Source organism: Streptomyces sp. NBC_00433 (genome assembly GCA_036015235.1).
In the GTDB taxonomy this organism is placed as follows: Bacteria; Actinomycetota; Actinomycetes; order Streptomycetales; family Streptomycetaceae; genus Actinacidiphila.
On record CP107926.1, the window covers coordinates 3,245,815 to 3,303,485 of the forward strand.

Sequence of the window (57,671 nt, forward strand, 5' to 3'; positions counted from 1 at the left end):
GTAGGGCTTGACCAGGTCCAGGGTGGCCTGCTTGCCCAGCACCTTGAGCGCCGCGAGCAGGTACGCGCCGGTGTAGCCCTGCTGGTAGGGCTCCTGGAGGACGGTGGCCTGGATGACGCCCGACTGCACGAACTTCAGGGTCTGCGGGTCGCTGTCGTCCGAGATGATCTTGACCCGGCCGGTCTTGCCCGCCGCCTGCACGGCCTGGCCCGCGGACGGGCCGTCGTAGGAGTACACCCCGTAGAGGCCGTTGATGTTCGGGTTGGTCTGGATCGCGGTCTGCGCGTTGGTGAGCGCCTTGGCCGCGTCCATGCCGTCGCTGAGCTTCTGCGCGACCTTGATGTCCGTGCCCTTGAGGGCGTCCTCGAAGCCCTGGATGCGCTCGACCGCGTTGGACGTGGTCAGCGATCCGACCAGGACCACGACCTGGCCCTTACCGCCGAGCGCCTGCTTCATCGCCTCGCCGGCCTTCTGCCCCGCCTGGTAGTTCGGGGTGCCGAGGTAGAGGGCGGCACCGTCCTCCTTCGGCAGCGGCGAGTCGATCGCCAGCACCGGGATGCCGGCCTTGTTCGCCGACGCGATCGGGGCCTTGATGGCGGTCGGGTCGATCGCCGAGACGCTCAGGCCCGTGATGCCCTGGCCGCGCAGCGTCTGGATGATCGACAGCTGCTGGTCGAGCCGGCCGTTCGCCGGGGCCTGGTAGGTGCCCTTGACGCCGAGGTCCTTGAGGCCCTTGTTGAAGCCGATCTTGCCGGCGTTCCAGTAGTCGACGGCGACGTTCACGACCATCGCCTCGTCCAGCTTCGACAGGTCCTTGCCGGCCAGCGCCGCCTTCAGGGCGTCGTCCAGCTTCGCGAGGTTGGCGTCATTGAAGGTGATGTCGCCCTTGATCGTCACGGCGGGCGCGCTCGCGCCACCGGCGGCGGAAGTCGAGTCCGAACCCGAGCCGGAGTCGCCCGCCCCGCTCTTGCTGCACGCCGCCGCGCCGGCCACCACCGCGAGCACGACGGCCGCGGCGCCGCACCTGCGTCCCATCCTCAGCCCGGCTCGTCCGACCCGCCCACTCCGCACTGCACCCATGACCAAACATCCCGTCCGGAAAGGCTTTCCAGCCATTTGTTAGCGCTCACATATCGCTCGCGCAGAAAATCCCGTTCACGTCCTCCCGCCGTACAGGTTCACGGGTCTGCGCTACCCGTATCCCGCCGACGAGCGGGCGCCCACGCTGACCACGACCGGAAGAACTCCCTGCCGCCAGGCGGCATACCCTTCTCCCGCGTCCCACTGACGCCCGTGCGTAACCAGAAGCGACACGGCACCGCTGCGGTGCCGCAGGAGCAGCGAGCGTGCGCACCGCTCCTGGACTCCGTCGCCTCCCGAGAATGTTAGCGTTCACTGATTACCCGTCAAGACCTCGCGCACAAATGGGCTTCCCAGCCCGGGGTGAGGAACTTGGCGCGCCCACCACCCTCCGACGCGGCTCCCCGCCGGTGGTCCGGGGCGGCCCGAACAGCCCCTTCGCAGGGTGGCGACGTGCAGCTTGTCGACGCCTGGCCGCGCCGTTTCCCGCGCCCCTTTCGGCTTGCCCTCTGCCGCGGAGGGCACCCACCCGGGGGTGCACCCTACGCGCAGAGCCGAGCCCTCCAGGGGCGCGGGGAACGGCGCGCGCAACCACCCACCCGCCGGTGGTCCGGGACGGGCCGAACAGCCCCTCGGGGTCGGTGACGACCCGCGCCCCCGGTGGGGGCTGGCCGCGCCGTTCCCTGCGCCCCCGAAGGGGCGCCGCCCGCCGCAGAGGGCAACCCCCCAGGGGCGCGGGGAACGGCGCGCTCAACCACCCACCCGCCGGTGGTCCGGGGCGGGCCGGGCGGCCCGCCCCGGACGGTGGCGTCACGCCAGCAGCGTGAGGACTTCCGCGTGGAGCGCCGCGTCGCCCGTGGCGAGGAACTGGCCGGGGGTGGTGAGGCTGAGAGGGGCGCCTGACCACTGGGTCATGTCGCCCCCGGCGCCGGCGAGGACGGCCGCGGGGGCGAAGACGTCATATGGCTTGAGGCCGGCGTCGACGGCCAGGTCGGTGCGGCCGGCGGCGAGGAGGCCGAAGGCGTAGGAGCTGGCGCCGTAGAGGGTGTACTGGGTCCGGGTGCGCACCCGGGCGAGGCGGGCCCGGTCGGGGGCGGCGAAGAAGTCGGGGTTGGAGCAGGTGACCAGCGCGGCGGACAGGTCCGCGCAACGCCTCGTGCGGACAAAAGTGCCGTTGCGGCGGGCGAAGGCGCCGGCCAGGCCGGTCCAGCGGTCGGAGGTGGCCGGGTAGTCCATGACGCCGATCCACGGACTTCCCCCGCGGGCAAGGCCGATGAGCGTGCCGTAGACGGGAATCCCGGCGACGAAGGGGGCGGTCCCGTCGAGCGGGTCGAGCACCCACACGTGCTCGGAGTCCAGCCCGTGGGCGCCGAATTCCTCGCCCAGCACCCCGTGTTCGGGATACGCGTCGGCGATGAGTTCGCGCAGCCGGGACTCGATGAGGCGGTCGGTGGCGGTGACGTAGCTGTTGTCGGCTTTCACGTCGGGGCGTATCGCCTCAAGCGCCGCCGCGGCCAGCAGCTTGCGGGCCTCGTCGGCGAGGCGTTCGGCGAAGGCCAGCAACTCGCCGGCGTACGCATCCTCCGCGCCGCTCATACGTATTCCTCCAGGGTCTCGGCGAAGGCCCAGTCGATCCAGGGCAGCAGCAGGGCGATGTCGTCGGTGTCGACGGTGGGGCCGCCCCAGATGCGGACTCCGGGCGGCGCCTCGCGGTGCCCGGCGATGTCGTATCCGGCGCCCTCGGCCTCGATCCGCTCGCAGAGCCGGGTGGTGAAGCGCATGCGCTCCTGCCGGGGCAGCTTGTCCAACTCCGGGTGGGTGAAGGTCAGGCAGATGCTGGTCGAGGAGACGGTCGCCGGGTCGGCGGCGAGGAAGCGTACGTAGGGGTGGTCGACCACCCACGCGGCGACCGCGTCCAGATTCCGCCGGGAGCGGGCCAGCATCTCCGGCAGCCCGCCGATGCGTTCGCACCAGTCCAGTGACGCCAGGACGTCCTCGACGGCGAGCATCGAGGGCGAGTTGATGAAGAAGCCGTCGAAGACGTCGTCCAGCAGCCGCCCTTCGCGGGCGATACGGAAGAGCTTCGGCATCGGGCGGTCGGGCCGGTAGACCGCGAGGCGTTCGACGGCCGCCGGGGACAGGGCGAGCATCCCGTGGGCGCCTTCGCCGCCGAGCGCCTTCTGCCAGGACCAGGTGACCGCGTCGAGCTTCGTGAAGTCGACGTCCATGCCGAAGACCGCCGAGGTCGCGTCGCACAGGGTCAGCCCGTCGCGGACCTGCGGGATCCACTGGGCGTCGGGCACGCGGACGCCCGACGTGGTGCCGTTCCAGGGGAAGACGACGTCGTGGCCGAAGTCGACCCGCCGCAGGTCGGGCAGGCGCCCGTAGTCGGCCAGGTGGACGGTCACCTCCGGCAGGCCCAACTGCTCGGCCACGTCGGTCAGCCAGGTGTAGCCGAAGTTCTCCCAGCAGCACACGTCGACCGCTTTGTGGCCGAGCAGATTCCACATCGCGGTCTCGATCGCGCCGGTGTCGGAGCCGGGCACGACCGCCAGCCGGTAGCCGGGCGGCAGCCCGAGCACCTGCGCGGAGCGCGCGATCACCTCCCGCAGCCGCGCCCGCCCTTCGGGGTGGCGGTGGGAGCGCCCGACGAAGGCGCCTTTGAGGTCGCCGGGGTCCCACCCGGGTCGTTTGGCGCACGGCCCGGACGAGAACCATGGCCGCTCGGGCTTGAGTTGGGGCTTCCGCGCACGCAATGGTGGCCCTTCCCTGGCTGTCGTGCCGCTGCTCAGCGGCTGAGGCTGACGTAGTGGCGGCGCGTGCCCCGGTACGCCATCCGGCCGTGCTGCACGACCTGGTTGTCCAGCACCAGCAGGTCGCCGGGGATCATCCGTACCGCCTTGGTGGTACGCCACAGCGCCCCGCGCAGGAAGGAGACCTCGTCCTCCTCGAAGGGCATCCCGTCACCGTACGTGGTCGTCGCCGGGTAGTCCCGCGCGGGCAGGTCGGCGGCGAAGTCGGGGTGGGAGCGCCAGTAGGAGCAGTGCAGTTCGGTCACCTGGTTGAACCACAGCTCCTCGCCGGTCTCGGGGTGCGCGGCGAAGGCCTCGCGGCGGTAGTGGTAGCGCAGGACGTCGTCGACGCCCCACTCGAAGGCGTAGCCGGACTCCGCGAGGTGGTCCGCCAGTTCGGCGCGGTCGGTCGTGCCGAAGGTGTCGGCCCAACCCGTGGCGCCGGGGCCGGACTCCTTGGCGAGGGTGCGGTGGTAGCGCACTCCGCGTGCGCGGAAGGCCTCTTTGATGTCCGGCGGGATGGCCGCGGCGGTCTCGCGGATGTCGTTGACGGGGACCTCGCCGCCGCTGGGGGCGGCGGCCTCGCAGAAGAAGAAGATGCGGCGCGGGAAGTGGGGCAGGTAGGCCATCTCGTTGTGCGGCGACAGGGTGATCCGGGAGTCCTCCTCGCTCGCCTTGAGGGCCACGTCGGAGTCGTTCTTGCGTACGGCGATGCCGCCGCGGTAGCCCAGGCCCTCGTAGCCCAGGCCGGTGACGAGCCGCTCGAAGCCCGGCCGGTCGGTGAGCGGCAGGCCGCGTACCAATACGCCGCCGCTGAGCGGGAGTTCCGCGTCCACGACCTCGCGGACCGCGCCCGCGAGCAGGTCGTCGGCGACGTCGTCGGGGGCGTCGGCCTCCAGGACCGGGATCATCCCGCCGGCGTCGGCTATCCGCTCGGGGAAGCTGGGGTGGGCGGAGCCGGCCAGGAAGGGGCGGTTCCTGATCGGCAGGCTGAAGGGGGTGCAGGGGTCGGCGAGTCGGAAGCGCGGGGCGCCGGTGCGGGCGCTCACCGTACGTCCCCGGTCGCCTGGGGGTGGCCGCGCAGGACGCATATCTCGTGGTAGACCGGCGCGGACGGGTCGGTGTCCAGCAGCGCCTTGGCCTGCCGGGCGGACAGCCGGCAGCGGCCCGCGGGGTCGGCGTAGAACTCGCAGCGGACGTCCTGCTCGTAGCCGGTGCCGCGCATCGCGGCCTCCAGGGCGACGAAGAAGGAGATATCGGTGCCCGCGTGCTGGCGCACGATGCGCGAGGCGAGTTCCTCGGTCCGGTAGCCGTAGGAGCGGAAGACCTGCACCAGGGTCGCCTTGCCGATCCGGCAGCCGAGGTTGAGCACCACCTCCGCGCGCGGCGCGACCGCCTTGAGCCGGGTGAGCAGCGCCTCGATCAGGCCCATGCCTACCGAGTTGAAGGGGTGGTCGTCGAAGGCGGCCCAGGGGTAGTAGTGGGCGACGTGGTCCTCGCCGCGGTCGCCGGCGTGGGCCGCCGTCTTCAACTGGGCGGTGCGGAATTGCGCGTACATCGGGTCGTAGGGGTCGGGCACCTGTGGCAGGCACGCCACCACCACGTCGGCCGCGGCGGCCTCGGTGACGGCCTCGTGGACGTCGAGCAGGCTCACCGGGCCGTGCACCGGCCGGAAGCGGTCGGCGAGTTCGGGCGCGGCGGCGGTGAGCAGCGCGTGCGCCACCACCGGCAGCCTGGGGTCCAGGTCGCTGCCCGCCACCAGTGCCGCGGCGCAGTCCCGCAGCATGAACAGCACGTTGGCGCCGCTGCCGACGCCCACTTCGTAGACCCGGCGGCCGCTGAGCCCGGCCCTTTCCAGCCCGGCCTGGAAGGCCAGCGTCCAGGGGTCGGTGGGGTCGAAGGCGTAGTCGGGCACCGCCTCGGGGGCGTCGAGCTGCAAGGGCCCCGTGGCGGGGCGGTCGTTGACCAGATGCATGTCCGGGATTCCTCCGTGTGGGCGCGGTCGGCCGCGCGGTTGTGGCGTGAGTGAGATCGGCGGGGGTCCTGCGGGGGTTCGGGGGCCGTGAGCGGGCCGGGTCGGCGCGGCGGGTCAGGGCGGCGGATCAGCGCGGCTGCTGCTCGTCGATGAGCAGCACCTCGCCCGCCGCCCCGCGCATGCAGTGGTCGGAGCGCATCGAGGACGCGTAGCCGCCGGAGTTGATGAGGGCGACGCGGTCGCCTTCACGCAGCCGGGTCATGCGGTGGTCCACCGCCCACTGGTCGAGGGCCTCGTTGATGTTGCCGACGACCGTGTAGGTCTCGGTGCCCTCCTCCCAGCGCGGGGCGACCGCGACGGGCTCGCAGGGCAGCCCGTAGAAGGCGGGCTCCACGGCGAGGTTGAAGCCCGCGTCGAGGCCGGCGAAGAGCACCTCGCGGCGCCGCTCGACATAGGTCGCGGTGGCGAGCAGCAGCCCGGCGTCCTTGACGAGGTAGTCGCCGGGTTCGACGGCCACGACCAGGCCGCGGCCCGCGAAGCGGCGGGCGACGGCGGCGGCCCAGCGGTCGAGGTCCAGGGACGTGTCGTGGGAGGTGTGCGGCACCCCGAGGCCGCCGCCGATGTTGATCTCGGCGAGGTCGGGCAGCTCCGCGGTGAAGCCGTCGGCCGAGTCGAAGGCCGCCTCCAGCTCGCTCAGTTCGCCGTCGAGGTAGCCGCATCCCGCGTGCAGGTGCAGGCGTACGATCCGCAGGCCCCACCGCTCGGCGACCGCCTTGGCGTCCGCGAGGTGCTCGCGGTAGATGCCGAACTTCGTGGTGGCGGCGCCGCTGTAGCTGAGCCGCTCGTCGCCCTGGTAGCCCACGCCGGCGGCCGGGTTGATCCGCAGGCCGACGTCGCGGCCGGGACAGACGCGGCCGAAGCGGTCGAGGGCGGAGACCGAGTCGAAGTTGATCCGCAGGTCGGTGAAGCGGGACAGCACCTCGATGTCGCGGCGGGAGAGGGAGGTGCCGGTGAAGGAGATGGCGTCGGGCGGGAAGCCGCAGCCCACGGCGTGCGTCAACTCGCCGGTGGAGCAGACGTCGACGCCGCACAGGCCGTGGGTGCGCAGGTAGGTCAGCAGTGCCGGAGACCGGTTGGCCTTGATGGCGAAGTAGATCCGGTGGTCCAGGCCCGCGCCCGCCATCGCGGCGGACAGCCGCTCGATGTTCTCCCGCACCCGTCCTGCCCGGCAGACGTAGGCGGGTGTGCCGATCTGGCGGGCCAGTTGGTCCATGTCGACTCCGCCGAGGTGCAGCCTGCCCTGGTCGTAGCGCAGGTCGCCGCGCTTCCACCAGGGGTCCTCCGGCGGGTGCTGCGGCCGCTCGGCGGTCTCGCCGGGCCCGGCGTCCGACTCGCCGACGTAACGTACGCGGGCGGCGGTCGCGCCGAGCGCGCGCGAGACCTCCTCACGGCGGCACTGCGCTCCCAGCAGCACCTGCAGCGGGGCGTCGGCGGCCTTGCCGGCGCTCACGGCCTGCTTGACCCGTAACACCGTCAGCGCGGTCGTCAGTCCGCGACAGTCCAGGACGGTCCGGAGTGCTTCCATAGGTCATCTCCACGTGGATTCGGTGCGCGGAACTAGCCGGCGTCGACGGTCCCCGCCCGCAGGTCTTCTTCGGCTCGGGCGAGGGCGGCGGCCATGATGTCGACGATCCGGTCGATCTCGTCCTTGCCGACGACCAGCGGCGGCGACATGATGCAGAGGTTCTCGTAGGGCCGCACGAGCAGGCCGCCGGCCTCGCAGTACGTGTCGACCCGGTGGGCGAGCGCCATGTTGCGCGGGGTGGGCCCGGTCTCGCCGGGGACGTGGCATTCGACGCAGGCCATCAGGTGGTCGCCGCGCACCGCGTGCACGATCGGCGAACTGCGCAGCTCCCGGAGCCGGTTGACGAAGTAGGGGCCGACCTCGCGGACGTGGCCGCAGATGTCCTCGCGGCGCATCACCTCGATGTTGGCGAGCGCGGTGGCGCAGGCGACCGGGTGCCCGGAGTAGGTGAAGCCGTTGGAGAAGACCGGCTTCCCCGGGTCGGCGGTCTCGGTGAGCACGTCAGCGACGCGGTCGGAGATCAGGACGGCGCCCAGCGGCTGGTAGCCGGAGGTGAGGCCCTTGGCGGTGGTGATCATGTCCGGGACGATGCCGAACTTGTCCTGGGAGGCGAAGAAGTGGCCGAGCCGCCCGAAGCCGGTGACGACCTCGTCGCTGATGTAGAGGATGTCGTGCCTGCGGCACAACTCCCGGGTGGCCTGGTGGTATCCGGGCGGCGGGACGAGCACTCCGCCGGAGGCCAGCACGGGTTCGGCGATGAAGCACGCGAGATTCTCCGGGCCGATCCCGGTGATCGCCGCCTCCATCCCGGCGATCAGCCCGGCGAGGCGGTCGGCGGCGGACAGCGGGGAGTTGTCGGGGTCGTAGCCGGGGCTCTCCAGGTGGTGCACCCACCGGTCCTCGTAGTGGAAGCGGACCCGGTCGGCCTCCTTGCCGGACAGCGACGCTGCCAGGTAGGTGCTGCCGTGGTAGGCGTCGACCCGGGACAGCACATGGCGCTTGTCCGGCAGCCCCCTTGCCGCGTTGTAGAGGTGGGCGATGCGCACCGCTGACTCGACGGCGGTGGAGCCGCCGGTCGTGAAGTGCACCCGGTTCAGGTCGCCGGGCGCCAACGCGGCGAGCTGCGCGGCCAGTTCGATGGCGGGCTCGTTGGCGACATCGCCGAACGGCGTGAAGTACGGCATCCTGCGCGCCTGGGCGGCCATCGCCTCGACCAGCTCCTCGCGCCCGTAGCCGACGGTCACGCACCACATGCCGCCGATCGCGTCGAGGTAGCGCCGCCCCTGGCTGTCGACCACCTCGACGCCCTGGGCGCCGCTGATGACCAGCGAGTCCTCCTTGCCCAGGGTGCTCAGGTCCGCCCAGGGGTGCAGGACATGGCGGGCGTCCTTCGCCAGGAGCTGGCCGTGCGCCGATGCCGTGCGGTCGTGCCCGGCTGGTGCGCCGTCCTGCCCGGCGGGTGCGCTGTGCTGCTCTACGGTCACTGCCGCTCCTTGTCGTCCGTGGTCTGTTGCGCCGCTGCCGCCGGTGGCCGGCCGTGGTCCGTTGCGCCGGTGGCCGGCCGGGGCGGACCCGGCCGGCCGGCGTGGTCACGGCTTGCCGAGGATGGCCCGGTAGCGGTCGTGGGCCCGGGTCATGGCGGCCGCCTTGTACGCCGCCTCGTAGTCGTCGAGGCTGGGGTATCCGGCCTGCGCCTCCCGGCTCAGCTCCGCGACGAAGCCGCCGTTCCTGATCTCGGCGAGTATCCGTATCCCCTTGGCCCGCACTTCGGGGCCCATCAGCGTGCCCAGGTACTTCTGGACGCCGAAGCGGCAGGTGGGCGAGCCCTGTTCCTCGATCACCTCGTAGATCCCGGTGGTGGCCGCCTCGACCATCATCTCGGCCATCTCCCCCGAGGCGTGCATGTCCAGCAGCGCGGGGACCGGGTCGCAACCCGCGTCGACCAGCACCTCGAAGGCCGTGCGGAAGGCGTCGAGCAGCAGCGGGGTGAGGAACTGCTCCTGGAAGAGGTCGAGTTCCGTCTCGGTCGCGAGCGGCACCGGCAGCACCCCGTAGCGCGTGAAGCCCACCGCCTTGGCGACGGCGAGGATGCGGGCCAGCGCCCGCCCGGTGCGGTCCTCGACCACGTCGAGGAAGGCCAGCACCCCGGAACCGTCCTTGTAGCGCTGCCTGATCGGCTTGCCGAACATCTTCGGCGCCAGCAGCGCCACGTCGGTGCCTGGGGGCGGTGTGATGCGCTCGTAGAGAAGCGAGAAGCCGTGCGCCAGCACGAACAGGTCGCCGTCCCGCAGGCCGGGGGCGATCTGCGTGTCGTAGACCTCCTGGTGGGCCTCGTCCGGGATGAGCAGCAGCACGATCGAGGCGGCCTCGACCGCCTCGGCGATCGTCCGGGTGTCGAAGCCGTCGGCGACGGCGGCCTCGCGGTAGGAGTCGTCGATGTTGCCGACGACGACGGGCACACCGCTGTCGCGCAGGTTCGCGGCGAAGGCCTTGCCCTGGATTCCGTAGCCGACGACGGCCACGACCTCACCCTCGATGTCGTGCAGACTTGCGTCCTTCTCGAAGTACACGCCTGACCCCTCTCACCTGGGAGATGGTGCAAGTGCTCGCGGCGGCGGCCCTGTTCGGGCCGCGGGTGCCGCGGCTCTCACTCCGGACCGCCGGCGGCGGCTCCGGGCACGCTCAGCGGTCCGGCCGGCTGGTGGCCGCGGACCCTCTCGCCGAGGTCGGCCCACGCCATGTTCCGGCCGTAGACCTCGGCGAAGCGCTCCCACTCGGCCCGGCGCCTGTCGGCGTCCCAGCCCAGCAGCGTCGTCATCTCGTCCAGCACCAGGTCGAGCACCGCCAGGTCGAGGTCGCAGCGCCCGTCGTCGTCGAAGACGACGGCCTCCCTGATGCCGCCGGAATTCAGCAGGTAGTCCTCGTAGCCGCCGGCCATCTGGTGCCGTACGTAGTGCTCGACCTTCTGCGACACGAACTCCCGCCCGCCGAACTGCCCTTCCGACCCGCCGGGAGTGAAGCGCTGCTCGCCGGGGACGCTCAGGAAGGGCAGCCGGCGGGTGCTGGAGCGGCCGAGCACCTTGGACGTCCTGCGCCGGACCTCCTTGGCGATCAGCTCGCCCACCTCGCGGCCCGCCCAGCGGAATTCGGTGAGCTTGACATTGACCATGTCGAAGACAGGGCCGCCGCCCTGCTCCCTGCGGGTGATCCGGAACATCCGGGAGATGTCCTGGACGGCGATCTTCCCGCCGTCGCCGGAGGCCAGCGGGCGGATGCCGCAGAAGACGTTGAAGATGTCCCGCCGGGTGATCTTCCAGCGGTCGTCCACCAGGGCGTTGTAGGAGTGCAGCAGCTCCTCGATCTCGTCCTTCTCCGGCACCACCAGGTCCGGGTCGGTGTGCGCCCGGTCGGTGGTGGTGCACTGCACGTACCACATGCCGTGCTGCCTGAACGGCCGCAGATAGTGCTGGCGTTCGGCGTTCAGCGGCACCAGGCCGACCTGCAGCCTCGGGTCGGCGGCCAGGCTCTCGTGGATGAAGCGGTTGGTGGCCTCCAGGTGGGTGCCGCGCGAGTAGACCACCGACTGCCTGCCGTCGGGCTGCTCGGTGCGGTTGCGCACCTGGTCCACCCACGGTCCAGCCGCGTTCGTCAGGGTGTGCGCCTTGACGGTGACCCGCTCGGGCAGCTCGTCGTGGTCGAAGCGGCGGGCCAGCGTGACCAGGAAGTGGCCGCCGCCGGGGGCGCCGGCCTGCTCGCGCCACTCGTAGTGCTCGACCTCGACATGGCTCAGCGCCCGGATGGGGTGGGCGGCGGTCCGCCGGTAGTAGGCGTCCCTGATCGCCTTGAGGACCAGGATCTTGTCGTTGTTGGCCTTGCCGTCCCAGTAGAGGATGCCGCCGACCACGTCCGGGGCGTCCAGGTTGGGCAGTTCGCGGTGCAGGGCCTTGCCGTTGAAGAACAGCTTCACCCGGCTGAACCGCGGCACCAGGCCGCACCACGCCCACACGGTGGTGAAGAGGTCGTAGAGCGAGATCCCGAAGAAGACCGCCCACTTCTTCTCCGGGCTGTCGGGCAGCACGAAGACGATGTTGGGGATCTCCTCGACCGTCTGGTCGGCGGTCTCGATGAGGATCTTCCGCTCCCGCGTGCCGTACCAGACCAGTTGGAGGTCGAGCCACGCTCCGCGCAGGTTCTGCGCCATGGTCTGCCTGATCTTCGGGTCCTTGCGCAGGTGGAAGGCGAGCAGCCCGCGGTGGAAGGCCATCCGCAGATAGCGGATGCCCGGGTGGATCGCCTTGCCGGTCTTGCTGGACGTCTGCCCGCCGAAGGGCCCGCGGTCGACCAGCAGCGCGCTGGCATTGCCGCGCGAGGCCAGGTCGCGCAGCACCCCGGCGCCGGCGGCCCCGCCGCCGATCACCAGCGTGTCGTGCACGAGACCGGGGTCGCTGTGCTGCTCGTCGACGAGTTCGCGGTACTGCCGGACGACGTCGGACATGGCGAACGCCCAGTCCGTGGGCCGGTGTTCCGCCGGCTGGGTGGGGGAAGACGATCCTCGCGCCTGACTCACGCTGCTCGGGCTCCTTTTCGTACGGCGATCACTCGGTGGCCGGCGTCCCGCCAAGCGCGGAAGGTGACCACCCGGTCCGGGGGGATCGGCGAGGTCGTACGCCAATCCCAGCTCTGCTCCGTCATGTACGCCATGAAGGCGCGGATGTGCTCGGGCGACATGCCGCGCCGCCCGTGCCGGGCCTCGACCAGCCGCTCCTGGGCCTCGCGCTCCCGCGCCATCTGCTCGAACGACGGCCAGTCGTAGGCCCACAGGGCGTCCATCCGCTCGAACACCGGGCGCCACCGCGGCAGGTGCTCGGCGACCCTGCGCTGAAGCCCGTCGGGCAGCGCGAGCGGGTCCACGGCCGTCTCGGCGCCCGCGAACCACAGGTCGAACAGGAGGACGCCGACCTTGCCCCGCACGGTGAACGCCGCGTCGGGGCCGCTGGGCTGGTCGTCGGCCTTCTTGTCGAAATTGCCCAGCGCGAGGGTGCTGTCCGGTGTGCTGTGCTCCATCTCGCGCAGATTGCGCAGCAGCCAGTCCATGTCGTGGGTGCCGGGCAGCGACCGGTTGGACACCCCGGGCGGCCCCGGGTCCCAGCCGAGGGCGCGCAGCGGCTCGCGGTCGGCCTTGGGCAGATACCAGTCGTCACCGCTGCGGGCCAGCGCCCGCCCCTCGGTGCGCGGGTCGAGCAGCTGGTCGAGCACGACGGCCACGGCACTGGTCAGCACCGTCTTCCCTGCGCCGGGGCTGCCGTTGAAGCCGGCCATGAACAACTCGCCGGGGCGGCGGGCCCGTTTCTCGCGGGTGATCCACTGGGCGAGCGGGAGGTAGAGCCGCCACAGGTCGGCGAGCGCGGCGCCGGCGGGGTCGCTGCCGGGGAAATACCCGCGCCACCAGGCGGCGAAGGGCTCCCACACCCGCGGCATCAGCGCGACGCGCTCCGCGAGGAGGGTTTCGGGGCTCTCGGCCCCGCTTTCGGCTCCGCGGGGCGCGAACGCGGGCTGTACGGCGTCGGCTCGGGCCGCCGCGGCCAGGTCGGCCAGCTGGGAGGGCCGGGGCCGGCGCCCGGCGGCGAGGTCGCGGAGGACGGGCGCGAGGCGGCGGTCGATGCCGTCACGGACGGACTCGGCGCTTGCCGCGACGGGGGCGGGCTGGTCGGCCGACGCGGCGGGGGCGGCCGGGGTTCCTTCGGTCACGGACATCGGCGGCCTCCCGCGGGATGAGGACGTTCGCTTGCGGTCAGCACTCGGACAGGAAGGCGTAGAGCTGGCCGAGCCGCTGATCGGGCTTGGCGATGGCGGACAAGGGCACGTCCTTTCCGAAGAGCCGGGCGAAGTCACCGCGGATGCGGGCGAAGTCCAGTGAGTCCAGGCCGAGTTCGCCCAGCCCGCGCGACTCGTCCCAGCGGTGGACGTAGGCGCGGAGGAAAGCGCGGACGGCGTCGTCGTCTCCGTCGGCGGCGGCAGCGGCAGCGCTCCCGCCTGCGGCCTCGACGGGAACGGGTCGGCCGCCGCCGGGCAGCGCGGCCACCAGGGGGCTGCCGGCCCAGGGCGAGTCGGGCCAGTCGATGTCGCAGACGGCGAGACCGCGGGCGGGGGCACCGCCCGAGAGCAGGCCCGCGACGACCTTCCCGAGCAGCGCGAGTGCCGTCCCTGCGGGCAGCGGTGTCTCGCCGCCGCCGCGGGCCGCCTCGCCCGCCTTCGCGTGGCCCGCGGCCATCCCGGTGCCCTCCCAGGTCCCCCAGTTGACGATGGCCAGGTCCGGTCCCGGCTCGCCCCGCCCCCACACCGCGTGCGCGTCGGCCCAGCCGTTGGCGGCCGCGTAGTTGGCCTGCCCGGCGGCGCCGAGCAGGGAGCTGGTGGACGAGAAGGCGGCGACCCAGCCGGCCCCGCCCCGCCCGGCCAGCTCCATGACGCGCGGCAGCGCGAGCTTGGGCGCGAGCACGGCGCCGAGCCGGTCGGCGTCCAGGTTGCGCAGCACCCCGTCGTCCAGGGCCCCGGCCAGGTGGAAGACACCGGCGAGCGGTCCCGTCAGGGCGGCGACCGCGTCCGCCTCGAAGGGCTCCGAGAGGTCCAACTCCAGGAAGCGCACGCCCCTGCGCAGCTCTACGTGCCCGGTCCGTGCTACGGGCGCGGTCCGTCCGGTGACGATCACCCGCTCCGGGGCGACCCCTTGGGTGTGGATCAGCCAGTCGGTCACGACCCGCCCGATCCCGCCCGTCCCACCGGTGACCAGGTACGCGCCCTCGGCCCCGCCCCCCAGGGCCCCCGGCGGCAGCGCGGGGAGGACGGCGGGCGCCAACCGGCGGCCCAGCAGATGCCCGCCCCGTAGCAGCAGATCCGGCTCCGCCGGGTGCGCGGACGCCGCGTCCAGCAGCCGCCCGGCGGCCGTGCCGTCCAACCCGGCCGCGGGCCACCGGTCGACGAACACCCGCCGCACCCGCAGCCCCGGCTCCTCCAGTTCGAGCGAACGCGTCAGCCCCGCGACCAGGCCGCTGCTGCCGAGCGCGGGCAGCAGCAGGGTCAGCGCGCCACGGGCTTCCGCGGAGGCGACGGCTTTCAGGACGTCGAGGAACCCGGCGCAGTACGCCTGCGCGTCGACCCCGCCGGGCGGCGGGCAGACCAGAGCCGCATGACGGTCGGGCCCGGTGAGGACCCCCCGCAGGAACCGTGCGGACCCGGCGGGATGCGCGTCGTCATGAACAGCCCACGGGACACCGCCTGTCGGCGGGGCGTGGCGGTCCGCACGGGCAGGAACGTCCGCCGGAGCGGTGCCGTCCGGCGCGGAGGCCGCGGGCCCGTCTGCCGGGCCGGCAGGCGCGTACTCCTGAACCGCGACGCGCGGCCGCGCGGGCCCCAGTGGCGCCCAGCGTACTTCGTGCAGGCGGCCGTCCCAGGCGCCCGCGCCCTCCCCCGGGTCGCGGGGGGCCAGCCGGGTGAGGAAGGAGGTGAGGCGGGTGAGGATCGCGTCCCGTTCGCGCAGCATGAAGTCGTGCTCGCCCGGGTGGATCTCGATGTCGACCAGGGGGCTTGACGTGGCCGCGGACCACAGCGGGGCCGCCTCCGGCGGGAAGGACGGGTCGAGGGTGCCGCAGTGGACCTGGAGGGGGGCGCGGAGCGGTACGTCGCGGGTGGCGACGCGGTGTTCGGTGCGGGCGTCCCACGCGAGGTCGGCGCGGAGCAGGGGGAGGACGGTCCGCTGCCAGTTCGGGTCGGCGCGCAGCTCGTCGGGGGCCATCAGGTAGGAGTCGACGGGGACTTCGGGTCCCGCCGTGACCGGGCCGAGCGGGGCGCGGCCCACCGCGCAGAAGGCGGTGAGGCGGCCTGCCGCCGACCAGTCGGCGAGCGGCCCGCCGAGCAGGTCGAGGGCGAGCGCGGCGCCGAAGCTCAGCCCGCAGAAGGCGACGGCGGCCTCCCCCGCGTCAGCACGCAACGCGTCGGCGAGGACTTCGAGCAGCGCGATGTCCTCGCTGTCGTCCGTGGGGACGGGAAGCGCCGACCGGCCTCCCCGGCCCGGCGGTTCGACCGCCACGATGTCGAGCCACGGGGGCGCCGCGTGCGCCCAGGATCGGATCGCGGTGCTGTCGCCGCCCGCGTAGGGGAAGCAGTAGAGCCGGGTGTGGGCGGCGGGCTTGTCCACATGCCGCACCAGCGGCCCGGCGGTCGGCGGCTTCGCGGCGCCGCGTCCGACGTAAGGCGAGGCTTCCGGCTTCGTCCAGTAGCGGGTGCGGTCGAAGGAGTACGTCGGCAGCAGCAGCCGTACAGCGGGGCTGCCGGCCGGCTCGCCCTCGTGCAGGGCGGCGAAGTCCAGGTCCACGCCGTGGCACCACAACTCGCCCAGCACGGACAGCAGCGCCTCCTCGTCGTCCTCGGCGGGGTCGGCGGCATGCGGCAGGGAAGCGAGTGCGAGAGGCGCCGAATCCGTGCCGGCGTCCAGACACTTGGCGGTGAGCGCGGTCAGGACGCCCCCGGGCCCGACCTCAAGGATGACGTCGGGTGACCACTTGAGCAGCGTCGCCACGTCCTCGCGCCACCGCACGGTCGTCGTCACGTGCTCGCCCCAGTACGTCTCCGGGCGGTGGCGGGCGTCGATCCACTTGCCGGTGAGGTTGCTCGCGGTCGGGATGTCGGGCGCGCGGGCGGGCAGGTCCGCGGCGACGGCGTCGATTCGGGCGGCGACCGGCGCCATCAGGGCGCTGTGGAAAGGGTGGGACACCGGGACGGCCCGGCAGGTGAAGCCGAGCGGCGGCAGTTCGGCGGCTGCCGCGCGCAGGGCGTCCGGGGCGCCGGAAACCACGGTGCGGCCGGGGGCGTTGAGCGCGGCGGTCCACAGCCCAGGCCTGTCGGCGAGCCACTCCTCAAGCCGGTCCTCGTCGCCTACGACGCTGAGCATGCCGCCGAGGCGGCCCCCGTCCGCGCCCGCCAACTCCTCGGTCGCACGGGCCCGTACGGCGACGAGCAGCGCCGCCTCGTCGAGGGTGAGCAGCCCGGACAGCGCGGCGGCCGCGTATTCGCCGATGCTGTGCCCGGCGACGGCGACCGGTCGCACACCGAGGTCCACAAGGGTGCCGGCGAGCGCGTATTCGACGGCGAAGAGCCCGCACTGCGTGACGATCGGACGCCGCACGGACGTGGCGTCCGCCCCGAGGACGAGCGGCGCGGGGTCCGTGCCGAGGTGCACGGCGAGGGCGGCGCAGGCGGCGTCGAAGTGCCGCCTGAAGCGGCCGCCGTCGGCCCGGCCCTGGTAGAGGTCGCGCGCCATGCCGGGGGTCTGCGAGCCCTGCCCGGAGAAGGTGAAGGCGACGGTGGCGCCGCGGGCGCCGAGGGGGTTTGTCCTGGGCAGCCACTCCCGCGGCCCGCCTGCGGCGCTCAGCACGGCGGCCCGCCGCAGAGGGTGAGCCTCCCGGGTCAGGTGCCACGCGCGTACCGCGTCGGCGGTCTGCTCGGCGGGCAGGTCCGCGAAGAGGGCGGTCAGCGCGTCGGTTCCGCGGCGCAGCGCGGTTTCGCTCCGCGCGGAGGCCGTGACGAGGTGTAACGCCCGCGCACGTGACGGCGGCCCAGGACGCTCCGGGGTGCCCCCCTCTGCCGCCGCCGACCCGCGGCCCGGTGGGGGCTGGTCGCGCAGTTCCCCGCGCCCCTCAACAACGCCCTCCGGGCCCGGCCGGACGGGGCCACCGTCCTCCGCCGACGACAACCCGCGCCCCCCAAGCGCGGCCTCTTGGACTGGCGGGGCCTCCTCAAGCACCACGTGGGCGTTCGTGCCGCCGATACCGAAGCTGGAGACGCCGGCTCGGCGGGGGAGCTGCGTGGTCGGGTTCGTCACCGACCAGGGCTCGTGGCGGGTCTGGACGGTGAAGGGCGAGCCGTCGCGGTCGATCAGGTCGACCAGTTTCGGGTTCATCGTGCGGTAGTTCACCGTCGGGACGAGTTCGCCGTGGTGCAGGCACAGCACCGTCTTGACGAAGCCGGTGATGCCCGCCGCGCAGTTGGCGTGGCCGATGTTGCCCTTCACACTGCCGAGGGCGCAGCCGCCCGTCACCGCGTCGGAGGACCCGCGCCACCGCGCGAACGCGTCGGACAGGCCCTTGATCTCGATCGCGTCGCCGACGTGCGTCGCCGTCGCGTGGCATTCGACGTACGAGACCTGCTCGGAGCCGATGCCCGCCATCGCGATGGCGTCGGAGATGCACTGCTCCTGGGCCCGCGCGCTCGGGGCGGTGTAACCGGCCTTCATGCGGCCGTCGTTGGAGACGCCGTAGCCGGACAGGACGGCCCAGACGTGATCGCCGTCGGCGAGGGCGTCATCTAAGCGCTTGAGTACCACCGCGGCGACCGCGTCGCCGAAGAGCGTGCCGCTCGCGGCCTCGTCGAAGGGGCGCACCCGGCCGTCCGTGCTGCCGACGAGGCCGTCCTCGTAGCGGTAGCCGAAGTTGGGGAAGTTGAGGGACGCGGCGCCCGCGAGGGCCATGTCGCACTGGCCGGTCGTGAGGGACTGGGCGGCCTGGGCGATGGCGACCAGGGCGCTGCTGCACGCCGAGGTGACGGTGGCGGCGGGGCCGCCGAGGTCGAGGAGGTAGGCGACGCGGGTGGCGATGTAGTCCTTCTCGTTGCCGATCTCGGTGAGGAAGACGGCGGCGGGGTCCAACGGCGCCCGCAGGCCGCCGCCTTCGAGGTGGTGGATGAGGTAGCCGTCGATGCCGCAGGCGGCGAAGACGCCGGTGCGGCGGCGGTAGGGGTTGTCGCGGCGGGCGTAGCCGGCCTGTTCCAGGGCGGTGGCGGCGACCTCGATGAAGAGCCGGTGCTGCGGGTCCATGAGCAGGGCCTCGCGCTGCCCGATGCCCCACATCTCGGCGTCGAAGGCGTCCGCGTCGTCGAGGAGTTGGGCGGCGGGCACCCACTGCGGGTGGAAGACGACCTCCTCGGGGACGCCCTTGGCCCGTAATTCCTCGGCGGTGAAGTTGGTCAGCGAGTCGGTGCCTGCGGTGAGGTTCGCCCAGAAGGCGTCGATGTCGGGGGCGCCGGGGAAGCGGCCTGCCATGCCGACGACGGCGATACGGGTGCCGCCGTCGCCGGTCGGGCGCGGGCGCGAGGCGGCGGGCTCCGCGTCAGCCGCGGCGCCGGAGCAGCGGGCCGCGAGGTCGCGCAGCGTGGCGTATTGGAAGACGTCGACCACCGGCAGTGCGATGCCGTACCGCTCGGCGAGGAGCCCGGACAGCCGGGCGGCGCTGAGGGAGTCGCCGCCGACGTCGAAGAAGTTGTCGTCGGGGGCGGCGGCGCGCAGGCCGAGGACTTCCTTCCACGCCTCGGCGACGCGCTCTTCCGCGGTGGTGAGCGGCCCGGCGGCGGAGGGCGCGGGCTCCTCGGGCGGTGCGGGCAGCGCGGACAGGTCGAGTTTGCGGGAGTCGCTGCGGGTGAAGGGCAGCGCGTCGAGGCCGATGACATGCCGGGGCCTGGCGTAGTCGGGCAGGTCGCGGGCGCTCTTGAGGCGGGTGCGGGCGAGCAGCGTCGAGGAGGGCATGCCGTCGTCGCCGAGCAAGTACGCCAGCAGGTGGGCGGGTTGGCCGGTGCGCGGGTCGGGCACCGGTCGGACGATCACCCGGGCCACGCCCTCCTGGTCCTCAAGTGCCGCCTCGACGGCCCGCAGTGAGACCTTGAAGCCGCGCACCTTGACCACATCGCCCGTTCGGCCGAGGAGTTCGAGCGCGCCGCCGGGCAGGAACCTGGCCCGGTCGCCGGTGCGGTAGAAGACCTGGTCGGCGAAGCGCGAGCCGGCCAGCACGGGCGGGCAGGGCACGAAGCGCTCCGCGGTCTTGGCCGGGTCGTCCAGGTAGCCGGTGGCGACGCCGGGCCCGGCGACGTACAGCTCGCCCACTCCCCCGTAGGGCACCGCCGAGCCGTCGGCGTCGAGGAGGGCGGCGGCGGTGCCGTCGATGACCCGGCCGACCGGCGCGCAGGACGAGCCGCCCGCGGGGGGCGCTCCGGGCGGGCGCGGCAGCAGGTCGGCGAAGGAGACGTCGAGGCTCTCCCAGGTGCTGTAGGCGTTGACGACCCGCACGTGCGGCGGCAGCAGCGCGGCCGCCTTGTCGACCACCCGGGCGGGGACGACCTCGCCCATGAGGAAGACGATCTCCATGTGGGCGAGGCTCTCCGCGAGCCCGGGTCCGGCGGCGGGGTGGTCGAGGACGCTCTCGAAGAGCGACGGCGGCACCACGATCCGGGTGATGCGCTCCTGTCGGAGGGTGCCGACCAGCCGTACGGGGTCGAAGACGTGGTCGTCGGGCACGACGGTGGCGGGGCGGCCCTGGAGCAGCGGGCGCAGGCACTCCCAGGCGAAGAAGACGTTGAGGCCGTCGCGCGAGGACTCCTCGTACGGGTAGAGCGCGTAGCGGGCGTCGAAGCAGTAGAGGCAGCCCAGATGGGTGTTGAGCACGGCCTTGGGTGTGCCGGAGGTGCCGGACGTCATCGAGATCAGGGCGATGTCGGACGGCTCGACGTCGGGCGGTTCGAAGGCGGACGGCTCGACGTCGGGCGGTTCGAAGGCGGCTGCGGTGCCGTCCCGGTCCGGGGACAGGACGAGCAGCCGCTCGGCGGTGGTGTGGCTGTCGGGGAGCAGCCCGACCAGCTCGGGGGTGGTCACGACGGTGGTCACACCCGCGTTGGCGAGGAAGCCGGCCAGCAGCGACGGCGGCCAGTTCTTCTCCAGCAGGCACGCGGGGGTGCCCGCGGCGAAGCAGGCCAGCAGGGCGACGCAGTATTCGGCGGAGTGCGGCAGGAGCAGGCCGACGACGTCGCCCTTCGCGGCGCCGCGCGCGGCCAGTTCGGCGGCGAGGCCGAGCGCGCTGTCCCGCAGTTCGCGGTAAGTCCAGGAGCGGGGGCCGTCGCTGAGGGCGGGGGCGTCGGGGTCGGCGTCGGCCTGCTCGCTGAACCGGGCCCATAAGCTGCGGTCCGGCGGCGGGTACGGGCTGCCCGGGGTGCTGACGGACGGGCCCGCTGTCGTACGCAACCGGTCCAACTGCCGTGTGAGGTCGGCCAGGAGGGCGGTCCTGGAGTCGACGGTGTAGAAGTGGCCGCCGGGGAGGATCTCCACCGGGGCGCCGTCCTCGACGTGGTCCCGCCAGGCCAGCAGGTCTTCCCGGGCCACCGTGCGGTCCTCGCTGCCGCCGTAGACCACGCAGGGGACGGGGATCCGGCCGCCGGCGGGCGGGGCATAGTCCTCGTCGAGCCGCAAGTCGGCCCGCAGCGGGGGGAGGACGAGGTCGAGCAGTTCGTCATCGACCAGGAGTTCCTCGGGGATCAGGCCCCATGAGCGCACCCTTTCGAGGAAGTCCTCGTGGGGCAGCGCGTGCGCGGGTCGGTCCGGCGGGAGGTGGGGCGCCCGGTGCGCCGAGACCATCAGCAGGCCCGGACATCGGCGGCGCAGGTCGACAAGGCGGCGACAGACCTCGTAGGCGGCGAGGGCTCCGAAGCTGTGGCCGAAGAAGGCGAAGGGGGCGCCGTCGTCGTGGAGTTCGACCATCTCGACCAGGTCGTCCACGAGGTCGGCCAGCCGCTCGTGGGGGGCCTCCCCGTGGCGGCGGCCGCGGCCGGGCAGCGTGTAGCTGACGATCTCCACGTCGTCCGGCAGTCCGGCCGGCCAGTCCTGGAAGGCCGTGTGGTTTCCGCCTGCATGCGGAAAGGCGAACAGGCGCAAGGCCACGTCCTCGCGGGGTGCGAGGACGACAGGCTCGACACGGCCCGCCGGACCCTTGGATTTCGTGGAACGCAGCACAGCGCTTTCCCCTGACCTATCAATACGGTGCAACCTTGCCAAGCCCTCGGCTATGCGTGTGCCATAAGCGACGGCGCCGGAAGTACAGGAGAGCAGAAACCGTCAGGACCCGGAGGGGGCTCCCGCGCTGCACGCTGAAAACTGGCGATATTTTTACAGCGGCCGGCACTCGTCGTCAAGACCGCAATTGAACAGATCATTTCGGGCCACAGCGATCATCCTCCCCGGCCGGGAAGATCGTCCATTCGGACCGGCGTGATCACCCTTTCGGGGCGCGAGTGATCGTCCTTTCCCGGCCGGATGATCGTCTATTCCGGCCCGGAAGATCGTCTATTTCGGCGTGGATGATCGTCCATTCCGGGCCGTGGATGATCGTTCATTCCAGCCGGGAAGATCGTCCCTTCGGACCGGTGATCGTCATTTCGAGCCCGGATGATCGGCTTTCAGGCCTGGGTGATCGGCTCGATCTGCGGGTTCGCGATGGCCAGGTAGTCCTTGGTGGACAGCGCGATGGTGCGGTCGAGGCGGCCCGCGTTGAAGAACACCTCGGGGAATTCCAGCAGTTCAGGGTCCATGAACAGGCCCATCCGCTCGTCGAAGGAGAAGGGCGGGATGGTCCCCACGGGGGTGCCCGCCAGCTCCTCGGCGACCTCCGGCGTGGCGAAGGAGGCGTATGTGCCATTGCACAGCGCCTTCATACGGTTGAAGTCGACCCGGCGGTCACCGGGAAGGACCGCCGCCGCATAGCGCTTCTCCTTCTTGCCGACCTTCACCATGATGACGATGCACTTCGCCGCCTGGCGCGGGTCGTGGCCGCGCAGCCGGCTCACCGCCTCGGTCACGCCTTCGGGCTCGTGCTCGATGACCCGATAGCTGGCGCCCCGCTCGTCGAGAAGGGTGATCAGCTTGCCGTACACGTCCTCGGAGGCCATCGGTGCCACTGCTTTCTGACGGGAGAATGTGTGCCCGCCGGGGGGATTTCCGGCGCACGGAATGCTGTGCGGGAAATCGCGGCGTGCCTGCTTGCGGAGTTGTTGAGCATACCCGATCCGACATGGCGTCAGGCGGGCAACGGGGCTGCTGTCCTGGTCCGTTCCGCCCAGTGCACCGCGCGCGGTGTCAGCGCGCCGAAGCCGAGCAGCAGCACTCCGAGCGTCATCCAGCCCGCGGCGCCGTGGTCGAGGCAGATCGCCGCCAGGACGGCCGGTGCCGCGGCGTTCGCGCCCCCGGCGCCGAGGCCGAAGACCCCGGCGTACTGACCCTGGAGGTCCGGTCTTGCCAGCCCGAAGGCGAGCTCGAACGAAGCGGCGGACTGCCACAGTTCGCCGAAGGTGTAGACGACGGTCGCGACCAGCAGCACCAGCAGCGCCGACCACCACGGCATCCCGGACATCGCGCCGATGAGCACCGTGGAGACCATCAGCGCGGCCCCGGCCCACCGCATCCGCAGGCCCGCGGTACGCGGATCGGTGACCCCGCGGCTGACCCGCACCTGGAGCGCGACCACCAGCACACCGTTGACGAGCATGATCCCGGTGATCGCCGCGCGGGGCGCCGAGGTGCTGTCCACGATCCACAGCGGCAGCGCGAAGGTCGGTATCGCCAGGTGCAGCGACATCCCGCCGTTGATCAACATGACGGCCAGATAGGGGCGGTCGGTCATCGCCGCCCATTTGCTGCGCGCGCGGTCGGCGGGCAGCGGCGGCACGTGCGGCAGCCGGGTGAGGATCGCCGCCGCGGCCAGGAAGGTGCCCGCGGCGGCCAGGATCAGGCCGACGTAGACCGGGCCCGAGTCGAGTTGGATGCCCACGGTGCCGATGAGGACGCCCAGCATGATCGCCGCGTTGGTGATGGCCCGCTGGTAGGCCAGATACGCCGTCGCGTTCACCCCGGCCAGCGCGCGGATCAGCGGCGCCCGGCTGGCCGTGGCGCCGGTGCCGACGGCGGTGACCAGCAGCGAGACCAGCGCGAGCAGCCAGAAGGAGCGGGCCACCACGAATCCCGCGGTGGCCACCACCCCGCACAGCATCGTCACGACGTGCACCTCGCGCGGGCCGCGCCGGTCGGCCAGGTGCCCGATGTAGGGCCCGAAGACCAGCCCCAGCACGGCGCCGACGGTCAGGCCGAGCCCGACCCGGACCGCCGACATGCCGACGATCCGGGTCAGATACAGCGTGCTCGTCCCCGCCAGCATGCCGCCGCCCACCGTGACGGCGAACGAAGCCCCGGCGAGCAGGCGTTGCGGCCCGGGGTCGGGCAGGGTACGGCGGACCGCCGCCCGCAGCAGGCCCGGCGCGGGGCCGGCTAATCGGGGCTGCGGGCCTGACGGGTCTGCGGCGGCCCCGCCTCCGGTCGTACCACCGGAGGCGTCCGCACGCTTCACCGTCCCTCGTAGAGCCAGTCGCGGTATTCGCGGTCGGGCCAGTTGGCGCGCTGCCAGGCCCACCGCTGGCCGCTGTTGAGGTTCGGCTCCGCGACGACCAGCCGGTCGCCGATCCAACTGCGCAGCTCCACCACCCGCTTGTCGAAGTCCTCGACGGTCTCGGTGGCCAGCAGGATCGCGCCGAGCATGTCGGCGGAGGCGGAGAACTTCGTGGACAGCGTGGCGCCCGGCGGCACGTACGTCTGGGCGAATTCCACGTTGGGCTCGGCGATCAGCTCGTCCGGGCTGGGGTAGCTGATCACCGTCCCCGCGCTGCCGTAGAAGCCGACGCAGCCGATGACGTCGGGAGTGACGACGACCTTCAGCTCGGGGCGGCGGCCCAGCGCGCACAGCAGGGCGGCCTCGGCGAGGTCCACGTTGAACTTCGCGAGCACCTGCTCCTGGGTGAGCGCTCCACCGCGGCGGGCGGCGCACTCGCTGAAGACGATGCGGCCGGTGCCGGGCTCACGGAAGAGCTCCATGTGGAAGACGCTGTCGCGCAGGCCGAGCGCCTCGATGGCCGCGCGCACCACGGGCTCGGCGCTCGCGTAGGCCTCGGCCTCCTGCGTGGGGTCCAGGCGGCGCAGCGAGATCGGCACCTGCCCGGTGACGGCTTCGAGGCAGGGCTCGGTGTAGGCGCCGAGGCCGAAGAAGATGACCTCGCCGCCGAAGACGATGCCTTCGGCCATCCACTCGTCACCCTCGACGAACTCCTCCAGCAGGAAGGTCCGGTTGGTCTCCTTCTGCTCGCGGAAGGCGCGGCTGGCGTCTTCGAGGTCCTTGCGGGAGGAGACCACACTGGTGGAGGTGGTGCCGCCGCCGGCGATGGGCTTGAGGACGGCGCGCTCGAAGTCGAAGGCGACGTCGGAGACATCGAAGACGTCAGGAACGACGACGGCCCGCGTGACCGGGACGCCGGCGTCTCGGAGGCGGGCCTTCTGGAGGGACTTGTCGCGGAAGTGCAGGGCGGTGACCGGGTCTATGGTCCGACAGCCGAGGGCGCGGGCCAGGACGGCGGTGGTCACGGCGGCGTATTCCCAGGTGGTCTGCACCGCGTCGAACTTCAGGTCGCCCAGGCCCTCGCGGTACAGGGCGCCGAGTATGTCCTCGACGTTGGTCACGTCGTCGACCCGTATGAGCCGGCCGCCGGTGGGGAGCCGCACCCGACCCGAGTCGTACGAGCCGGAGTTGGCGATCACGACGGCATCGACCTGATGGCGCTCGCAGGCCCTCAGCACATACTGGTCGGCCCCGACTAACAGGACACTCGGCCTACTCATGTCGCTCTCCAAGCTCTCTGGGTGATCGTGACGCTCCGTGTGACAGAGCCCGCGTAGTGTAACAGGGACCGTATCCCGTCCCACAGGCCGCAGGCTATAGGCCTCTGGCGAGGTGGTAGTAGGCCTGGTTCCAGCGGATTTCCTTGGTGAATTGGCGGAGGTCGGTGTCGGCGTCGATCATGAGGAGTTCGGTGCCGAGGAGGTCGGCGAGGTCGGTGAGTTCTTCGGTGCCGATCGCGGTGGACAGCACGGTGTGGTGGGGGCCGCCGGCGGTCAGCCATGCCTCGGTGGAGGTGCGCAGGTCGGGTTCGGGGCGCCAGACCGCGCGGGCGACCGGGAGTGCGGGCAGGGGTTCGAGGGGGGCGACGATCTCGATGCGGTTGGCGACCAGGCGGAAGCGGTCGCCCATGTCGGCCAGCCCGACCACGACCGCCGGGCCGGGGGCTGCGTCGAAGACCAGCCGGACGGGGTCCTCGCGTCCGCCGATGCCCAGCGGGTGGATCTCGCAACTGGGCCGCCCGCCCGCGATGGTGGGGCAGACCTCCAGCATGTGGGCGCCCAGGATCAACTCGTTCCCCGGCGCGAGGTGGTAGGTGTAGTCCTCCATGAACGACGTGCCGCCCGGCAGCCCCGCGCCCATCGCCTTGACCGTGTGGACCAGGGTCGCGGTCTTCCAGTCGCCCTCGCCGCCGAAGCCGTAGCCGTCGGCCATCAGCCGCTGCACCGCCAGGCCCGGCAGCTGCCGCAGCCCGCCGAGGTCCTCGAAGTTGGTGGTGAACGCCCCGAAGCCGCCGCCGCCGAGGAACGCCCGAAGGCCCAGCTCGATCCGGGCGGCATAGCGCAGCGAGCCGTGCCGGTCCCCGCCCGATGCCAGCTCCGGTGCCAGGCGGTAGGTGCCCGCGTACTCCTCGACCAGGGCGCCCACCTCCGCCTCGGAGGCCGCGTCGACCGCCTCGACGAGGTCGTTGACGCCGTAGGTGTTGACCGACACCCCGAAGCGGAGCTGCGCCTCGACCTTGTCGCCCTCGGTGACCGCGACATCGCGCATGTTGTCCCCGAAACGCGCCAGCCGCAGCCCGCGCAACGCCGCCCGCCCCAGCGCCGCCCGCATCCACGCATGGATCCGCGCCCCGACCTGCGGATCCGAGACATGCCCCGCAACGGTCTTGCGGACCACCCCGACCCGGGACTGGACATACCCGAACTCCCGGTCGCCGTGCGCGGCCTGGTTGAGGTTCATGAAGTCCATGTCGATCGTCGACCACGGCAACTCGACATTGGCCTGCGTATGCAGGTGCAGCAGCGGCTTGCGCAGCAGATCCAGCCCACCGATCCACATCTTCGCCGGCGAGAAGGTGTGCATCCACGCGATCAGCCCCACACACCCCTCATCGGCATTCGCCGCCAGCACCGTACCGGTGATCGCCGAGGCATCGGTCAGCACCGGCTTCCACACCACCCGCACCGGACCACCCGCCAACCCCGCAAGCCGCCCCGCTATCTCCCGCGACTGCTCAGCCACCTGCGCCAACGTCTCCGGCCCGTACAAACCCTGACTACCCGTCAGGAACCACACCTCGGCAGTGGGAACGGCATTCATGCACTGGCTCCTCGATCGATACCGGAAGACACATCAGAAGCAGGGACAGGCTCGCCGGCGATGGGCGCGGGCGCCGCCTCGGAAACAGGCACGGGCACGGGTGCGGGGGCGGCCTCGGAAACGGATACAGGTGCGGGTGCGGGTGCGGGCTGGCCGTAGACGTTCTGGTAGCGGTCGTAGAGCCGGTCGATATCGGCCCCCGCGATCGGCACCGGCTCACCCAACTGCCGGGAGATGTGCACCGTCCGCGCCACGTCCTCGCACATCACCGCCGCCTTCACCGCCGCCCGCGCGTCCCCGCCCACGGTGAAGACCCCGTGGTTGCGCATCAGCACCGCCGGCGAGCGATGCCCCCGCAGCGTCTCCACGATGCCCCGCCCGATCGAGTCGTCCCCGATCAACGCGAACGGCCCCACCGGGATCTCCGCCCCGAACTCGTCCGCCATCGCCGTCAGAACACACGGCACCGCCTCACCACGCGCCGCCCACGCACACGCATACGTCGAATGGGTGTGCACCACACCCCCCACCTCCGGCATATGCCGATACACATACGCATGCGCCGCCGTGTCCGACGACGGCGCCAACCCACCACCCTCCACCACCCCACCGTCCAGATCACACACGATCATGTTCGACGGCGACAACCGCTCATAATCCACACCACTCGGCTTGATCACGAACAGATCCGCACCCGGCACCCGAGCCGACACATTCCCAGCCGTCCACACCACCAACTGATACCGAACCAACTCCTGATGCAAATCACTGACCTGCGCCCGCAGACGCGCGACAGCGCCCGGCGACGCGGGAGAACTGCTGCTCATGGCGAAGAACCTCGGTCTCGTCTCTCATAGTGAGCGCTAACAACAAGAGCGGCCGCCCGGAAGGAGCGATCACCGGCAACCACCCCCCGACGACCCCGCCTCACGCCGCCCGCGCAGTACGCAAGGCGCGGAGCCGGTGCATGACGTCATTGCCGCCACGGCCGAAATAGTCGTGCAGAGTCCGGTACTCGGCATAGAGCCCGTCGTAGGCGGCCGCCCGCTCCGGATCCGGGACATAAACGGCCCGCTCGATCCGCCCCATCGCCGCCGAAGCCGTACGAATGTCCGGATACACCCCCGCCGCGACCGCCGCATGGATCGCAGCCCCCAACGCCGGCCCCTGCTCCGAGGCCAGCACATTCACCGGGCGGTTCAGCACATCACTGTAGGTCTGCATCAAAAAGGTGTTCTTCAGCAGCCCCCCGGCCGCGGTGAACTCCCCCACCGCCACCCCCGACCCCTCGAACGCCTCGATGATCGTACGCGTCCCGAACGCCGTCGCCTCGACCAGCGCCCGATAGATGTCCTCCGGCCGGGTGTCCAACGTCAACCCCACGATCAAACCCGACAGATGGTGGTCGACCAGCACCGAACGATTCCCGCTGTGCCAGTCCAACGCCACCAGCCCATGCCCCCCCACCGGCTGCGACGCCGCCCTGCGCGTCAACAGCTCATGCACCGACACACCCTCACGCCGCGCCTCGGCCACATACCCGTGCGGCGCCGCCGTACGCACCGCCCACGCCAGGATGTCCCCCACCCCGCTCTGCCCCGCCTCATAACCCCACAACCCCGGCACCACACCGTCCCGCACCACCCCGCACATACCCGGCACCTCGGCCAGCACATCGGAATTCATGATGTGACACGTCGACGTCCCCATGATCGCCAACATGTGACCCGGCTCCAACGCCCGCGCCGCCGCACTCGTGACATGAGCATCCACATTGCCCACCGCCACGACCGTCCCCTCACGCAACCCCGTCAACGCCGCCGCCCGCGCACTCAACACCCCCGCGGGCGAACCCAACTGCGACAACGGAAAATCCAGCTTCTTCGTGAAATCCGCGAAATCCGGATGCAACGACGCAAGGAACTCCGCATCCGGATAAACACCGTCCTGATGAATCCCCTTGTAACCCGCCGTACACAGATTACGATTCTCCGCGCCCGTCAACTCCCACACGATCCAGTCGGCCGCCTCGATCCACCGCTCAGCCGCCGCATAAACCCCCGGATCCTCCCGCAGCACCTGCAACGCCTTCGCGAACTGCCACTCACTGGAAATCTTCCCCCCATAACGAGCCAGCCACCCCTGCCCCGACCCCACAGCCGCCGCCACGATATCGTCCGCCTCCGGCTGCGCCGCATGATGCCGCCACAACTTCGCAAACGCATGCGCACGCCCCGCGAACTCCGCCACCTCACTCAACGGCGTACCATCCGCCAACACCGGCAACACCGTACAAGCAGTGAAATCCGTCGCGATCCCCACCACCTGCTCCGCCCGCACCCCCGCCGCCGCCAACGCCCGCGGCACCGCGAAACGCAACACATCACGCCAGTCCTGCGGCACCTGCAAAGCCCAATCCGGCGGCAACACCCCCCCACCACCAGGCAGCACACCCTCCACCACACCATGGGTGTACTCATGCACCGCACTACCCAACTCAGCCCCGTCCTCGACCGCGACAACCAACGCACGCCCGGACAAGGTCCCGAAATCCACACCCACGGTCACCGCGGGCGAATGGGTGGTCATATGTGATCTCCAGATATGCAGGAGGTCCCGGCGACGCCCGTGGCGTGCCGGAACCTTCGTGCGGTCCGCCCCGCGGCGGACCGGGCTTCAGGACCCCGTGCTGCTGCGCCGGACGATCAGCCGGGGTTCGATCACCACGCGCTCACCGTCACGGCTGGTCGAACCGGACTCCAACTGGGAGACGAGCAGGCGGATACTGGCTTGCCCGACCGCACCGAAGTCCTGCCGGACGGTCGTCAGCGGCGGGGCGAAGAACTCGGCCTCGGGGATGTCGTCGAACCCGGCGATCGCGACCTGCCCGGGTACCGACAGCCCGGCCTCGCGGAAGGCCCGCATCATCCCCAGCGCCATCTGGTCGTTGGCCACGAAGACCGCGGTGACCTCCGCGGACGTCCTGCGGGCCGAACCCGCCGCGACGCGCCCCGCCAGCTCCTGGCCGGCGCGGTAGCCCGACAGCGGCGTCCAGTCCCCCACCAGCGGCGGCGGCACCTCGGCGCCCGCCTCCGCCAGGGTGTCCCGCCATCCCTTGACCCGGGCCTCGGCCTCCAGCCAGTCCGGCGGTCCCGCGACATGCCACACCGTACGGTGCCCGGCTCCCAGCAGATGGCTGGTCGCCAGCCGCGCACCCAGCTCCTGGTCGACCGACACACCCGCTATGGGCAGCGAGTGCCCGCCCTCGACGGTCACGACCGGGAAGGGCAGCCGCAGCTCGGCCAGCGCCACAACCGCCTCGCGGTGCGGCACTATCACGACGATGCCCTCGACGCCCCAGTCGCTGAGGTGGTCGATGGCCTCCTCCAGCGCCTTCGCCGTGTACCGCCGCAAAGTGACCGCCGAGACCATGTAGCCCTCGTCGCGGGCGGCTTCCTCCAGCCCGAACAAGGTGCTGGCCGGGCCGAACAGCGTCGGATTGCACGCCACCACCCCCAGCGTCAGGGTGCGCCGGGTCACCAGCGCCCTGGCCGAGGAATTCCGCCGGTAGCCGAGCTGCTCGATGGCCCGCTGCACCTCGGCGCGCGTGGTGTCACGGACGTTGGGATGGTTGCTCAGGACACGCGAGACGGTCTGATGCGACACGCCTGCCAACTGGGCGACGTCCGCCATCGTGGGGGCCCGGCGGGGGTGGGCTCCTGTCTGCGACATGGGTCTCCGATCCGTGAACGACCATTGTTAGCGCTCACAGCCCACTCAGTCAAGACCATCCACTCCGGGGGCACACCCTCCACCACCTGCCCGCGGGGCTCCGATCCCCTCCCCACCACCCGCGCGCGGGCCGCCACAGACCGAGAGGGGCTGCCCGGTCCGCCCCGGACCACCGGCCGGTTGCGGGTTGCGCGCGCGGTCGTCCGCGCCAGGCGGTGCGCCTCACCGCGGGGAACGGGGCGACCGACCGTCCGTAGCCCCGCCGTCCCGCTTCCGGCGGGACTTCGCGGCGAGCCGCCTGGCCTCCTCATCCCGCCACAGCCGCGTCAACTCCATTGCGCGCGCGTCGGGTTCGCGCGGGTTCAACTCGTTGCCCTCCTCGTCGATGACGCCCTTCTCGCGCAACTGCCTGGTCTGGATCTCGACCGGCGGCTCGGGGTCGTAGTCCGAGGGGCGCGGCCGCTCGGGGCCGTCCGGGCCGATGCGGATCAGCCGCTCCACCCGGGTCACCCGGAAGCGGTGGCCGTCGACGCTCACCGCGTTGCCGCGCCGCTCGTCCAGCCGGTCGGCGGCGGCCGCGTACTGCGCCCGCTTCTCCTCGCCGAGCCGCAGGTCGAACGGGCCCGACACCCGCAGCCAGCAGGCGAGCGCGTCGCGGGCGCCCTGTGGCGTGGAGAAGGTCGAACCGGGGTCGTGGAAGCCCCATTTCCCGTCCACCCGGTCGGAGACGAGGAAGGCCGCGGGCAGCAGCACACCGCCGGGATGGCGGCGGACGGCCCGCCGGGCGTCGTCGTTGATCCCGTCGGGCGCCCCCGCCATGACCGTCACCAGCGGCAGCAGGTCGAGCTTCAGGATGCCCTCGGACAGCCCGGTGCCGGTGTGCGGGTCCACCACGAAGCCCTTGGTGCGCGACCGCACCTGGTGGGCCTCGCCGGGCTCCGCCGGGTCGGGGTCGGAGGGGCGCGGCGGTTCGGGTCCGGCCCGGCCGGAGCGGATGAAGTGCGAGGCCCGCACGATCCTGAACCGCTCCCCCAGCACCCGGACTTCGTCCACGACCGCCCGGTCCATCCGCAGCGCCGCCGCCATCCACCTCCTCGTGCCCGCCGCGTCCCCCGCGTCCCCCGCGTCCTCGGCCTTCTCCGCCCGCCGCCGGAAGTGCGACCCGAGCGAATCGCGGGCGTGCTGCGGCCAGCAGGCCCCGGATCCCGACAGCTCCCAGCCCCCGGTCTCCAACTCCCGCGCCCAGAAGAACTCGGCGAGCCCGGCCCCGTGCAGCATCGGATACCGCTCCCTGGCCTGCCACGCCTCCTGATCGGCGAAGGCCGCGATCGGCCCTTCCTGCTGCGTCATCCGTACCGTCAGATAGGCGGGGACGTCATCCTCGTAACCGCTCATACACAGACTGTGCCCGACCGAGCGGTCTGGCGGGGCCATATTGCCCGACCCGGTCACACCGTCGACCGCGCCCCGAGGGCCACTTCCGCCCCGCGGCACCCGCCTCACGGGGCCCCGCGCCACCCCTGCCAGGGTGTCTCAGCCCGCCGACTGCCCCTCGGTACGGGCCCGTACGCCGTCCCGCAGTTCCGCGATCGGCTCGTCGATCCTCATGTGCGGTTGGCTCGCCGCCCGTTCGGCGGCGGGCCGCTGGAGGGGCGGGGTCGGGTGTCGAGCTCGGCGGCGCGCACCTGAAGGTCGCCCAGGGCTGCTTGGGCGAGGGGCGGGAAGGGTTCGTCGCCGTCCGCCTTCATCCAGCGCTCGGCGGCGATGGCGAAGGCGAGCATCGCCACTTCCGCGCCCAGTCGGGCGGTCAGCTCGTCCGTGCCGCGTTCGCGCAGGGCGGTACTGATCGACGCGGCGATGCGGGCGTGCTTGAGCAGTCCCCGCTCCTGCAGGTCGCTGTTGGCCGCGACCACCCGCCTGCGCTGGACGGCCTTGGCCCGCCGCTGCGGGGTCATGACCGGGTCGGTGGCCGCGAACGCCGCCCGCAGGCACTGCGCGAGCGTCGCGTCCGCGGCAGCGGCGCGGATGCCGTCGGCGAACAGGCCGGCCAGTACGTCCTCGCCGCCGAACAGGACCTCGCGCTTGTCGGTGAAGTGGCGGAAGAACGTGGCGCGGTTCAAGCCGGCGCGATCCGCGATCTGCGCGACGGTCGTCTCGTCGAACCCGTTCTCCACGAACAGGTCCAACGCCGCGCTCTCCAGGCGCTCACGTGCGTCCGGTGCCCATCTGCTCACCGTCGGAGTCTATGCGAAGCGACCAGGTCGCATCATCCCGCCGAATCATGCGACTCAGTCGCATGACTGCGGTACCGTTGATGCAACAGGGTCGCATCATTCTCCCGCGAGCGAATCCGAGCTGCGCGTCCTCGGCCGCGCCGTCACCAAGGAGTCCGTTTCATGCGTATCTTCGTCACCGGTGCTTCCGGCTGGATCGGCTCAGCCGTCGTCCCCGAACTCGTCAACACCGGGCACCAGGTCCTCGGCCTGGCCCGCTCGGACGCCTCCGCGCATACGGTCGCCGCGAGGGGAGCGGAGGTGCTGCGCGGCGACCTGAACGACACCGATGTGCTGCGCGCGGGCGCCCTGGGCAGCGACGGCGTCATCCACCTGGCCTTCGTCACTCCCAGCATGAGCGAGGCCGCGACGCGGACGGACGCCAAGGCCGTCGAGACGTTCGCCGCCGCCCTCGCCGGCTCCGGCAAGCCCCTGGTGATCTCCGGCGCCACGCTCGTGACACCCGGCCGGCCCGCGACCGAGCACGACGAACTCGTCGCGGCAGGACCCGTCGCCGCCCGCGTCGCCACCATGCGGGCAGCGCTCGCAGCTGCAGAAACGGGCGTGCGCACCTCCCTGGTCATGCTGCCCCGCTCGGTCCACGGCGAGGGGGAGCGTCACGGCTTCGTCCCCCAACTCATCGCCACGGCCCGGACCAAGGGCGTCTGCGGCTACATCGGCGACGGCACCAGCCGCTGGCCCGCCGTCCACGTCAAGGACGCCGCGACCCTCTACCGACTGGCCGTCGAGCAGGCACCCGCCGGCTCCGTCCTCAACGCCGTCGGCGACGACGGCGTGCCGGTCCGCGAGATCGCCGAAGCCATCGGCCGACACCTTGACCTACCCGCGCACTCTCTGCCCGCCGAGGAGTTCAGCGGGATGCTCGTGCGCCTCCTCAGCACCGACATGCCCGCCTCCAGCACCATCACCCAGCAACTCCTGGGATGGAAGCCCATCCACCCCGGCCTCATCGAGGACATCGAACAAGGCCACTACTTCCTCTGACCGACTACAGACAGCAGGCGCGAGAAGCCGTCGTCCGCAGCGATCCCTTTGGGCGCCAGTTCGAGTGCGGTGACTCGGTCGCGTGATCTCCGGCCCCGACGTCCATGGAGGATGGACCTCGTGTCCAACTCGGGCACGGAGGGCTCCTCCCGCGCGCGGGCCATGGCTGCCTCCCAGCGATCCTGATGCCACAGATTGTGCGTGGCCACGCTCCCCGGAGTGGCGGTACGGGAGCGGGGGCGGAATCGGCCGTTGCCGTCAGCGGGTCCGGGCGAGGTGGTGCTCGATGCGGGCGCGGACCGCGTCGGCGCGGGGGTCGGTGAAGGGGGTGAGGCAGGCGAGGGACTGGGTCCAGTGGGTGCGGGCCGGTTCGGGGTCGCGGGAGTGGAGGGCATCAGCCAAGTGGGCGAGGTCGAGGGCGTGTTCCCAGGCGTCGCCCAGGTCGGCGTGCACGGCGGCGGCGCGGCGGTGGAAGGCGGCGGCCTCGGTGAGGCGGTCGAGGGCTTCGTACGTCAGGCCGGCGCCTCGCCAGGCGAGGGCCTCGCGGTGGCGGTCGCCCAAGCGGCGGTGGAGGTCGGCAGAACGCTGGTAGGCGATCAGGGCGTCGCCGTACGCGGCCGTGACGCGCTGGACGTCGCCGAGGGTGATCAGCCAGTACGCCTCCAGGGTGCGGTCGCGGAGGTCCGCCGCGATCACCAGGGCGTCGCGCACGGCCTGTTCGGCTTCGTCGGGTTCGCCGCACTCGATGTGCATCGCGGCCGCGATCCGCAGGGCGTTGCCCTCGCTCTGCCTGTTGCCGAGCGCCCGGTGGGCGGTGAGTGCCTGCTCGACCGCTTCGCGCGCGTCGGCCGCCGGGCCCGCGTTCAGGCAGGTCGAGGCGATGTTGGACAGCACGACAGCCGTCCAGTGCTCCTCACCCAGCTCGCGGAAGGTGGCCAGTGCCGAGTCGAAGCACGAGGTGGCGCTGTCCAACCGGCGTGCGCGCAGGTGGAGCAGGCCGATGAGGTTGAGGGCATGGGCCTCGTCCAGGGCGTTGCCCGAGTCCCGGCAGAGTTCAAGCGCCCGTGCGAGGCTGCGCAGGCCGTCGTCCAGCCGGTTCGCGGCGCGATAGGCCGTGCCCAGGCTGATCAGCAGCCGTATCCGGCCGCCCGTGTCGCCCTCGCGCTCGGCCGCCGCCAAGCCGACCCGGCCGATGTTCACCCAGTCGGCGCGGGAGGTGGACCGCGGCCAGGCATGCCACACAGTCTCGGCCAACTGCCAGGCGAGCCGGTCGAGTCCACCGGACACGGCCTCACGGACGAGGGGGTCGAAGGTGTGCTGTTCGCGCTCCGACCAGTCGGCCGCGCTGTCGCAGTCGGCGAAGGCCCTCGGGGTCGAGTCGGACCCGTCGAGGGTCAGGCGCCGCTCGGCGGGAGAGAGCCAGACCATGGCCGCGTCAGCGGTGCGCAGGAAGGTGTCGATACGGCGGCGCAGGGCCGAGTCGGGCTCGGGCATCAGGCGCGGCCTCCGTCCAGGCGCGCGGGCAGGTCGAGTTCGGCCCTGACGGTCTTGCCGACCGGGTCGCGGTCGAGCACCGCCCAGCGGTCCGCCACCGCCTCGACCAGCAGCAGTCCCCGCCCGGACTCCGCGAGCGCCCCGGGCGGTGCCAGGTCGCCGGGGCCGGGGGGACGGCGTTCGGTCCGGGTGTCGGAGACCTCGATACGCAGCGTCGCCCGGCGGAGCACGAGCCGCAGCTCGAAGTCCCGCCCGGACACGCAGCCATGGGTCACGGCGTTGGCCGCCAACTCGGCCACGACCGTCTCGGCGGCGTCGAAGGCGGAGGTCCCGTACGGGATTCCCCAGGTGCTCAACTGGTGCAGCGCCAGGTGCCGCGCGAGCCGGGCACCACGCCGAGTGGAACTGAACTGCTGGCGGAACTCACCCTCGGCACACGGCAGTTGCTGGGTGGCAGGAGTTGTCATGCTGCCCAATCTGACCTGCGCGAACACCCTCCTGCCAGCACCGCGCTTTGTACGCTGCGCGAGCGTACACACACCAAGGGTGGACAGTACACATCACCGAGGGTGAGCATGTACTACGGCGGTAGTAACACCCAGGGCGAGTGCGCGGGAGGTGGCCGATGACGGCCAACGGTACGGGCGGCGGCGGTACGGGCGCGGGCGGCGAGCCCGAGCCCTCCGACAGTTTGCGGACGTTCGGCGCGTTCGTCCAGGCCTTACGCGAGCACGCCGGCTTGAGCCGGGAGGAGTTCGGCGGCCTCGTCGGCCTGTCCAAACACACGGTGACCTCGATCGAGGTCGGCCGCCGCATGCCGGACCCGGACTTCGTGGAGCGGGCCGAGCCGTTGCTCGGCAACACGGGGGCGTTGCGGAACGCGGTACGGCACATTGCCCGCAGCCCGGGGTTGGCCACCTGGTTCCGCCAGTGGGCGAAGAAGGAGAAGACGGCAATCACCTTGTGCACGTACGAGTGCCGCGTGATCCCGGGCCTCCTCCAGACGGAGGCGTACGCTCGCGCGTTGTTCGAGAGGCGTCTGCCGCCGCTGAGCGACGAGGAGATCGAGGATCAATGGGCGGCGCGTGCCAAGCGACAGCAACTGCTCCGGGAACGCCCGAACACGGCGTTCAGTTTCGTACTCGATGAGCACCTGTTTCTCCGCCGGACGGGCGGGCGCGAGATCACGCTAGAGCTGATCGAGCATGTGCTTGAGGTCGGCGAGCGGCGGAACGTCGAGATCCAGATCCTGCCCTTGACCAGCGGCGTACATCCTGGACTCGACGGACCTGTCGTGTTGCAGGAGACTCCCGAGAACCGGTGGTTCGCCTATGGCGAGGGCCAGGAGACCGGCCAGCTCATCTCCGATGCCAAAGTCGTCAGCGTGCTCCAACAGCGGTATGCAAAACTGCGCTCGCAGGCCCTCACCCCCGAGGAGTCCAGGAGCCTGCTGTTGCGACTGCGAGGAGAGCTATGAGCACCCCCGAACTGGCCTGGTTCAAGAGCAGCTACAGCGGCAGCTCCGGTGACAACTGCATCGAGGTCGCCCTCTCCTGGCACAAGTCCAGCCACAGCAGCGGCCAGGGCGACGACTGCGTCGAGGTCGCGACGTGCCCCGAGGTCGTCCACGTCCGCGACTCCAAGGACAAGGAAGGCCCCCAGCTGGCCTTCTCCCCCACCGAGTGGTCGACCTTCATCGCCTACGCCAGCGCGCTCTGATCCCGGCAGGGCACGGTGCTCAGCCGTGCCACTGCTGCGTAGCACCGGCGTAGCAGTCGTACCGCACCAGCGTGGTGCTGTTGCTGTGGCTCCACTGCGCGTCCAAGCACTTGCCGCTGTCCAGGTTCGTGATCCCCCAGCCGCCACCGGCCACCCGGGGCACCTCCCGGGCCGGGGGCCGGGGGCACCCGTCCACGTGCGGCCACGACACCCGGGTCGCACCTACAGCATGGCGCCGAGCTGCTGGTCATCAAGGGGGTGCATGGTCGCCGCGATGGCTTTGAAGTCCGGGTCGGTCCAGTCGTCGTAGGTCGTCAGGACCAGCATGACCCCGTCGCGGCGCTCGGCGTAGCCTGTCCAGGGGTCGCCCTCGTGCGGGTGGGAGACGAAGCGCCATGCCCCTGTGCCGGCCGGCGTGCAGGTGGCTGGTGCGAAATCGGTGCCGCCGTAGGTGCTGGGGTCCGGGTGGTATCCGCCGGTGTCCGATATCAGATAGGGCACTGCCGCGCAGGGGCTGGTTCCCGCCGGTACCACGAGCGCGATGGCACCCATGTCGGAGTCGTCACCGGGGAATTTCAGCACCGTACGGAATCCGTGCGCGTCCCCTTCGACCCTGCTCACCTTGGTTCCCGGCCAGTTGACCGTCCGCAGGAGGGAGCGGTCGACGGCAACGTGGGAGCGCCGCCAATCGGCGGCTGAGGCACCCGGGTCGCTGCCGGCGCAGGCGTTGAGGACCAGCACGGCGAGACCCGTGGCAGCCAGCGCCGTGAACCGTGAACCGCGAGTCGCGAATGGGACGGTGGTCTTCCGCATGTCCTGCGGCCCTCCGGTCGGCTGATCGTTGAGTTCTCATGGTGACCCGCACCCGTCGCACGCGCATGAGTACGGATACTCAATGGCTGCGGGAGTCCGGGCGGCAGGACCGATGTCCCGCCGCCCGGACTCCCTCATGGCTCGCTCCGCCGTGTGGCTACCGCCCCTCGGCGGTCAATGGCCGTAGCGCTTTACCGCCTGGTAGTAGATGTTGGCCCACATCTGGCACCACGGATGACCGCCGAGGAACGCCTTGCTGCAGATGTGGTTCATGTCCTTGTGGAAGTTGTTGTCGATCCTTGCCTTGCCTGCCTTGGTGAACCGGCGCTGCTTCTTGTAGTTGCGGTAGCCGAAGTCGTGGCGCTGGCAGGCGTGCAGGAAGTGGTAGCCACCTGGGCTGTTCCGGCTGTAGATGTACGAGTACGGGTTCGAGCATCCGTCGCTGTCCCACACGATTCCTCGCGACTTGCCGAGTTTGTCGCTCCGCGCGGAGAGGAAGGTCTCCAGGGAGACGTGGAGCAGCCAGTAGTCGGTCTCCTGCGCCACTGTCATGCCTCCGCCCTCGGAAGGGCGGGACATCGGCTCGATGGTGAGGCCGGTCCCGGTGCAACCGGGGCAGGCTGTCAGTTGGGTGGATGTTCCCGCGACCTGGATGCCGACGGCGTCGATGGGATTGGTGGCGGTCTGGCTCAGGTCGCTGCCGGCGGTGTCGATCACGGTGACGGCCTGGCTGCTGACGTCGAACTGGACCGTGGCGCCGGAAGCTGTTCCGAGGTTCAGTGTCACAGCTGTGCCGTTGACGGTTGCGATGCCGTCGAGGTCACCCGCGTCAGCTTGGAGGGTCCTGATGACATCGCCGGACGCGTCGGCGCTCCACGCGACGGCGTCGTCACCGTCGGCGGAGTAGTGAAAGGTATTGGTGGCGGTGGTGGTCCAGGCGCCGGAGGCATGGGACTGCACCGTAGCCGTGAGGTTGCGTCCCTGCGGGTCCAGCGTCCACGTCTGCCGACCGGTTGCCAGGGTCTGTGAGGCCAGGGTCCCCTCGGCGAAGTAGGTCTGGCTCAGTCCGTCGGGGGTTGCGGTGAGCTGGTCGAGATTGTCGTAGGCGTATCCGGCGTCGACGATCCGGCCGGCCGAGTCGTAGGTGTGTGTCCCCGTCTGGGTGATCGTGGTCGGGCAGGGTGCGCCGTCGGCTGATGTCGCTGAACCTTCGGTCAGCCGACTGCCGTTGGCGTTGAGGGTGAAGTGGTAAGCGGTGCAGTCGCCGTCAGCGCCTCGCACGGTGGCGTCGGTCAGCAGCCCGGCCGGGTTGTAACTGCGGACGATGTCGGAGAGGGCGCTGTCCTCGGCGGTGTCGCCACGGACGGTGTTGCCCGTCTGATCGGACAGCAGTGTGGTGCCGTTCAGGTCGTAGCTGCGTGAGGACGCGGTTCCGTCGGTGTTCCAGGTCTGCGTCATGGTGATGCCGCCGGGCAGCGTCTGGCCGATGACCTGGCCGTCGTCGTCGTAGCTCACGCCGAAAGTGCCGGCGACGCTGTCAGTGACCTGGGTCGCCCTGCCGTGGCTGTCGTAGCCGTAGCTCAGGTAGCCGACGGGAGTGTCGCGCCGGGTGACCCGGTCGAGGATGTCGTAGCTGTTGGTGGTGACGGCGCCGGTGGCGTCGGCGAAGGTGAGGACTCGGCCCAGTTGGTCGTAGACGGTGGAGGTGCTCTGCCCGTCGGCGGTGACGCTGGTCTGACGGCCTGTCGACGCGTCGTAACCGGTGGTCCGCGTCGCGACGGCACTGCCGAGATCGGCGGTCACGGAGGTGCTGGTGGCGCGTCCGGCGGAGTCGTAGTTGTCGGTGGTGGTGCGCGTGGAGCCGTTTGCCGTGACGGTCGTGACAGCCGGGTCGCCGTAGCGGTTGTAGGTGTAGGTGGTGGTCGGCAACTGCGTCGGGTTGCCGTTGCTGCCGGTGGCTGGGGCTGCCGGCACACTCTGGCACGTCCAGTCGGCCCACTCGGGATGGCCGCCGCAGGTTCCGGTTCCGGTGGCCGTGTAGTACGTGGTCAGGTAGGTGGAGGCGTCGGAGCCGTTGGACGCGCTGCCGGAGTGCGAGATCGGCAGGTGGGTGTTGGCGCTGTACGCGGTGGTCGTCAGCAGCGTGCCGGTGGAGGACTTGAGGCCTTGGCCCGTGGCCAGGTCGTCGACCTCGACAGTGGTCTGGCTGTCGGCCGCCGCGGTGTATCCGGGAATGGCGGCACTGCTGGTCGACGTGGTCGTCACGGTGCCCGCGGCGGTGTCGGTGCTGACGCTGACCACCGTGCGCGTGCGGGCGGCGACCGCGGATCCCGCCGGCAGCGCCGGCAGAGAGCCGTCGGCGGCGACAGGGTTGCCGAGGACGACGGTGTTGAGCGAGCCGAGGCTCTCCATCTCCTGTGAGCCGTCAGCACCGTAGGTGGTGGTGTCGCTCAGCGCCTGCGCACGGTCGGCGGTGCTCGCGTCGGACAGTCCGAGTTCGGACAGTCGGGCAGCGGCACCGGCCCCCTGGCCGAGTGCCAGGGCTCGGTTGGCGGCCGTCAGCGTGCGCGTGGTGTTGCCGAACCGGTCGTACGCGGTCGCGTCGATCGCGCCTCCGGGCAGCGCGGTGTTGACCAGGCGCCCGTTGCCGTCCAGATAGAAGACAGCGGCACCGTCGTAGTCGCCGGCGGCCAGGGCGGCTCCGTCGTTGGAACCGGGTGAGGTGCCGGCGGGGAAGAGGGCGGCGGCCTGGTCGGGGGCCGGTGCCTGTCCCCAGGTCGCCACCGTAGTGGTGTCCATCGGGTACGGCGCGGCGGTGCCGCTCAGAGGTACGGAGTAGACCACCCGGGTGGTCGCCGTGCCGTTGACGGTGCTGGGAGTCCCCGCCTGCAAGGCGGAACGGGAGGCGGCAAGGAGCATCCCGCCGCTCGCGGTGGCCGCGCTGCCCGCTTTGCCGTAGGTGAAGGCCCACGGCAGTTCACCGGGAGGCGTCAGGGTGATGACCCGGCCGTCGCTGTCGTAGCCGTAGCTGGTCTTGAGCGCGGGGCTGATCCGTGGATCCCATACTTGCCGCAGTCGTCCGGCGTCGTCGTACGCGTACTGTGCCACGGCCGTCGCGGTGGCCGTGGTGGCGCCGGGATTCGTCGCCCATACGACGAGTTGGCTGACCTGCCCGGAGAAGTCACCGAATCCGGCGCCGGTCGCCGTGGTCGTGGCCGCGTAGTCGTACTGCAGAACGCGGCACCCCCGCGTCGCGGGCGTACTGGCACAGGCCGTGGCGCTGACAGCACTGGTGGCGGCGATGACGTACTTCGGTCGTGCCAGGATCTTCGTCCCGGAGGTGACGCTCTCCCACACCACGGTGGTGGTGGCGTTGCCGACCGGGTCGGTGCTGGAGGCGACCTGCCATGTGGTGCCGCCCGCAGCCACCTTGCTGAAGGTGGTGGTGACGCCGCCGCCGTCGGTGAGGGTGAACGAACCGGTGGGTGAGCCTGTCAGGGCGAGGTCCCCGGCGCCGGGCTCCGCCTGCCAGCCGCCGCCGACGACGGCGGTGAAGCCGGTTTCCGCACCGGCGCTGTCGACCACGGCGACAGAGGTGGTCGAGGTCCGCCGAAGGAAGGACCAGTTCGTGCTGTTGGTGGCCGCGCTGGCGTCGGCCAGCCACTGGGGACCGAAGATCGAGGCCTGGCCGTCCTGCGTACCGCCGGCGTCCGGGTGCGCCGAGGAGGCCGTGCGGGAGAAGGTCTGGGAGAAGGCGGCAGCGTCGCGGCCGACGAGGGCGTAGTCGCCGGTGACGAGGTTGACGGTGCCGGGTCCGACAGGCTCGCCCGCTGCCGTGTCGGCGTTGCGGTCGACGGTGACGCTGTTGGCGGGCGAGTTGTCGGTGGCGGTGCCGTCGGTGAAGACCGCTCGGACGTCGACCGGGCCGTCCTGGGCGAGGCTGTCGGTGATGTTCCACGTCAAAGCCGCCGGTAGGCCCCCGGGAGCGGCCAGCGGCCACGACGCGACGGGCGCGCCGGAGGAGCGGACGGCGGCGTCGGCGGTCGGCACGTTGTGCCAGGTGTCGGTCTCACCGATCCGGTACTGGTACGTCACCCCGGTGTCAGTGGACTTGCCCTGGCCGGTCAGGCCCACCCGCCGCGCGGGCCGGTCGCCCTGGGCAGGAGTCAGCAGGGCCGCTCCGGAGCCCGCGTAGAAGACGTAGGCCGTGTTGGCCGAGCTGTTTCCGGCGGCGTCCACCGTGTGGAGGTTGAGGGTGTGCTGGCCCGCCCGGAAGTTGAGGGTGGAGGTGACCGGTGCGCCGGTGGTGGCGAGGGTGGACCCGAAAGATCCATCGAGCTTGTACCAGACCCCTGTTACGTCCGTGGTCGGCGGGGTGAAGGTGAAGGCGCCGGAGAAGTTGCCGTTCGCGTCCGCCGTGCCGGACCAGGCACCGGCGGGGAAGGCCGAGGAAACCACCGACGTGGTCCCCGGGGCGTGGGTGTCGACGGTCAGCGGCTGTGCCGTGGTCCAGCCCGAGTAGGCCTTGCCGTCGTAGGCGCGGACCTTCCAGGTGTAGGCGCCGTCGGCCAGGGCTGTCGTCGGTTTCCACGATCCGCCGGCACCCGTGACGAGGCTGGAGTTGACGAACGGCGAACTGCCGGACGCCTTCACCGTGGTCCCGGCCAGCACCTGGAAGTCCAGGCGCACCGTGTCGGAGTCGGGGTCGTGGGAACTGGCAGCGAGAGTAGGGGTACCGCTGCTGGTCACCGTCGCCAGAGCGCCACCGAGATACGGGCTCGGCGAGACCGCCAGGCCGAACGGGGTGCCCGGCGGGGAGTCGTAGGTGATCGACAGCGACGCGGCGCTGGAGAACCGCTTGAGCTGGACGTCGTTGGTCTCGCTGCTGTTGACCATCACGAAGGTGATATTCGCCCAGTGGTTGGCCGCAGCGTTGGTGACCTGGTTGAGGAAGTCGAAGTTCCCGCTGGGGGTGGAGGTGCAGGCCGGGCCGAAGTTCACCGAGTCCTGCTGCGTCACCTTCGCCGGCGCGTTGCTCCACGTCGTCGAGGCACCGATCCCGTTGGACGACCACGCCTGCACACCGTAGGCCGTGGTCCCGCAACTGGACGACTTGCTCTCGGTGAGCTTCATGGAGGCGCTCAGTACCTGCCCGCCCCAGATCGCCGACGGAATGCCCACCTGGTAGTAGGTGCGCTCGATGCCCGTCGGCGAGGAGAAGCCCTGGTAGCCGACCCCGTTGCCCCCCTCGGGCGTCGTGTCGTAATTCGACGTCGTCGGGTAGCCCTGCTGCACCTGGTCCCAGTGCATCGTGCTGCCACTGGCCGGATGCGGCACATAGGCCGGATCGATGTAGACCGGGAAGACCGTGGTCTTCGCCGACAGCAACGCCTGGTCCGCGGCCAGATGCAGCTTGTGGCCGGACAGCGTCATCTGCACCCGCGCCTGGTGGGCGTTCAAGCCCGGGCCCTTCGCCGTCGAGCGGGTGGCGGCGCCGGACTGGGCCTGGGCCTGCTTGACGTCATCGGTCGCGGTGGCGCTCGTCTCGCCGGACGCGGCTGGGGAACTGCTCGCGGAGCCGGTGGCGGAGTCCCACATCACGGGCGCCGGGGAATTGACCAGCAAACGGCCGCTGCCGTCCTTCACTGTCAGGTTGCCGCCCGCGTCCGTCGCCGCGGTCGCCCCGTCGCTGGTGGCGAGGCCCTGCGCCAGGTCCGACAGCGCGGGGTCGACGGCCGCCGCGGCGGTCCTGACCACGAGCGTCTCCTCCACCCCGCCGGTGGACCCGGCGGTGACCTGGAGGTCCACCCCGTCCAGGACGTTCTCGTAGGTCGCCGTCGCCCCGGAAAGCGTCGGTACGGGAAGCCGCGACGGCCAGGTCAGCACCACCTTCCTGCCGTCGACCGTCATCGACGCCAGCGCCCCCGCGCCACCGCCCGACAGCACCAGGCCGCTCTCCGACGCCACCGGCGCCACACCGCCGTCGGCGCCCGAGCGCAGCGTGGCGTCCAGGTCGACCCACGACCCGCCGCGCAGCGTCCACTTCGGCTCCGCGTAGGCCGTGTACGTCAACGTCCCGTCGGCGTTCACGAACGTCTGCGACGCGTCCGTCCGCTCGCCCAGCACCTCGATCCGGCGGTGCTGGAGCCGCGCCATCAGCCGCGCCGACGGCAGGTCCTGCGCCTGCGCCGGACCGTACGACGGCGCCGGCGCGTCGGTGCTCTCCGGCGCCGAACGGGGCGCGGCCAAAGCCACTCCCGTGTCCCCCGCCACGGACGCCGCCCCCACCGCCAGTGCCATCACGGCCAGCACCGACACCCGGCGCAGCCCCGGCGGCGAATACGACTTTCTCGGACTGCTCGACGCGGAACGCCGAGCACCCCCCCAATGTGTCCGCACTAGCCACTCCTCATGAGAACTGAGCCGCGGGCTTGTCCCTTGCGGCTCAGCAACCGAGGGATCGTCACACGGCCGCCACTCCAGGGGAACAGGACAAAAGGCCCCGTTCTCATAAGTAAAAAAAGAGCATGGGATGGGTAAATGAAGCACCGATTCCGCTAAGTTACGTAAGGCCCACATAAAGTGATTAGTCCATACGCGCCGATGGCCGAGTCTCGTTTGCCGCGCCTCAAACATCGCGTGGGCGTGAGGAACGACACGGCCCCGGCTGCGGGACTGAGGCGGAGGTGCAGCGTCCGCATCAAGTGGACACCGCCGGCCCCGGCGGTGACAATGGGCGCGATTCACCAGCACCACCACCAACAGATCGAGAATTCTGCCCGGTGATGGAGTCGGTGCGGGGGCGTGCCCCCTCTCCGCGCCACCACTGGACGGTTCCAGGCGGCGATCCCGGGTCGGTTCATCAGGGCACCGACGGCCCACGGGATGCCGTCCCGCCGGGCAGCGGAATGGACTCGCCGTGCTCTCGGCGAACTACCGCGCCCTGCTGCGTACCCCTGGGGCCGCGGCTTTCTTCCTCCCCGCGTCGCTCGGACGCGTCGGCCTCGCGATGACCAGCCTCAGCATCGTCTGGCTCGTGCACAGCCACACCGGCTCCTTCGCCTCGGCGGGCCTGGTCAGCGGTGCGTTCGCGGTGACCGACGCGCTCGCGGCGCCCCAAGTGGCCCGGCTCATGGACCGGTTCGGGCAGACACGAGTGCTGCCGCCCGCGCTGCTCGGGCACGGGGCGGCGGTGGGCGTCCTGGTGGCGCTGGTCGCCGCCGACGCGCCCGACCCGCTGCTGGCCCTCGGCGGTGCGCTGGTCGGGGCGAGCTTTCCGCAGCTCGCCGGGCTGTCCGCCGCACGCTGGGCGGCGCTGCTGCGTACCGACCGGGCGGCCGAACTGCCCACCGCCTTCGCCCTGGAGTCCATGGGCAATGCGGTGGGCTACCTCGTCGGCCCAACGGTCGTCAGCGCGCTGGCCGCCGCCGGACACCCCGTGCTCGGGACACTGCTGGCCGCCACCCTCACGGTCGGCGGCGGCCTGGTCTTCGCGGCCCAGCGCGGCACCGCGCCCCCGCCTGCCACGACGGCCGACAGCGGCCCGCACGCGCACCGGGAACGGTCGCTGCTGCGCGGCCCGGTCTTCGTGCTGATGGGCCTCAACCTCGCCATCGGCGTCTTCTTCGGCGCCATGCAGGTGTCGGTGACCGCCTTCGTGGTCGAGCACGGTGCGCCGGGTGCCGCCGTCCCGATCTTCGCCGTGACCAGTTGCAGCGGCCTGCTGGCCGGCTGGCTCTACGGGCTGCGCCGGTGGCGCGCCGCTCCCCCGGTCCAACTGCTCTTGGCGACAGGAGTGTTGACGTTCGGGACCGTGCTGCTGCTCATGGTCGGCTCACCGCTGGCGCTCGGCCTGGCCGTGGTCGTGACCGGGGCCACGGTCTCGCCCCTCCTCGTCCTCTTCCCCGTGCTCGCCGAGTCCGCCGTCCACCGGTCCGTCCTGACCCAGGCCTTCTCCTGGCTCGGTTCGGCGAGCCAGGCGGGCTCGGCCGCCGCCGCGGCGGTCGCCGGGTGGGCGATCGACGCCCTCGGGGCACGCGGCGGCTTCGCCATCGCCGCTACGGCCGCCGCCGCGATGACCCTCCAGGCCGTGGCCGGCCTACGCCTGCTGCGCACACCGCGGGTGACCGGTCCGGAGCCGGCGCCAACGACGACCTGAGGCGTATCCGTATGCCAGACTCGCCCGCGAGGAGGTCGACTTGCACCGCCTGACGGATCTCTCGGCCGCGTCCTGGCTCACCGCCGCGGACGCGGACCCGATGCGCCTCATCACCTTCGGCCCCGCCGGTTTCCCGGCCTACGCGCGGCTGCGCTTCATCCCGGACCCGGCCGGACCCGGGATGTCCGAGGCCGACGCCGTGCTGCCCGACGACCACCCGTCCGAGATCGAGCAGTCGCGGACCGTGCTGCTGGCACTGGGCGACGGCGCCGAGCCCTGCTTCTTCTGCGTGTGGGAGGGCTACGAAGGGTCCTTCCTCGCCCCGGACCTGCTGCGCGGCCCCCTGGTCGAGCTGCCGCACCGGCGCTACGTGCTCTTCGCCGGCGCCCTGGGCGAAATCGCCGCATGGGAAGGCCACTTCGGCGGCGGGCGCCCCTGCCCGCCGCCCGCCTTCGCCTGGCCCGCCGACCACCGCTGGTGCTTCACCAGCGACGTCGACCCGCACTGGGCGGGCATCGGCGCGAGCGCCACGGCGATCGACGCCCTGACCGCACGCACCGACGTGGACGCCGTCCCCGCCCGGCCCGACCAGCCCCCGCCTGCCTACGACAGCTGGCGAGAAAGCTGCGTTCGTCCGCCCCACCGCACGTCAGGCCCGTGCGCCCGGTGTCCGTGAGGTCAGAGCCGCGGACGTGGCGACGGCGGCCGCCCCGGCCGCCCACAGGAGGGGCAGCCAGACCTGGACCGACGACAGGGACAGATGCAGCCGGTAGACGGCCAGCATGATCAGCGCCACCGGCATGTTGGTGCCAAGGACGCTGCTGCGGGCGTATCCGAAGCGGATCAGCAGCGGGAGCTGGATCGCGATGTTGACGGCGAAAAGCGCCCAGGACACGGTCAGCAGCGTCACCAGGGTGCGGCCGTCGAGGGGGGCGCCCTCGCCCCGGGCGAGGAGGAGGGCCGGTGCGGTGCCGGCGGCGACGGTGGCGAGGAAGCTGCCGAGGGCCCAGGCGTAGTGGCCGAGGACGACCGTGCGGCGGGACAGCGGCAGGACGGCGTAGAGGGTGCCGAGGCCCGCCTTGTCGGCGACCACGAAGGGGTGGACGGCGATCAGCGGGGTGAGCAGCAGCGCGAGGGCGGGCACGAGCCCGACGGGATTGCGGGAGAGGACCGCGACCAGCAGGGCGAACACCATCAGGCCCTGCGCCTTGTAGGGCGCGACGGTGCGCAGGTGCAGCACGGCCACGCGGGCGACGGCGCTCATGCGGCGGCCCCGCGCCGGTCGACGCCGTCGCCCGCGGGCCGCGCCGGGTGCTTCGGGCGCGATCCGACGTGCACGGCGATCTCCTCCAGGGTGGGCGCCTCGATGAGCACCCGCGCGCCGAGGAGTCCGGCCTCCTCGGTGCTGACGAGGGCTTCCACGCCGGCCGGTGTCCGCCGGGGGCCGATCAGTTCGACACCGACGAGGTCGGTCAGGTCGTCGGGGCCGCCGCGTACGACGCGGTAGGCGGCCAGGATGTCGTCCTTGGGGCCGGTCCGCACGACGCGGCCGTCGTGGATGAGGGTGACGTAGTCGCCGATGCGGTCCAGGTCGGAGGTGATGTGCGTGGAGAAGAGCACGCTGTGGTCCTCGTCCTGCAGGAAGTCCCCGATGATGCCGGCGAGTTCGTCGCGGGCGACGGGGTCCAGGCCGCTGGTCGGCTCGTCGAGTACCAGCAACCGCGCCCGGTGCGAGAGGGCCACCGCGATCATCAGCTTCATCGCCATGCCGCGGGACAGGTCCTTGACCTTCGCCCGCGCGTCCAGGCCGAATTCGTCCAGCAGCAGCCGGTAGCGCGCGCTGTCCCAGCGGTCGTAGAAGGGGCGCAGCGTGCGTTCGACCTCGGTCAGCCGCCAGTCGCCCACCAGGTAGGTGTGGTCGAGCACCACTCCGACGTCCTGGCGCAGCGCGACCGGTCCCGGCACCCGGTGGCCGAGCAGCTCGATCTCGCCGGTGTCGATCCCGCGCATGCCCAGCAGGCAGCGGATCGCCGTGGTCTTGCCCGCCCCGTTCGCGCCGATGAGCCCCATCACGTAGCCGGTCGGCAGCTCGAAGCTCACATCGCGCAGGGCGAAGGTGTCGCCCGCCGCCGCGCCCACGCCCCGCAGGGCGAAGGCCAGATCGCCGCTCACCGGCCGGTCCCCCCGGTCTCAGGCATGTTCGCGCTCGGCCCGCAGCAGCCCGTCCAGGATCTCGATGAGGTCCTCCCGGTCCAGTCCTGCCCGCCCTGCGGCGTCGAGGGCGGACTGCAGGCCGTCCTCGACCTGGCGCAGCAGCTGCTCGCGCACCAGCGCCGAGTCCAGCGGCAGGACGTAGGCGCCCTTGCCGGGGACCGTGGCGATGAAGCCCTCGGCGGCCAGCTCGGTGTAGGCGCGGTTCGTGGTGATGATGCTGATCCGCAGGTCCCGCGCGAGGGCGCGCACGGACGGCAGGGCGGTGCCCTCGGCGACCTCCCCGGACAGGATCGCCGCACCGACCTGCTCCTTGATCTGCTGGTAGAGCGGTAGGCCGGAACTGTTCGACAGGACCACCCGCACGACGGACCTCCCCTCCTCGTCGTTCTTCCTCGACTGTACATGAACACTATATACAGTCGGAACGGTAGAGACACGGGTGGGCGCCGGGCCGCCGGGTCAGTCGCCCGTCGTGCCGTCGGCCATCTCGCGCAGGATGTCGAGGTGGCCGTTGTGGCGGGCGGTCTCCTCGATCAGGTGCAGCAGGATCCAGCGCAGGTTCATCCGGCGGCCGTCGCGGATGGTGCGCTCGGCCAGGTCGTCCAGGGAGCGGCCGGCGACCAGCTCGCGGTGGCGGGCCGCGTCGGCGGCGTAGTCGGCGAGCAGGTCGGCCAGCGGGGTCTCGGCTCCCACACGCATCTCGCGGTCGGGGTCCTCCTCGGTCCACGGCCCGCGGTCCTCGCCGCCGAGGAAGACCACGTCGAACCACCAGTGCTCCACCCAGCGCAGGTGGCTGATCAGGCCGCCCACCGTCATCAGCGGGGAGCCGGGCAGCGGGGCGCCGGCCGCGCCCGCGGCGGAGAGGCCCTCGCATTTCACCAGGGCGGTGTCGCGTACGTAGTCGAGGAAGGTGACGAGGGAGGCGCGCTCGTCGCCGGTGGGCGGGACATCGGTCCGTGCTGTCGTGGTCATGAGGCCGCATCGTCTTCCATCGGCCACGCCTTGTCGAACAGATAAAGGGCCGCCGCGGGCGGGGCTCCTGAAAAGCCAGCGGCTAGTCTTGATTCATAAGCTCTTGTCACAGCTCTCCTCGTCCGCGGGAGGTGGTCGCCATGGCGTCGAAGCGCACCTACGGCGACGGGTGCGGCATCGCGCGCGCCCTGGACCTGGTCGGGGAGCGGTGGGCGCTGCTGGTCGTACGCGAGCTGCTGCTCGGGCCGAAGCGCTTCTCCGGGCTGCACGCGGGACTGCCGGGCGTGAGCCCGAACGTCCTGGCGCAGCGGCTGCGCGACCTGGAGGCGGCCGGGGTGCTGCGGCGCCGCGTCCTGGGGCCGCCGGCCGGTGCGCGGGTCTACGAACTCACCGAGTGGGGCCAGGAATTGCGCCCGCTGCTGATCGGGCTCGACCGCTGGGGCGGCCGCGCCCCCGAGCCGACCGCGGACCCCTACCGCAGCGCCGACTCGCTGCTGCTCTGGCTGTGCTCGCGCTACGACCCGGCGGCCGGCGCGGGCCTGGCGGCGCTCCTCGCGGTGCGGATCGGGGACGACCGCTTCGCCGTACGCGTCGGCGACCGGCTCACGGTGGAGCGCGGGGTGCCCGACCGGCCCGACGCCACCCTCGCGGGTGACCTCGTCACGTTGACGGAGGTGCTCCAGGGGCGCCGCGCCATCGCCGAGGCCGCGCAGAGCGGCGCGCTGGCGGTCGGCGGCGACGTGACGGCCGTACGCCGGCTGGTGGACGTGCTGATCACCTCCCGTCCCGCGACCGCGAAGGCCCCGATCCCCGCGTGAGCCGCGGTCCCCTCGCAGGCGGGCCCCCGCCCCTTCGGCCGGCGGCAGGCGCATGACAGCATCGGAGCCGCCACCCCGGGCGCCCGCCGACGCCGCGGACGACAGAGACGAGACGCGCCATGCCGCTGCAGATCAGGGCCTTCGACGCCGGCCACCCCTCCCAGCTGCTCGACCTCGAATGGCACCTGCCGCTCGAGGAGTGGTCGGACGAGAACCTGGTCGCGCTGCCGCGCGGCATCTCGCGGCACGTCGTGCGCTTCGCGCGGGCCGGCGACGAGGTCGTGGCGATCAAGGAGGTCAGCGAGTGGGCGGCCGTACGCGAATACGGGCTGCTGCGGGACCTCGACCGGCTCTCCATACCCGCGGTCGACCCGATCGCCGTGGTCACCGGGCGGGTCGCCGCCGACGGCACGCCGCTGGAGCCGGCGCTGATCACCCGGCACCTGAACGGCTCGCTGCCCTACCGCTCGATGTTCGAGACGACGATGCGCCCCGGGACGGTCAACCGGCTGCTCGACGCGCTCGCGGTGCTGCTGGTGCGGCTGCACCTGGTGGGCTTCGCGTGGGGCGACTGCTCGCTGTCCAACACCCTCTTCCGGCGCGACGCCGGCGCCTATGCCGCGTATCTGGTGGACGCCGAGACCGGGCAGATCCAGCCGGAGCTGACCGCCGGGCAGCGGGACTACGACATCGAGCTGGCCCGGGTGAACATCGCCGGTGAGCTGATGGACCTGGAGGCCGGCGGCTCGCTGCACCCCTCGGTGGACCCGGTGACCTTCGCCGAGGCGATCTGCTCCCGCTACACCGACCTGTGGCACGAGCTGACCCGCGAGTCGGTCTACCCGGCGGACAAGCGGCACTACATCGACCGCCGCATCCGCCGCCTCAACGACCTCGGCTTCGACGTCGCCGAGATGCAGATCCAGCGCTCGCCGAGCGGCGACACCGTGACCTTCCTGCCGAAGGTGGTGGACGCCGGGCACCACCAGCGCCAGCTGCTGCGGCTGACCGGCATGGACACCGAGGAGAACCAGGCCCGCAGCCTGCTCAACGACCTGGACTCCTGGATGACCACCCAGGACGACTACGCCCCCGGCGACCCCATGGGCCTGGGCGCCCGCCCCGAGGTGCTCGCGCACCGCTGGGTGCGGCAGGTCTTCCGGCCCGCGGTCCGGCTGATCCCGGCCGACCTGCGCCGCAGCATGGAGCCCGCGCAGATCTACCACGAGCTGCTCGAACACCGCTGGTACCTGTCGGAGGCCGCCGGCCACGACGTCGGCTTCGACGAGGCGGTGGCCGACTACCTCTCCGACGTCCTGCCGCGCATACCGGACCCGAACGCGCTGGTGCCCGAGCCCGAGTAGCGGCGGCGCCTCAGGTCAGCCGCAGCGCCGCCTCCCGTACGGCCAGCGCGTCCGCCCGCACCTCGCGCAGGCCGGGCAGCGGCCAGATGCCGGGGCGGGGGGCCGGGCGCGGCCCGGGGTTCGGTACCCAGGACACGCTGCGAGTCCAGGCCCGCAACTGCTCGCGGAAGCCGATCCTTGCCGGGCCCGCCCGGTGGGTGCGGCGGGTGGACATGCCGTCGGCGTCCCAGGTGTCGATGTGCAGGGTCGCGCCCTCGTCACGGGCGTAGGGCGAGGGCAGGGTGAGGGTGGCGACCGAGTCGGTGCCGGTGAATTCCAGCGTCTCGCGGTAGCGCCGGTGGGCGGGCAGCCGCAGGTGGCTCGCCTCGACCACGAGGTCGCCGTCGGGCCGCCAGCGGCAGCTGACCGCGCTGCCGCCGGCCCACTGCATGCTGTGCTCCAGGCTGCCGTACAGCTCGCGCCCGGTGCCTTCGAGCGCCGCGTGCACGATGTTGACCTGGTGGATCAGCGAACCGCCCAGGCCGCGGGCGTAGACCTCGCGCTGGGTCGCCGAGGCGTCCTCGCCGAGCGCGCGGACCAGCGCGGCCTCGGCGGGCGGCGACTGCGGGCCGAAGGGCGGCGGCGGATACGGCACCAGGTGGTCGACCAGGTGCGGGGCGTTGGGGTCGTGGATGTCGACGGTGATCCTGCGGGCGGTGGCCGCGTGCTCGCGGCAGTGGTCGATGAAGAGCTGCACCACCGGGTCGTGCCGCTTCATGTAGCCGGCGGTGACCGGGACCCCGGTGCGCACCTCGGCCGCGATCAGCTCGTCGATCTCGGCCGGGTCCAGGCTGACCGGCTTCTCGCACAGCACCGGCAGCCCGGCGTCCAGGCAGCCGAGCACCGCGTCCCGGTGGGTCCACCACGGCGACAGGACGAGCGCGGCCGTCGCCCCCGCCCACACCGACTCCTCCGGTGTGCCGCACACCGTGAGGCGGGGAAAACCGGCCATCAGTGCGGCGCGCTGCCGGGGATCGGGATCGATCACGGCGACCGGCCTGATCAACTGCGGCAGATCGCGGATCTCGCGCAGATGCGCGGCGTGCGCGACCTTGCCCGCACCGATGATGACCACCCGTACTGGTGCCGGTACGGACTCCGGCTCGTCGCCGGGACCGGGGTCACCTGCCGCCCACGGGCCCTGTCCTGTGCTGACGGGGTCCGACACCCCGGTCGGTCCCTGCTGCCCCGCGTGACGCATCGTGCTCATCCTTTCGGCGACCGGCTCCCGTTCCTACCAGGAAAAGTGGCGCGACCGCGACGCCGGGGTGTCCGAACCGTGATCTCACCCATGGCGTGAGGGCCATCCATTGCTAGAGTCGGTATAGGGGCGCGGTTGCCGCCTTGCAGGCACCTGCACGTTTCGGCGCACCCGGCGACGAAAGAGGGAATCCGTGGCCAATTCGGTGAGGGGTGGTGGGTCGAATGCGGCCGACATCGGGCTCGCCCTTTATCAGACACTGCGCACCAACGGCTCCTCCGTCCCGGCCAAGGCCGCGGCCGCGCTCGGGCTGACCGAGGCGGAGGCCGAGGCGGGCTGGCGGGAGCTGGAGGAGCTGGGGCTGATCCGCCCCGGCGACACCGCGGACGTGGTGGACCCGGTCGAACCGGACACCGCGCTGATCGAGCTGCTGGCCAGGCAGCGGACGTCGCTGCGCCGCCAGCGCGACGAGCTGACCTCGATGGTCACCGCCGCCGAGTCGCTGATGGAGCGGTACCGCCCCGCGGTGATGCGGGAGAACGCCGAGATCGAGGTCGAGCTGGTCACCAAGGACCACCGGCGGCGGCAGTTCCTGCGCGACTTCGACGCGACGATCACCGAGTCGGCCAGCTGGATGCACCCGGGGCCACTGCCGTCCAGCGAGGTCCTCGCGGGCTCGCTGACCGCGGACAACGCACTCATAGCCCGCGGCATAAAGGTGCGCGCCATTTATGGCCAGAGCATTAATTCAGCACCAAGGCAACGGAAATACCTGTCCGATCTGACAGCCGCGGGAGTGGATGTGCGATTGGCGCCGCAGGTGCCTTTCGACCTCCTGATGGCCGATACACACAGTGCGCTGGTCCTGGCTAATCCGGAAGATCCTTCCGGTCCCGCGGTAGTGGTGCGCGGACCCGCTCTCGTACGTTCGTACGTGGCAATGTACGAGGATTGCTGGCTGCGTTCGGTCCCTTACTCTGCGAACGTGGCGAACGGCATCGACGCGGACAACGAGCTGACTGAGCAGCACCGCACGACGATGCGACTGCTGGCCAACGGCTTGACGGACGAGCGGATCGCGCGAAAACTCGGGGTATCACTGAGGACGGTGAGCCGCCTGGTTTCTGAGATCATGCGGTATCTTGAAGCCGACAGCCGATTCCAGGCAGGGGTTCTCGCGGCAGCGCACGGCCTGATCTGAGGACGATCAGAGCCGCGCATTTACGCCATGGCAGATATACGCACAAGCGGAACCTGGGCTCCGCCTGTGTACATTTGCCATCATTGGCAAAGTTACGTGTCGCCACACCCATTGTGAGCACCCACTCCCTGCCCACCTAAGGATTACGATGTCGCGGATCCGACGTTCGACCCATGTCTCCGCTGTCGCAGCACTGGTGCTCGTTGCGTCCTCGGCTGCCGGTACAGCCGTTGCTGCCGACACTGCCTCTTCCGCCGCTCCGGCTCCGGCCGTCTCGACCGGCACCGTCTCCCCCGACGGCTGGTTCCCGGCCGCGACTCCTGACGGCTGGTTCCCGGCCGCGGTTCCCGCAGGTTGGTTCCCGGCCGCGGTTCCTGACGGTTGGTTCCCGGCGAGCACCACGACGGTCACCCCCGCCGGATGGTTCCCCGCGTCGGACCCCGACGGCTGGTTCCCGAATGCCACTCCTGCCGGCTGGTTCCCCGCGTCGGCCCCCGAGGTCGCCCCTGCCGGATGGTTCCCCGCGGTCGCTCCTGACGGTTGGTTCCCGGCGAGCACCACGACTGTTGCCCCCGCCGGCTGGTTCCCCGCCTCCGTCGACGTGTGAGCACCCGACAGCCGATACCGACACCGCAGCCGAAAGCACTGTGCGGTCCGTGATGATTCGCGGACCGCACGGTGCTTCTTGCATTTTGTGGGGGGATCCTCGGGGGGGCCGGCGGCCCGGTCGGGGCTCGGGTCAGGGCCCGACCGAGACCGCCATGGCCAGCAGGGCCTGACGTGGCCTGGCCACCGTCAGCGCGTGTCGCAGGACGGTGTCGATGTCGGTCGCCGCGTCGTCGGCTGCCGGATGAACGGCCAGCCAGCCGAGGTGGCGACGCAAGAATGCGGCGAGGGCCGGCACCGTCCGCAGGGGGAGGCGGACGGTGCGGCCCTCGACTATGAGATCGGCCCAGGAGGCCAAGGTGTCTCGAATAGCTGCGCGCGCCTCGACTGCCGGCCCGTTCAGGGGGATGCCGGGCCGGTCAGTGCCGGACAGTCTGTCGCCGGGGTCCTGCGCTGCTACGAGTACAACCTCCAACTCGCCGTATACCCGGGGAAGCAAGGCGAGTTGCCGATCCAACCGCTCCTGGCAGGGCAGGCAGAGCGCAGGATCCGTCTCGACACACAGGTGGCCGGTCCGGAATTCGTAGTCCTGCACTTCCCCTGTCCCTTCTCGTCGCCGGGGGCGGTGGTTAAAGACTTCCAGGACCGCCGCGTCCCGACAACGCCCGCCGACCGGCCGGATTCTGCCATGGCGCATACGCGCATCTAGGCATCTCCGTCCCAGGTCAGGCGGGGAGTGCCACCCCGGAGAGTGGGTCAGGACGCCAGCAGCGCCTCGATCGCCACAGTGACCTCGGACGCCTCCGGGGCTACGGCGGGGCGGAATCGGGCGACGGCCTCACCCGACCCGTTGAGCAGGAACTTCTCGAAATTCCAGGTGATATCTCCCGCTTCGCCCGCCGCGTCGGGCAGCTGGGCCAGCTCGGCATAGAGCGGGTGGCGGTTCGCACCGTTGACGTCGGCCTTCGCCAGCAGCGGGAAGCTGACGCCGTAGGTGGTGGAGCAGAAGGTCTGGATCTCCTCGGCGGTGCCGGGCTCCTGGCCGCCGAACTGGTTGCAGGGCACGCCGAGCACCGTGAAGCCGCGCGCGGCATACGTCTGCTGGAGCCGCTCCAGGCCTTCGTACTGCGGGGTCAGCCCGCACTTGGACGCCACGTTGACCACCAGGACGGCCTTGCCGCGGTGGTCGGCCAGCGTGGTGGGGGCGCCGTCGAGGGTCTGCAGCGGGATGTCGTGAAGGGGGCTCATCGCTTGATGCTCCTGTCGGGGTGGGACGTGAGGGCGGGCTCGGCCACGGTGAGGCCGAGGGTCTGGGCGAGTGCGGGGGCGAGGTCGAGCAGCTGGGCCGGGGTGATCACGGCGCCGCGCAGCGATTCGCAGCCGTCGGCGAGGTCGATGCCCAGGGCGCCGCGCAGGTCGGCGTTCTTCAGCTTGGCGCGGCCGAATCTGGCCTGCTCGATCCGGCTGCCGGGGAAGGTCACCCCGTCGAGCCGGGCCTCGCCGAGATCGACGTCGCGCAGCACGCAGTCCTCGAAGACGACGTCGTACAGCGCGGCCGAGCGCAGGTTGACCGAGTCGAGCTTGCAGCGGACGAAGGTGACGCGGCGCAGCACCGCGTCGTAGAGCTCGACGCCGGCCAGCGAGCAGCCGACCAGCGCGGTGTCCAGCCACTGGCTGGAGGCCAGGGTGCATCCGGTGAAGCGGGTGCCGGAGGCCCACGCGTCGTTGAAGCGGGCGCCGCGCAGGTCGGTGCCGTCCAGGACGCAGTCGGTGATCGCGGACTCCAGGAAGCGCGCGCCGGCCGCGCGGGTGCCCGGGGCCACGTCGAGCCGGTCGAGGTGGACGGTGTCGTAGTCCTCCTCGACGGCCAGCGGGCCGGTGTGCGGGCTCAGCAGCGCGGCATACGGCAGGTCGGCGAGGTCCTCGGGCACGGCGGCACGAGCGTCCTTTGCGGTCACACCGGAAACCCTACGCGCGGCCTCCGACAGCCCCCAGGGGGGACCGGCACCGCCGCCTCGCGGGTGACATGACGGACATGTCGGCACCGCCTTGCTAGGTTGCAGCCCATGAGCGCAACGTCGGCTGCCGCTCCGCCACCGAAGGCACCCCCGGCCGCGGCCCGCCCGGTGGCACCGCCCCGGTCCCGCCGCCGCGGGGTGGAGCTGTCGCTGACGGTCGCGGCGGTGCTGGTGTCGGTGTACGGCTACGCGGAGGTGGGCCTGGCCACCCACGGCGCGGTGCCGGGCGACGCGGCCGGCTACGGCGCCGGGCTCGCGCTGCTCGCGGTGCTGGCGCATCTGGCGGTCAGGGCCAGGGCGCCCTACGCCGACCCGCTGCTGCTGCCCATCGCGGTGCTGCTGAACGGCTTCGGGCTGGTGCTGATCTACCGCCTCGACCTGGAGCCGTCGCTCGGGCCGCGGGCCGCGCCGACCCAGCTGGTCTGGTCGACGCTGGGCATCACCCTCTTCGTGCTGGTGGTGCTGGCGCTGGACGACCACCGGGTGCTGGCCCGCTACTCCTACGTCGGGATGACGGCCGCGCTGGCGCTGATGGCGGCGCCGATCTTCTTCCCGGCGGTCAACGGGGCGAAGATCTGGATCAGGGCCGCCGGATTCTCCATCCAGCCCGGCGAGTTCGCGAAGGTGCTGCTCGCGGTCTTCTTCGCGGCCTACCTGTCGGCGAACCGGGCGGCGCTGGCCTACACCGGGCGGCGGGTCTTCGGGCTGCGCCGGCTCCAGCTGCCGACCGGGCGGGTGCTCGGCCCGGTGCTGGCGATCTGGCTGGTCAGCGTCGGGGTGCTGGTCCTGGAGCGCGACCTGGGCACCTCGCTGCTCTTCTTCGGCCTCTTCGTGGTGCTGCTCTACGTGGCGACCGGCCGCACCGGCTGGGTCGCGGTGGGGCTGCTGCTGAGCGCGGCCGGCGCGGTCGCGGTGGGCTCGCTGGAGCCCCATGTGCACAGCAGGGTCGAGGACTGGCTGCACCCCTTCGCCAGCATCCACGCGGGCCTGGGCCCCGGCCAGCTCGCCCAGTCGCTCTTCGCCTTCGGCAACGGCGCCGTCCTCGGTACGGGCCTGGGGCAGGGGCACTCGGAGCTGATCGGCTTCGCCGCCAAGTCCGACTTCATCCTGGCCACCGCGGGCGAGGAGCTGGGCCTGGCCGGGCTGTGCGCGCTGCTGGCCCTCTACGCCCTGCTGGTGGCCCGCGGCATGCGGGCCGGCCTCGCCCTGCGCGACCCCTTCGGGCGGCTGCTCGCGGTGGGGCTCGCGACGATCCTGGCGCTCCAGGTGTTCGTGATCACCGGCGGGGTGACCGACCTGATCCCGCTGACCGGTATGGCGATGCCCTTCCTCGCGCAGGGCGGCTCGTCGGTCGTCACCAACTGGATCATCGTGGCGCTGCTGATCCGGGTCAGCGACAGCGCCCGCCGCCCGTCACCGGAGCCGCCGGAGGAGTCCCCGTGATCCGCTGCATCCGCCGCTGCGCCGCCCTGGGCCTGGTGCTGCTGCTGG

43 protein-coding genes (2 of these 43 only partly in view) are annotated in these 57,671 nt (G+C 71.7%); 10 read left to right on the forward strand and 33 right to left on the reverse strand.

Features of this window, described 5'->3' with window-relative positions:
* From OG900_13350 to OG900_13445, 20 genes are all read right to left on the reverse strand, one after another.
* Nucleotides 1-1,035: the 5' portion of a substrate-binding domain-containing protein gene (locus tag OG900_13350; GenBank protein ID WUH90986.1), read on the reverse strand. Its footprint begins 102 nt before the window's first position; only the first 1,035 of its 1,137 coding nucleotides appear in the window; the start codon lies at nt 1,033-1,035; its stop codon lies beyond the left edge, outside the window.
* 855 nt (nt 1,036-1,890) lie between these two features.
* Nucleotides 1,891-2,676 carry an inositol monophosphatase gene (locus tag OG900_13355; protein WUH90987.1) on the reverse strand — a complete coding sequence of 262 codons (786 nt, stop codon included), beginning with the start codon at nt 2,674-2,676 and terminating at the stop codon, nt 1,891-1,893.
* Nucleotides 2,673-3,836, reverse strand: a complete 1,164-nt coding sequence (locus OG900_13360; GenBank protein ID WUH90988.1) for a phosphoserine transaminase — start codon at nt 3,834-3,836, stop codon at nt 2,673-2,675. Before OG900_13360 ends, OG900_13355 begins: the two co-directional genes overlap by 4 nt.
* 32 nt (nt 3,837-3,868) lie before the next feature.
* Entirely contained in the window at nt 3,869-4,921 is a 1,053-nt protein-coding gene (locus OG900_13365) for a TauD/TfdA family dioxygenase (GenBank protein WUH90989.1), read from the reverse strand.
* Complete coding sequence (locus OG900_13370) at nt 4,918-5,847, reverse strand: class I SAM-dependent methyltransferase (protein WUH90990.1); 930 nt, start codon at nt 5,845-5,847, stop codon at nt 4,918-4,920. The genes OG900_13365 and OG900_13370 overlap by 4 nt, the downstream gene beginning before the upstream one ends.
* A 127-nt stretch (nt 5,848-5,974) precedes the next feature.
* Nucleotides 5,975-7,432: a diaminopimelate decarboxylase gene (locus OG900_13375; protein WUH90991.1), complete on the reverse strand. Its 1,458-nt coding sequence runs from the start codon at nt 7,430-7,432 to the stop codon at nt 5,975-5,977.
* Between the two features lie 32 nt (nt 7,433-7,464).
* The gene (locus tag OG900_13380) at nt 7,465-8,916 is read right to left on the reverse strand and encodes an aminotransferase (GenBank protein ID WUH90992.1); all 1,452 of its coding nucleotides are present in this window, start codon (nt 8,914-8,916) and stop codon (nt 7,465-7,467) included.
* 105 nt (nt 8,917-9,021) lie between these two features.
* Nucleotides 9,022-10,002, reverse strand: coding sequence for an NAD(P)-binding domain-containing protein (locus OG900_13385; protein ID WUH90993.1), 981 nt, complete (start codon nt 10,000-10,002; stop codon nt 9,022-9,024).
* 77 nt (nt 10,003-10,079) lie between these two features.
* Nucleotides 10,080-11,999 carry an FAD-dependent oxidoreductase gene (locus OG900_13390; protein WUH90994.1) on the reverse strand — a complete coding sequence of 640 codons (1,920 nt, stop codon included), beginning with the start codon at nt 11,997-11,999 and terminating at the stop codon, nt 10,080-10,082.
* Entirely contained in the window at nt 11,996-13,186 is a 1,191-nt protein-coding gene (locus OG900_13395; protein ID WUH90995.1) for a kinase-like protein, read from the reverse strand. The genes OG900_13390 and OG900_13395 overlap by 4 nt, the downstream gene beginning before the upstream one ends.
* 37 nt (nt 13,187-13,223) lie before the next feature.
* On the reverse strand, nt 13,224-21,251 hold the full coding sequence (locus tag OG900_13400) for an alpha/beta fold hydrolase (protein WUH90996.1): 8,028 nt from the start codon (nt 21,249-21,251) through the stop codon (nt 13,224-13,226).
* Between the two features lie 443 nt (nt 21,252-21,694).
* Entirely contained in the window at nt 21,695-22,183 is a 489-nt protein-coding gene (locus OG900_13405; GenBank protein ID WUH90997.1) for a YbaK/prolyl-tRNA synthetase associated domain-containing protein, read from the reverse strand.
* 128 nt (nt 22,184-22,311) lie between these two features.
* Complete coding sequence (locus tag OG900_13410; protein WUH90998.1) at nt 22,312-23,634, reverse strand: MFS transporter; 1,323 nt, start codon at nt 23,632-23,634, stop codon at nt 22,312-22,314.
* Nucleotides 23,631-24,953 (reverse strand): hypothetical protein, encoded by a 1,323-nt coding sequence (locus tag OG900_13415; protein ID WUH90999.1) that lies wholly within the window; start codon nt 24,951-24,953, stop codon nt 23,631-23,633. Before OG900_13415 ends, OG900_13410 begins: the two co-directional genes overlap by 4 nt.
* A gap of 94 nt (nt 24,954-25,047) precedes the next feature.
* Nucleotides 25,048-26,553 carry an L-arabinose isomerase gene (gene araA / locus OG900_13420; GenBank protein ID WUH91000.1) on the reverse strand — a complete coding sequence of 502 codons (1,506 nt, stop codon included), beginning with the start codon at nt 26,551-26,553 and terminating at the stop codon, nt 25,048-25,050.
* Nucleotides 26,550-27,380 (reverse strand): L-ribulose-5-phosphate 4-epimerase, encoded by an 831-nt coding sequence (locus tag OG900_13425; protein ID WUH91001.1) that lies wholly within the window; start codon nt 27,378-27,380, stop codon nt 26,550-26,552. Before OG900_13425 ends, araA begins: the two co-directional genes overlap by 4 nt.
* 100 nt (nt 27,381-27,480) lie before the next feature.
* Nucleotides 27,481-29,142 carry a ribulokinase gene (gene araB / locus OG900_13430; protein ID WUH91002.1) on the reverse strand — a complete coding sequence of 554 codons (1,662 nt, stop codon included), beginning with the start codon at nt 29,140-29,142 and terminating at the stop codon, nt 27,481-27,483.
* A gap of 87 nt (nt 29,143-29,229) precedes the next feature.
* Entirely contained in the window at nt 29,230-30,285 is a 1,056-nt protein-coding gene (locus tag OG900_13435; protein ID WUH91003.1) for a LacI family DNA-binding transcriptional regulator, read from the reverse strand.
* A 222-nt stretch (nt 30,286-30,507) separates the two neighbouring features.
* Nucleotides 30,508-31,680 carry a DUF5954 family protein gene (locus OG900_13440; GenBank protein WUH91004.1) on the reverse strand — a complete coding sequence of 391 codons (1,173 nt, stop codon included), beginning with the start codon at nt 31,678-31,680 and terminating at the stop codon, nt 30,508-30,510.
* A gap of 209 nt (nt 31,681-31,889) precedes the next feature.
* On the reverse strand, nt 31,890-32,519 hold the full coding sequence (locus OG900_13445; protein ID WUH91005.1) for a TetR/AcrR family transcriptional regulator: 630 nt from the start codon (nt 32,517-32,519) through the stop codon (nt 31,890-31,892).
* Nucleotides 32,520-32,681: 162 nt separating this feature from the next.
* Here OG900_13445 and OG900_13450 point away from each other — a divergent pair, with 162 nt between their 5' ends.
* Complete coding sequence (locus OG900_13450) at nt 32,682-33,563, forward strand: SDR family oxidoreductase (protein WUH91006.1); 882 nt, start codon at nt 32,682-32,684, stop codon at nt 33,561-33,563.
* Between the two features lie 258 nt (nt 33,564-33,821).
* Here OG900_13450 and OG900_13455 read toward each other — a convergent pair whose 3' ends face one another.
* Together OG900_13455 and OG900_13460 are read right to left on the reverse strand one after the other, a co-directional pair.
* Nucleotides 33,822-35,057, reverse strand: coding sequence for a tetratricopeptide repeat protein (locus tag OG900_13455; protein WUH91007.1), 1,236 nt, complete (start codon nt 35,055-35,057; stop codon nt 33,822-33,824).
* Nucleotides 35,057-35,524: an ATP-binding protein gene (locus OG900_13460; GenBank protein ID WUH91008.1), complete on the reverse strand. Its 468-nt coding sequence runs from the start codon at nt 35,522-35,524 to the stop codon at nt 35,057-35,059. Before OG900_13460 ends, OG900_13455 begins: the two co-directional genes overlap by 1 nt.
* A 158-nt stretch (nt 35,525-35,682) precedes the next feature.
* On the opposite strand from OG900_13460, the gene OG900_13465 reads away from it, so the two are divergent.
* The gene (locus tag OG900_13465) at nt 35,683-36,534 is read left to right on the forward strand and encodes a helix-turn-helix domain-containing protein (protein ID WUH91009.1); all 852 of its coding nucleotides are present in this window, start codon (nt 35,683-35,685) and stop codon (nt 36,532-36,534) included.
* A complete protein-coding gene (locus OG900_13470; protein ID WUH91010.1) occupies nt 36,531-36,776 on the forward strand; it encodes a DUF397 domain-containing protein in 246 nt (81 codons plus the stop codon). Before OG900_13465 ends, OG900_13470 begins: the two co-directional genes overlap by 4 nt.
* Nucleotides 36,777-36,795: 19 nt before the next feature.
* On the opposite strand, the gene OG900_13475 is transcribed toward OG900_13470, so the two are convergent.
* The 3 genes from OG900_13475 to OG900_13485 all read right to left on the reverse strand — a co-directional run bounded on the left by OG900_13475 (nt 36,796) and on the right by OG900_13485 (nt 43,838).
* Entirely contained in the window at nt 36,796-36,930 is a 135-nt protein-coding gene (locus OG900_13475) for an RICIN domain-containing protein (GenBank protein ID WUH91011.1), read from the reverse strand.
* Nucleotides 36,931-36,998: 68 nt separating this feature from the next.
* Complete coding sequence (locus tag OG900_13480; GenBank protein ID WUH91012.1) at nt 36,999-37,589, reverse strand: hypothetical protein; 591 nt, start codon at nt 37,587-37,589, stop codon at nt 36,999-37,001.
* A gap of 174 nt (nt 37,590-37,763) precedes the next feature.
* The gene (locus OG900_13485; protein WUH91013.1) at nt 37,764-43,838 is read right to left on the reverse strand and encodes a phospholipase A2; all 6,075 of its coding nucleotides are present in this window, start codon (nt 43,836-43,838) and stop codon (nt 37,764-37,766) included.
* A gap of 670 nt (nt 43,839-44,508) precedes the next feature.
* Between OG900_13485 and OG900_13490 the strand changes: the two genes are divergently transcribed.
* Together OG900_13490 and OG900_13495 are read left to right on the forward strand one after the other, a co-directional pair.
* On the forward strand, nt 44,509-45,747 hold the full coding sequence (locus OG900_13490; protein WUH91014.1) for an MFS transporter: 1,239 nt from the start codon (nt 44,509-44,511) through the stop codon (nt 45,745-45,747).
* A 40-nt stretch (nt 45,748-45,787) separates the two neighbouring features.
* Nucleotides 45,788-46,423 carry a hypothetical protein gene (locus tag OG900_13495; protein ID WUH91015.1) on the forward strand — a complete coding sequence of 212 codons (636 nt, stop codon included), beginning with the start codon at nt 45,788-45,790 and terminating at the stop codon, nt 46,421-46,423.
* Here OG900_13495 and OG900_13500 read toward each other — a convergent pair.
* The 4 genes from OG900_13500 to OG900_13515 form a co-directional block, all read right to left on the reverse strand.
* Nucleotides 46,397-47,011, reverse strand: coding sequence for an ABC-2 transporter permease (locus OG900_13500; protein ID WUH91016.1), 615 nt, complete (start codon nt 47,009-47,011; stop codon nt 46,397-46,399). The genes OG900_13495 and OG900_13500 overlap by 27 nt on opposite strands.
* Nucleotides 47,008-47,919: an ABC transporter ATP-binding protein gene (locus OG900_13505; protein WUH91017.1), complete on the reverse strand. Its 912-nt coding sequence runs from the start codon at nt 47,917-47,919 to the stop codon at nt 47,008-47,010. Before OG900_13505 ends, OG900_13500 begins: the two co-directional genes overlap by 4 nt.
* A gap of 18 nt (nt 47,920-47,937) precedes the next feature.
* Nucleotides 47,938-48,324 carry a GntR family transcriptional regulator gene (locus OG900_13510; GenBank protein ID WUH91018.1) on the reverse strand — a complete coding sequence of 129 codons (387 nt, stop codon included), beginning with the start codon at nt 48,322-48,324 and terminating at the stop codon, nt 47,938-47,940.
* A 96-nt stretch (nt 48,325-48,420) separates the two neighbouring features.
* Entirely contained in the window at nt 48,421-48,933 is a 513-nt protein-coding gene (locus OG900_13515; GenBank protein WUH91019.1) for a DinB family protein, read from the reverse strand.
* 140 nt (nt 48,934-49,073) lie between these two features.
* Between OG900_13515 and OG900_13520 the strand changes: the two genes are divergently transcribed.
* Nucleotides 49,074-49,751, forward strand: coding sequence for a winged helix-turn-helix transcriptional regulator (locus OG900_13520; protein ID WUH91020.1), 678 nt, complete (start codon nt 49,074-49,076; stop codon nt 49,749-49,751).
* Between the two features lie 119 nt (nt 49,752-49,870).
* Nucleotides 49,871-51,115: a DUF4032 domain-containing protein gene (locus OG900_13525; GenBank protein ID WUH91021.1), complete on the forward strand. Its 1,245-nt coding sequence runs from the start codon at nt 49,871-49,873 to the stop codon at nt 51,113-51,115.
* A gap of 10 nt (nt 51,116-51,125) precedes the next feature.
* Here the strand turns inward: OG900_13525 and OG900_13530 are convergent, their stop codons facing one another.
* Entirely contained in the window at nt 51,126-52,355 is a 1,230-nt protein-coding gene (locus OG900_13530) for a Gfo/Idh/MocA family oxidoreductase (protein WUH91022.1), read from the reverse strand.
* Between the two features lie 193 nt (nt 52,356-52,548).
* On the opposite strand from OG900_13530, the gene OG900_13535 reads away from it, so the two are divergent.
* Nucleotides 52,549-53,556 carry a LuxR C-terminal-related transcriptional regulator gene (locus OG900_13535; GenBank protein ID WUH91023.1) on the forward strand — a complete coding sequence of 336 codons (1,008 nt, stop codon included), beginning with the start codon at nt 52,549-52,551 and terminating at the stop codon, nt 53,554-53,556.
* Between the two features lie 739 nt (nt 53,557-54,295).
* Here the strand turns inward: OG900_13535 and OG900_13540 are convergent.
* The 3 genes from OG900_13540 to OG900_13550 all read right to left on the reverse strand — a co-directional run bounded on the left by OG900_13540 (nt 54,296) and on the right by OG900_13550 (nt 56,120).
* Nucleotides 54,296-54,757, reverse strand: a complete 462-nt coding sequence (locus tag OG900_13540; protein ID WUH91024.1) for a hypothetical protein — start codon at nt 54,755-54,757, stop codon at nt 54,296-54,298.
* A gap of 161 nt (nt 54,758-54,918) precedes the next feature.
* Nucleotides 54,919-55,410: a glutathione peroxidase gene (locus tag OG900_13545; GenBank protein ID WUH91025.1), complete on the reverse strand. Its 492-nt coding sequence runs from the start codon at nt 55,408-55,410 to the stop codon at nt 54,919-54,921.
* On the reverse strand, nt 55,407-56,120 hold the full coding sequence (locus OG900_13550; GenBank protein WUH91026.1) for a pentapeptide repeat-containing protein: 714 nt from the start codon (nt 56,118-56,120) through the stop codon (nt 55,407-55,409). Before OG900_13550 ends, OG900_13545 begins: the two co-directional genes overlap by 4 nt.
* 108 nt (nt 56,121-56,228) lie before the next feature.
* Between OG900_13550 and OG900_13555 the strand changes: the two genes are divergently transcribed.
* Together OG900_13555 and OG900_13560 are read left to right on the forward strand one after the other, a co-directional pair.
* On the forward strand, nt 56,229-57,623 hold the full coding sequence (locus tag OG900_13555) for an FtsW/RodA/SpoVE family cell cycle protein (protein WUH91027.1): 1,395 nt from the start codon (nt 56,229-56,231) through the stop codon (nt 57,621-57,623).
* Nucleotides 57,620-57,671 carry the 5' end (the start) of a penicillin-binding transpeptidase domain-containing protein gene (locus OG900_13560; GenBank protein ID WUH91028.1) on the forward strand. Its footprint extends 1,427 nt past the window's final position, so the window shows 52 of its 1,479 coding nt (coding positions 1-52); the start codon lies at nt 57,620-57,622; the stop codon falls past the right edge of the window. The genes OG900_13555 and OG900_13560 overlap by 4 nt, the downstream gene beginning before the upstream one ends.

What these genes read in the sequence shown, in the direction of transcription:
- OG900_13370 (WUH90990.1), bottom strand. Translation starts at nt 5,847, where the DNA reads ATGCATCTGGTCAACGACCGCCCCGCCACGGGGCCCTTGCAGCTCGAC.
- OG900_13470 (WUH91010.1), top strand. Translation starts at nt 36,531, where the DNA reads ATGAGCACCCCCGAACTGGCCTGGTTCAAGAGCAGCTACAGCGGCAGC.
- OG900_13435 (WUH91003.1), bottom strand. Translation starts at nt 30,285, where the DNA reads ATGTCGCAGACAGGAGCCCACCCCCGCCGGGCCCCCACGATGGCGGAC.
- araA (WUH91000.1), bottom strand. Translation starts at nt 26,553, where the DNA reads ATGAATGCCGTTCCCACTGCCGAGGTGTGGTTCCTGACGGGTAGTCAG.
- OG900_13555 (WUH91027.1), top strand. Translation starts at nt 56,229, where the DNA reads ATGAGCGCAACGTCGGCTGCCGCTCCGCCACCGAAGGCACCCCCGGCC.
- OG900_13530 (WUH91022.1), bottom strand. Translation starts at nt 52,355, where the DNA reads ATGCGTCACGCGGGGCAGCAGGGACCGACCGGGGTGTCGGACCCCGTC.
- OG900_13375 (WUH90991.1), bottom strand. Translation starts at nt 7,432, where the DNA reads ATGGAAGCACTCCGGACCGTCCTGGACTGTCGCGGACTGACGACCGCG.
- OG900_13500 (WUH91016.1), bottom strand. Translation starts at nt 47,011, where the DNA reads ATGAGCGCCGTCGCCCGCGTGGCCGTGCTGCACCTGCGCACCGTCGCG.
- OG900_13515 (WUH91019.1), bottom strand. Translation starts at nt 48,933, where the DNA reads ATGACCACGACAGCACGGACCGATGTCCCGCCCACCGGCGACGAGCGC.
- OG900_13415 (WUH90999.1), bottom strand. Translation starts at nt 24,953, where the DNA reads ATGAGTAGGCCGAGTGTCCTGTTAGTCGGGGCCGACCAGTATGTGCTG.
- OG900_13405 (WUH90997.1), bottom strand. Translation starts at nt 22,183, where the DNA reads ATGGCCTCCGAGGACGTGTACGGCAAGCTGATCACCCTTCTCGACGAG.
- OG900_13480 (WUH91012.1), bottom strand. Translation starts at nt 37,589, where the DNA reads ATGCGGAAGACCACCGTCCCATTCGCGACTCGCGGTTCACGGTTCACG.
- OG900_13355 (WUH90987.1), bottom strand. Translation starts at nt 2,676, where the DNA reads ATGAGCGGCGCGGAGGATGCGTACGCCGGCGAGTTGCTGGCCTTCGCC.
- OG900_13525 (WUH91021.1), top strand. Translation starts at nt 49,871, where the DNA reads ATGCCGCTGCAGATCAGGGCCTTCGACGCCGGCCACCCCTCCCAGCTG.
- OG900_13465 (WUH91009.1), top strand. Translation starts at nt 35,683, where the DNA reads ATGACGGCCAACGGTACGGGCGGCGGCGGTACGGGCGCGGGCGGCGAG.
- OG900_13440 (WUH91004.1), bottom strand. Translation starts at nt 31,680, where the DNA reads ATGAGCGGTTACGAGGATGACGTCCCCGCCTATCTGACGGTACGGATG.
- OG900_13395 (WUH90995.1), bottom strand. Translation starts at nt 13,186, where the DNA reads ATGTCCGTGACCGAAGGAACCCCGGCCGCCCCCGCCGCGTCGGCCGAC.
- OG900_13455 (WUH91007.1), bottom strand. Translation starts at nt 35,057, where the DNA reads ATGCCCGAGCCCGACTCGGCCCTGCGCCGCCGTATCGACACCTTCCTG.
- OG900_13545 (WUH91025.1), bottom strand. Translation starts at nt 55,410, where the DNA reads ATGAGCCCCCTTCACGACATCCCGCTGCAGACCCTCGACGGCGCCCCC.
- OG900_13450 (WUH91006.1), top strand. Translation starts at nt 32,682, where the DNA reads ATGCGTATCTTCGTCACCGGTGCTTCCGGCTGGATCGGCTCAGCCGTC.
- OG900_13425 (WUH91001.1), bottom strand. Translation starts at nt 27,380, where the DNA reads ATGAGCAGCAGTTCTCCCGCGTCGCCGGGCGCTGTCGCGCGTCTGCGG.
- araB (WUH91002.1), bottom strand. Translation starts at nt 29,142, where the DNA reads ATGACCACCCATTCGCCCGCGGTGACCGTGGGTGTGGATTTCGGGACC.
- OG900_13520 (WUH91020.1), top strand. Translation starts at nt 49,074, where the DNA reads ATGGCGTCGAAGCGCACCTACGGCGACGGGTGCGGCATCGCGCGCGCC.
- OG900_13460 (WUH91008.1), bottom strand. Translation starts at nt 35,524, where the DNA reads ATGACAACTCCTGCCACCCAGCAACTGCCGTGTGCCGAGGGTGAGTTC.